This is a genomic window from Halomonas caseinilytica, assembly GCF_001662305.1.
GTDB classification, from domain to species: Bacteria; Pseudomonadota; Gammaproteobacteria; order Pseudomonadales; family Halomonadaceae; genus Halomonas; species Halomonas caseinilytica.
This window is the reverse complement of sequence record NZ_BDEP01000018.1, coordinates 1-56482: the sequence shown is the minus strand read 5'-3', so window position 1 is coordinate 56482 and position 56482 is coordinate 1. Positions and strand designations below refer to the sequence as shown.

Annotated in this window: 51 protein-coding genes and 2 tRNA genes (1 of these 53 cut by a window edge); 30 read left to right on the top strand and 23 right to left on the bottom strand. The window is 64.7% G+C overall.

What is annotated here, in order from left to right:
* From dnaK to A9O65_RS13675, 4 genes are all read left to right on the top strand, one after another.
* Positions 1-1021 carry the 3' portion of a molecular chaperone DnaK gene (gene dnaK, locus A9O65_RS13690; protein ID WP_064702395.1) on the top strand. The gene continues 920 nt to the left of window position 1, outside the view, so only the last 1021 of its 1941 coding nucleotides appear in the window; its start codon lies off the left edge, out of view; the stop codon is at positions 1019-1021.
* Positions 1022-1113: 92 nt separating this feature from the next.
* Positions 1114-2253, top strand: a complete 1140-nt coding sequence (gene dnaJ, locus A9O65_RS13685; protein WP_064700565.1) for a molecular chaperone DnaJ — start codon at positions 1114-1116, stop codon at positions 2251-2253.
* Positions 2254-2369: 116 nt separating this feature from the next.
* A complete protein-coding gene (locus A9O65_RS13680; RefSeq protein WP_064700564.1) occupies positions 2370-3002 on the top strand; it encodes a LysE family translocator in 633 nt (210 codons plus the stop codon).
* The gene (locus A9O65_RS13675; RefSeq protein WP_064702394.1) at positions 2999-3898 is read left to right on the top strand and encodes a DMT family transporter; all 900 of its coding nucleotides are present in this window, start codon (positions 2999-3001) and stop codon (positions 3896-3898) included. Before A9O65_RS13680 ends, A9O65_RS13675 begins: the two co-directional genes overlap by 4 nt.
* Here A9O65_RS13675 and A9O65_RS13670 read toward each other — a convergent pair.
* The 3 genes from A9O65_RS13670 to A9O65_RS13660 are packed head-to-tail and all read right to left on the bottom strand — an operon-like array spanning position 3876 to position 6833.
* Positions 3876-4625: an ABC transporter ATP-binding protein gene (locus A9O65_RS13670; RefSeq protein WP_064702393.1), complete on the bottom strand. Its 750-nt coding sequence runs from the start codon at positions 4623-4625 to the stop codon at positions 3876-3878. The two genes, A9O65_RS13675 and A9O65_RS13670, sit on opposite strands and share 23 nt — an antisense overlap.
* Positions 4619-5704, bottom strand: coding sequence for a FecCD family ABC transporter permease (locus A9O65_RS13665; RefSeq protein ID WP_064702392.1), 1086 nt, complete (start codon positions 5702-5704; stop codon positions 4619-4621). Before A9O65_RS13665 ends, A9O65_RS13670 begins: the two co-directional genes overlap by 7 nt.
* 1 nt (position 5705) lies before the next feature.
* Positions 5706-6833 (bottom strand): ABC transporter substrate-binding protein, encoded by a 1128-nt coding sequence (locus tag A9O65_RS13660; RefSeq protein WP_064702391.1) that lies wholly within the window; start codon positions 6831-6833, stop codon positions 5706-5708.
* Positions 6834-7078: 245 nt separating this feature from the next.
* On the opposite strand from A9O65_RS13660, the gene A9O65_RS13655 reads away from it, so the two are divergent.
* The gene (locus A9O65_RS13655) at positions 7079-7360 is read left to right on the top strand and encodes a DUF2218 domain-containing protein (RefSeq protein WP_064700559.1); all 282 of its coding nucleotides are present in this window, start codon (positions 7079-7081) and stop codon (positions 7358-7360) included.
* A gap of 3 nt (positions 7361-7363) precedes the next feature.
* Positions 7364-8296, top strand: coding sequence for a DMT family transporter (locus tag A9O65_RS13650; RefSeq protein ID WP_064702390.1), 933 nt, complete (start codon positions 7364-7366; stop codon positions 8294-8296).
* Here A9O65_RS13650 and A9O65_RS13645 read toward each other — a convergent pair.
* Positions 8273-9286 carry an esterase-like activity of phytase family protein gene (locus A9O65_RS13645; protein ID WP_064702389.1) on the bottom strand — a complete coding sequence of 338 codons (1014 nt, stop codon included), beginning with the start codon at positions 9284-9286 and terminating at the stop codon, positions 8273-8275. The genes A9O65_RS13650 and A9O65_RS13645 overlap by 24 nt on opposite strands.
* A 108-nt stretch (positions 9287-9394) precedes the next feature.
* On the opposite strand from A9O65_RS13645, the gene dapB reads away from it, so the two are divergent.
* The 4 genes from dapB (at position 9395) to greA (ending at position 15400) form a co-directional block, all read left to right on the top strand.
* The gene (dapB, locus tag A9O65_RS13640; protein ID WP_064702388.1) at positions 9395-10201 is read left to right on the top strand and encodes a 4-hydroxy-tetrahydrodipicolinate reductase; all 807 of its coding nucleotides are present in this window, start codon (positions 9395-9397) and stop codon (positions 10199-10201) included.
* A gap of 292 nt (positions 10202-10493) precedes the next feature.
* Entirely contained in the window at positions 10494-11639 is a 1146-nt protein-coding gene (carA, locus tag A9O65_RS13635) for a glutamine-hydrolyzing carbamoyl-phosphate synthase small subunit (RefSeq protein WP_064702387.1), read from the top strand.
* A gap of 57 nt (positions 11640-11696) precedes the next feature.
* Positions 11697-14927, top strand: a complete 3231-nt coding sequence (gene carB, locus A9O65_RS13630) for a carbamoyl-phosphate synthase large subunit (protein ID WP_064700554.1) — start codon at positions 11697-11699, stop codon at positions 14925-14927.
* Entirely contained in the window at positions 14924-15400 is a 477-nt protein-coding gene (greA, locus tag A9O65_RS13625) for a transcription elongation factor GreA (RefSeq protein WP_064700553.1), read from the top strand. Before carB ends, greA begins: the two co-directional genes overlap by 4 nt.
* 123 nt (positions 15401-15523) lie before the next feature.
* Here the strand turns inward: greA and yhbY are convergent, their stop codons facing one another.
* On the bottom strand, positions 15524-15850 hold the full coding sequence (gene yhbY, locus A9O65_RS13620) for a ribosome assembly RNA-binding protein YhbY (RefSeq protein ID WP_064700552.1): 327 nt from the start codon (positions 15848-15850) through the stop codon (positions 15524-15526).
* 181 nt (positions 15851-16031) lie between these two features.
* On the opposite strand from yhbY, the gene rlmE reads away from it, so the two are divergent.
* From rlmE to A9O65_RS13540, 16 genes are all read left to right on the top strand, one after another.
* The gene (gene rlmE, locus A9O65_RS13615; protein WP_064700551.1) at positions 16032-16694 is read left to right on the top strand and encodes a 23S rRNA (uridine(2552)-2'-O)-methyltransferase RlmE; all 663 of its coding nucleotides are present in this window, start codon (positions 16032-16034) and stop codon (positions 16692-16694) included.
* A gap of 215 nt (positions 16695-16909) precedes the next feature.
* Complete coding sequence (ftsH, locus tag A9O65_RS13610; RefSeq protein ID WP_064700550.1) at positions 16910-18886, top strand: ATP-dependent zinc metalloprotease FtsH; 1977 nt, start codon at positions 16910-16912, stop codon at positions 18884-18886.
* 91 nt (positions 18887-18977) lie between these two features.
* Positions 18978-19844 carry a dihydropteroate synthase gene (folP, locus tag A9O65_RS13605; protein WP_082920180.1) on the top strand — a complete coding sequence of 289 codons (867 nt, stop codon included), beginning with the start codon at positions 18978-18980 and terminating at the stop codon, positions 19842-19844.
* Positions 19837-21186 carry a phosphoglucosamine mutase gene (glmM, locus tag A9O65_RS13600; protein WP_064702385.1) on the top strand — a complete coding sequence of 450 codons (1350 nt, stop codon included), beginning with the start codon at positions 19837-19839 and terminating at the stop codon, positions 21184-21186. Before folP ends, glmM begins: the two co-directional genes overlap by 8 nt.
* A gap of 48 nt (positions 21187-21234) precedes the next feature.
* The gene (gene tpiA, locus A9O65_RS13595) at positions 21235-21984 is read left to right on the top strand and encodes a triose-phosphate isomerase (protein ID WP_064702384.1); all 750 of its coding nucleotides are present in this window, start codon (positions 21235-21237) and stop codon (positions 21982-21984) included.
* A gap of 4 nt (positions 21985-21988) precedes the next feature.
* The gene (gene secG, locus A9O65_RS13590; protein ID WP_064700546.1) at positions 21989-22351 is read left to right on the top strand and encodes a preprotein translocase subunit SecG; all 363 of its coding nucleotides are present in this window, start codon (positions 21989-21991) and stop codon (positions 22349-22351) included.
* A 30-nt stretch (positions 22352-22381) separates the two neighbouring features.
* Positions 22382-22468: transfer RNA gene (locus A9O65_RS13585), tRNA-Leu, on the top strand.
* Positions 22469-22590: 122 nt separating this feature from the next.
* Positions 22591-22667: transfer RNA gene (locus tag A9O65_RS13580), tRNA-Met, on the top strand.
* Positions 22668-22888: 221 nt separating this feature from the next.
* Positions 22889-23350 carry a ribosome maturation factor RimP gene (gene rimP, locus A9O65_RS13575; RefSeq protein WP_064700545.1) on the top strand — a complete coding sequence of 154 codons (462 nt, stop codon included), beginning with the start codon at positions 22889-22891 and terminating at the stop codon, positions 23348-23350.
* 40 nt (positions 23351-23390) lie between these two features.
* Entirely contained in the window at positions 23391-24884 is a 1494-nt protein-coding gene (gene nusA, locus A9O65_RS13570) for a transcription termination factor NusA (protein ID WP_064702383.1), read from the top strand.
* Between the two features lie 28 nt (positions 24885-24912).
* Entirely contained in the window at positions 24913-27447 is a 2535-nt protein-coding gene (gene infB / locus A9O65_RS13565) for a translation initiation factor IF-2 (protein ID WP_064700543.1), read from the top strand.
* An 18-nt stretch (positions 27448-27465) separates the two neighbouring features.
* The gene (rbfA, locus tag A9O65_RS13560; RefSeq protein ID WP_064702382.1) at positions 27466-27852 is read left to right on the top strand and encodes a 30S ribosome-binding factor RbfA; all 387 of its coding nucleotides are present in this window, start codon (positions 27466-27468) and stop codon (positions 27850-27852) included.
* Positions 27852-28778 carry a tRNA pseudouridine(55) synthase TruB gene (gene truB / locus A9O65_RS13555; RefSeq protein ID WP_064702381.1) on the top strand — a complete coding sequence of 309 codons (927 nt, stop codon included), beginning with the start codon at positions 27852-27854 and terminating at the stop codon, positions 28776-28778. Before rbfA ends, truB begins: the two co-directional genes overlap by 1 nt.
* 90 nt (positions 28779-28868) lie before the next feature.
* Positions 28869-29138, top strand: coding sequence for a 30S ribosomal protein S15 (rpsO, locus tag A9O65_RS13550; protein WP_013333888.1), 270 nt, complete (start codon positions 28869-28871; stop codon positions 29136-29138).
* A gap of 355 nt (positions 29139-29493) precedes the next feature.
* The gene (pnp, locus tag A9O65_RS13545; RefSeq protein ID WP_170825756.1) at positions 29494-31626 is read left to right on the top strand and encodes a polyribonucleotide nucleotidyltransferase; all 2133 of its coding nucleotides are present in this window, start codon (positions 29494-29496) and stop codon (positions 31624-31626) included.
* Between the two features lie 84 nt (positions 31627-31710).
* Positions 31711-32904, top strand: a complete 1194-nt coding sequence (locus A9O65_RS13540; RefSeq protein ID WP_064700539.1) for an MFS transporter — start codon at positions 31711-31713, stop codon at positions 32902-32904.
* Positions 32905-32948: 44 nt separating this feature from the next.
* Here A9O65_RS13540 and A9O65_RS13535 read toward each other — a convergent pair whose 3' ends face one another.
* The 11 genes from A9O65_RS13535 to dksA all read right to left on the bottom strand — a co-directional run bounded on the left by A9O65_RS13535 (position 32949) and on the right by dksA (position 45306).
* Positions 32949-34124, bottom strand: coding sequence for an acetyl-CoA C-acetyltransferase (locus A9O65_RS13535; protein WP_064702380.1), 1176 nt, complete (start codon positions 34122-34124; stop codon positions 32949-32951).
* A 152-nt stretch (positions 34125-34276) separates the two neighbouring features.
* Positions 34277-34657, bottom strand: coding sequence for an aspartate 1-decarboxylase (gene panD / locus A9O65_RS13530; protein ID WP_064700537.1), 381 nt, complete (start codon positions 34655-34657; stop codon positions 34277-34279).
* A 27-nt stretch (positions 34658-34684) separates the two neighbouring features.
* Positions 34685-35533, bottom strand: a complete 849-nt coding sequence (gene panC, locus A9O65_RS13525; protein WP_064702379.1) for a pantoate--beta-alanine ligase — start codon at positions 35531-35533, stop codon at positions 34685-34687.
* Positions 35533-36324, bottom strand: coding sequence for a 3-methyl-2-oxobutanoate hydroxymethyltransferase (gene panB / locus A9O65_RS13520; protein ID WP_064702378.1), 792 nt, complete (start codon positions 36322-36324; stop codon positions 35533-35535). The genes panC and panB overlap by 1 nt, the downstream gene beginning before the upstream one ends.
* A 110-nt stretch (positions 36325-36434) precedes the next feature.
* Complete coding sequence (gene folK, locus A9O65_RS13515; protein ID WP_064702377.1) at positions 36435-36941, bottom strand: 2-amino-4-hydroxy-6-hydroxymethyldihydropteridine diphosphokinase; 507 nt, start codon at positions 36939-36941, stop codon at positions 36435-36437.
* On the bottom strand, positions 36938-38341 hold the full coding sequence (pcnB, locus tag A9O65_RS13510) for a polynucleotide adenylyltransferase PcnB (protein WP_064702376.1): 1404 nt from the start codon (positions 38339-38341) through the stop codon (positions 36938-36940). Before pcnB ends, folK begins: the two co-directional genes overlap by 4 nt.
* 962 nt (positions 38342-39303) lie before the next feature.
* Entirely contained in the window at positions 39304-40695 is a 1392-nt protein-coding gene (locus tag A9O65_RS13505) for a sigma-54-dependent transcriptional regulator (protein ID WP_064702375.1), read from the bottom strand.
* Complete coding sequence (locus A9O65_RS13500) at positions 40673-43633, bottom strand: ATP-binding protein (protein WP_064702374.1); 2961 nt, start codon at positions 43631-43633, stop codon at positions 40673-40675. Before A9O65_RS13500 ends, A9O65_RS13505 begins: the two co-directional genes overlap by 23 nt.
* Positions 43634-43648: 15 nt before the next feature.
* Entirely contained in the window at positions 43649-43828 is a 180-nt protein-coding gene (locus A9O65_RS13495; RefSeq protein ID WP_064700530.1) for a hypothetical protein, read from the bottom strand.
* An 8-nt stretch (positions 43829-43836) separates the two neighbouring features.
* Entirely contained in the window at positions 43837-44733 is an 897-nt protein-coding gene (gene gluQRS / locus A9O65_RS13490) for a tRNA glutamyl-Q(34) synthetase GluQRS (protein ID WP_064702373.1), read from the bottom strand.
* A 135-nt stretch (positions 44734-44868) separates the two neighbouring features.
* Positions 44869-45306 (bottom strand): RNA polymerase-binding protein DksA, encoded by a 438-nt coding sequence (gene dksA, locus A9O65_RS13485; protein WP_064700528.1) that lies wholly within the window; start codon positions 45304-45306, stop codon positions 44869-44871.
* A 274-nt stretch (positions 45307-45580) separates the two neighbouring features.
* Here dksA and A9O65_RS13480 point away from each other — a divergent pair, with 274 nt between their 5' ends.
* Together A9O65_RS13480 and sfsA are read left to right on the top strand one after the other, a co-directional pair.
* Positions 45581-46753 carry a pyridoxal phosphate-dependent aminotransferase gene (locus tag A9O65_RS13480; protein WP_064702372.1) on the top strand — a complete coding sequence of 391 codons (1173 nt, stop codon included), beginning with the start codon at positions 45581-45583 and terminating at the stop codon, positions 46751-46753.
* On the top strand, positions 46753-47484 hold the full coding sequence (sfsA, locus tag A9O65_RS13475; protein ID WP_064702371.1) for a DNA/RNA nuclease SfsA: 732 nt from the start codon (positions 46753-46755) through the stop codon (positions 47482-47484). Before A9O65_RS13480 ends, sfsA begins: the two co-directional genes overlap by 1 nt.
* Before the next feature lie 9 nt (positions 47485-47493).
* Here the strand turns inward: sfsA and A9O65_RS17025 are convergent, their stop codons facing one another.
* The 6 genes from A9O65_RS17025 to A9O65_RS13445 all read right to left on the bottom strand — a co-directional run bounded on the left by A9O65_RS17025 (position 47494) and on the right by A9O65_RS13445 (position 52846).
* On the bottom strand, positions 47494-48831 hold the full coding sequence (locus A9O65_RS17025) for a hypothetical protein (RefSeq protein WP_082920179.1): 1338 nt from the start codon (positions 48829-48831) through the stop codon (positions 47494-47496).
* A complete protein-coding gene (gene metW / locus A9O65_RS13465) occupies positions 48821-49432 on the bottom strand; it encodes a methionine biosynthesis protein MetW (RefSeq protein WP_064700609.1) in 612 nt (203 codons plus the stop codon). The genes A9O65_RS17025 and metW overlap by 11 nt, the downstream gene beginning before the upstream one ends.
* Positions 49432-50592, bottom strand: coding sequence for a homoserine O-succinyltransferase MetX (gene metX / locus A9O65_RS13460; RefSeq protein ID WP_064700525.1), 1161 nt, complete (start codon positions 50590-50592; stop codon positions 49432-49434). The genes metW and metX overlap by 1 nt, the downstream gene beginning before the upstream one ends.
* 43 nt (positions 50593-50635) lie before the next feature.
* Positions 50636-51229, bottom strand: a complete 594-nt coding sequence (locus tag A9O65_RS13455) for a YggT family protein (RefSeq protein WP_064700524.1) — start codon at positions 51227-51229, stop codon at positions 50636-50638.
* Positions 51230-51255: 26 nt separating this feature from the next.
* Complete coding sequence (gene proC, locus A9O65_RS13450) at positions 51256-52080, bottom strand: pyrroline-5-carboxylate reductase (RefSeq protein ID WP_064700523.1); 825 nt, start codon at positions 52078-52080, stop codon at positions 51256-51258.
* 61 nt (positions 52081-52141) lie between these two features.
* Positions 52142-52846 carry a YggS family pyridoxal phosphate-dependent enzyme gene (locus tag A9O65_RS13445; RefSeq protein WP_064702370.1) on the bottom strand — a complete coding sequence of 235 codons (705 nt, stop codon included), beginning with the start codon at positions 52844-52846 and terminating at the stop codon, positions 52142-52144.
* A 54-nt stretch (positions 52847-52900) separates the two neighbouring features.
* Here A9O65_RS13445 and A9O65_RS13440 point away from each other — a divergent pair, with 54 nt between their 5' ends.
* Positions 52901-53935 carry a type IV pilus twitching motility protein PilT gene (locus A9O65_RS13440; RefSeq protein ID WP_064702369.1) on the top strand — a complete coding sequence of 345 codons (1035 nt, stop codon included), beginning with the start codon at positions 52901-52903 and terminating at the stop codon, positions 53933-53935.
* 8 nt (positions 53936-53943) lie between these two features.
* Here the strand turns inward: A9O65_RS13440 and A9O65_RS13435 are convergent, their stop codons facing one another.
* Positions 53944-55074, bottom strand: coding sequence for an anhydro-N-acetylmuramic acid kinase (locus A9O65_RS13435; RefSeq protein WP_064702368.1), 1131 nt, complete (start codon positions 55072-55074; stop codon positions 53944-53946).
* 111 nt (positions 55075-55185) lie between these two features.
* On the opposite strand from A9O65_RS13435, the gene tyrS reads away from it, so the two are divergent.
* Positions 55186-56385, top strand: coding sequence for a tyrosine--tRNA ligase (gene tyrS, locus A9O65_RS13430; protein WP_064702367.1), 1200 nt, complete (start codon positions 55186-55188; stop codon positions 56383-56385).
* Positions 56386-56482 lie beyond the last annotated feature (97 nt).

Genomic DNA, 56482 nt, shown 5'->3' with positions numbered 1-56482 from the left:
GCTGGTGGAAGAGCTGGTGGCACGCTCGCTGAAGCCGTGCAAGACCGCCTTGGCCGATGCCGACCTGTCCGCTTCCGACATCGACGATGTCATCCTGGTGGGCGGCCAGACCCGCATGCCGCTGGTCCAGTCCAAGGTCGCCGAGTTCTTCGGCAAGGACGCCCGCAAGGACGTCAACCCGGACGAGGCCGTGGCCGTGGGTGCCGCGATCCAGGGCGGCGTGCTGGGCGGCGACGTCAAGGACGTGCTGCTGCTCGACGTCACCCCGCTGACCCTGGGCATCGAGACCCTGGGTGGCGTGATGACGCCGCTGATCGAGAAGAACACCACGATCCCGACCAAGAAGACCCAGACCTTCTCGACGGCGGACGACAACCAGACGGCCGTGACCATTCACGTGCTCCAGGGCGAGCGCAAGCAGTCCAGCGGCAACAAGTCCCTGGGTCGCTTCGACCTGGCCGACATTCCGCCGGCGCCGCGCGGTGTGCCGCAGATCGAGGTCGCCTTCGATCTGGACGCTAACGGCATCCTTAACGTGTCCGCCAAGGACAAGGCCACGGGCAAGGAACAGTCGATCGTCATCAAGGCGTCCAGCGGCCTGTCCGAGGAAGAAGTCGAGCAAATGGTCCGGGATGCCGAGGCCCATGCCGACGAGGACAAGAAGTTCGAGGAGCTGGTGGCCCTGCGCAACCAGGCCGATGGCATGGTCCACGCCGCCCGCAAGACTCTCGAGGAAGCCGGCGACAAGGCGACCGATGAAGAGAAGCAGGCCATCGAGAACGCCGCCAGCGAACTCGAGGAGGCCGCCAAGGGCGACGACAAGGACGACATCCAGGCCAAGCTCGATGCCCTGACCGAGGCGTCCGGCAACCTGGCCCAGAAGATGTACGCCGACCAGGCCGAAGCCGGTCAGCAGCCGGGGGACGACGCCGGCGAGCAGGCCGAGGGCCAGAAGAAGAAGGAAGACGACGTGGTCGACGCCGAGTACGAGGAAGTCAACGACGACCAGAAGAAGCAGTAAACCACGACGTCTGAATCACGGCTGACGCCAGCGCGGGGGCACGACTCCCGCGTTGGTGTTTCCGCAGCGTCGCTACGGAGGCGGACAGACACATGTCCAAGCGTGACTATTACGAGGTGCTGGGCATAGAGCGCGGGGCCGATCAGAAAGAGATCAAGAAGGCCTACCGGCGCCTGGCACAGAAATACCATCCGGACCGTAATCCGGACGATGACACCGCCGCGGAGAAGTTCCGCGAGGTTTCCGAGGCCTATGAGGTCCTGACCGACAGCGAGAAGCGCGCGGCCTATGACCAGTTCGGCCATGCCGGCGTCGATGGCCAGGCCGGTGGCGGCGGCTTCGGCGGTGCGGGAGCCGGCGGCTTCAGCGACATCTTCGGCGATGTCTTCGGCGACATCTTCGGCGGTGGCGGAGCGCGCCGCAACCCGAATGCCCCGCAGCGCGGCAGCGATCTGCGCTACAATCTCGAGCTCGATCTCGAGAGCGCCGTGGCGGGCACCAGCGTGGATATCCGCGTGCCGCGCCACATCGAGTGCGAGCGCTGCGATGGCGATGGTGCCGAGCCTGGTTCCAGCAAGGAGACCTGCCCGACCTGTCACGGCCACGGCCAGGTGCGCATGCAGCAGGGTTTCTTCGCCGTGCAGCAGACCTGCCCGACCTGTCACGGCAGCGGCCAGCACATCAAGGTGCCCTGCCACAAGTGCAATGGCGAAGGTCGGGTGCGCGAGACGCGCACGCTTTCGGTGAAGATTCCGGCCGGTGTCGATACCGGCGACCGGATTCGCCTCAACGCCGAAGGCGAGGCGGGTATCAACGGCGGGCCGCCCGGCGACCTCTACGTACAGGTGGCAATCAAGCCGCACCATATCTTCGAGCGCGACGGGCGTCACCTGCAGTGCGAGGTGCCGATCAACTTCGTCGACGCCACCCTCGGCGGCGAGCTGGAAGTGCCGACCCTGGATGGCCGGGTGAAGCTCAAGATTCCGCCCGAGACCCAGACCGGCAAGATGTTCCGCCTCAAGGGCAAGGGCGTGAAACCGGTGCGTGGTGGCCCCGCCGGCGACCTGCTGTGCAAGGTGGTGGTCGAGACGCCGGTCAAGCTCAGCGAGGAACAGAAGGACCTGCTGCGCCGCTTCCAGGACAGCCTGGACGGCAGCAACAGCCATCACTCGCCGAAGAAGAGCAATTTCTTCGATGGCGTGAAGAAGTTCTTCGAGGACATGAAGCCTTGAGGTACGAGGTGTCGTAAGCGCTTCTGTCGCCCCCGCCGTTCTCCCGGCGGGGGCTTTTCTTTGTGTGCCCGCCGTTCTACCGTAATGGATTCCCCTGCCGAGAAGGACTCTGTGTCATGGAATGGCTCGCCTTCGTGATTGCCGCCCTGGGTTTCGCCTATCTGCCCGGTCCCGCCATGCTGTATACCGCCGCCCAGACGCTGGGGCGAGGGCGGCGAGCAGGATTCGGTGCGGTACTGGGCGTTCACCTCGGCTGCTATGTCCATGTGATCGCCGCGGCGCTGGGGCTAGCGGCGCTGTTTGCCGCCGTGCCGCCCGCCTATGTGGCCATGAAGGTCATCGGCGGCTGTTATCTGTTGTGGGTCGGCATGCGCCTGTGGCGACGCGGCATCGGCTCGCCCGACGCGTCGGAGGGTGCCGGCAAGGGTAGCCGTCGGGCGTTGATCGACAGCATGCTGGTCGAGATACTCAACCCGAAGACGGCACTGTTCTTCGTGGCCTTCCTGCCGCAGTTCGCGCAGCCGGAGGCCGGCATGGCGATGGGGTGGCAGTTGCTCTGGCTGGGCATCGCCACAAACTTCCTGTTCTCCTCGGCCGACGTGGTCGTGGTGATGCTGGCCGCGCCCTTGCGTCGCTGGCTGCAGGGGCCGCGGGGCTCGACGCGCCTCGCCCAGCGCCTGGGCGGCGGTTTGCTGGCCAGCCTGGGCGCACACGGTCTGACACAGGTCTATCGACAGGGAATTTCATGACCGACGCCATGGATCGGCCGCTGGCCGGCATTCTGCTCAGGCTGCTCTCCGGTGTGCTGTTCACGGGGATGATGGTGTGCGTCAAGGCGGTGAGCACGGCGGTGCCGCTGGGGCAGACCGTGTTCTTCCGCTCGGCCTTTGCACTGTTGCCTATCGTGATGTTCATGATCTGGCGGCACGAGTTTCCCCGTGCACTGGCGACGCGGCGTCCCGCTGGGCATCTGGTGCGCTCGGGGCTGGGGGCGGCAGCGATGTTCGCCTCCTTCGCGGCGGTGGCCAGACTCCCGGTGGCCGAGGCCACGCTGTTGGCGCAACTGGCGCCGGTGGCCATGGCGGTGGGGGGTGTGCTGTTGCTGGGAGAGCGCTTCACTCTCCATCGAGCGGCGGCCCTGGCGCTGGTGCTGGGCGGCGTGGCGGCGCTGGTGGTGCCCGATCTGGGCAACGGGGAGCAGGCCGGGCGTCTCCCGGGATATGGCCTGGGCATTCTGGCTGCCTTGCTGACGGCGGGAGCACTGGTCACGGTGCGGCGCATTTCGCGCACCGAGACGCCGGCCTCCATTGCCTTCTATTTCGTGCTGGTCACGGCGTTGGCGGGCCTGGCCACCTGGCCGCTGGGCTGGGTCGAGGTCTCGGGGACGACGCTGACGATGCTGATCCTGGCCGGCCTGTTCGGTGGAGCGGCCCATATCTGCATGACGCTGGCGCTGCGTTTTGCCGAGGTGTCGCGCCTGGCGCCCTTCGAATATGTTGCGCTGATCTGGCCGGTGCTGGCCGATCTGCTGATCTTCGGGCTGCCGCTGTCGCCGGGCTTTCTGGTCGCGCTCCCCCTGGTGTTGGGCGGCGCCGGGCTGGCCGCCATGGAAGGGCGCCGCGTCAGGTGGCCCCTTCGACGATGAGCTGGGGCGAGCCCTGTGAGCAGGCCTCGATGCGGGTCTCCACGCGGTAGATCTGGCGCAGCAGCTCGGGGGTGACGACCTGTGCGGTCGGTCCGCAGGCGATCAGGCGACCGCTTTCCAGCATGATGGCCTCATCCGTGAAACGCAGTGCCTGACCTAGGTCATGCAGGGCGGCGAGGATCAGCATGCGGCGCTCACGGGCGAGCCGCCTCAGGATCGACAGCAGCTGGATCTGACGATGCAGGTCCAGCGCGGAGGTAGGCTCGTCGAGCAGCAGGATCTCGGGGTCTTGCACGAGAGCTTGGGCCGCGCCCACCAGTTGGCGCTGGCCGCCGCTCAAGTCGCCGATGTCACGCTCTCCCAGGTCGACGATGCCCAGTTCGTGCAGGGCACGGTCGACCTCGGCGAGGTCTTCGGCCTGGACTTTCAACCTGCGCCCCTGCATGCGGGCCAGCAGCACCGATTCATAGACGCTCAGCACGGCATTCGCGCCGGTGTCCTGCGGCATGTAGGCCAGAGGGCGTTCGTGGGTGGCGCCGTCGATGCGCACGCTGCCACCGCCACCGATCAGGCCGAGGATGCGCCGGAACAGCGTGGACTTGCCTGCAGCATTGGGGCCGAGCAGGGCGACGACCCGGCCGCCCTCGAGCGGTGGCGTGCTGATCTCGGAAAGGATCTGGCGGCGGCCATAGTGGGCCGTCAGGCGGTCGAGCGTGAGCGTTACCATGCGGACTTCTTGTGGTTGAGGACGAGGAACAGGAAGAACGGAATGCCGACCAGCGAAGTGATGATGCCGATGGGAATGATGGTGCCGGGCAGGATGATCTTCGACAGTACCGAGCCGATGGAGAGGATCAGGGCACCGCACAGCGCCGCACCCGGCAGGAAGAAGCGCTGATCCTCGCCCATTAGCAGGCGGGCGATATGCGGTCCGACCAGGCCGATGAAGCCGATGGTGCCGACGAAGGCCACGGCGATGGCGGCGAGCAACGAGACCAGCACCAGGACTTCCAGCCGCAGTGCCCGGGGTTTCACGCCCAGGCTCTCGGCCTTGGCGTCTCCCAGCCGCATGGCGGTGAGCGCCCAGCCATGGCGTGCGAGCAATGGCAGCACCACGACCAGCACGGCGGTGGCGATGCCGACCTTGGGCCAGGTGGCCTTGGTCAGGCTGCCCATGGTCCAGAACACCACCGCGGCGACCGCTTGCTGGCTGGCGAAGAACTGAATCAGTGCCATCAGCGAGTTGAAGATGAACACCATGGCAATGCCCAGCAACACGATGGTCTCGATGGTGACACCGCGCTTGAGGCTCAACGCATGGATCGCGAAGGCCGTCAGCATGGCCATGATGAAGGCATTGATCGGGATCACGTATTCGATCGCGGCGGGTACGATCACCACGCCGAAGGCCAGTGCCAAGGCGGCGCCGAAGCTGGCCCCGGCGGAGATGCCCAGCGTGAAGGGGCTGGCCAGCGGGTTGCTGAGGATGGTCTGCATCTGGGCGCCGGCCACCGACAGGCTGGCGCCGACCACCAGCGCCATCAGCGCGACCGGCATGCGGATGTCCCACAGGATCACCCGAACCTGCGGGCTGACGGCCTCCGGGGAGAAGAGCGCGGCGATCACTTCGCCCAGGCTGAAGCGGGCCGGCCCCAGAGCGAGGTCGATACACAGGCTCAGGCACAGCGCCAGCGTCAGGGCGGCCAGGATCCATTGCCGCCGTACCACCAGCTGACGGTAGAAGCCGCGTCCCTGGAGCGTGGAGGACGTTGTGGCGGCGGCTTGGTCGGGAGGCGAGGCGTGCATCTCAGTGTTCCTTCAGCGAGACCCAGTACCCCGGCGCGTAATCCACCGGCAGGAAGCGCTGGTGCAATTCTTCCATCGTCGCTTCAGGGTCGAGGTCGGCGAAGAGCTCGGGGTGGAGCCACTTGGCCAGTTGTTGCACGGCGACGAAATAGTAGGGGCTGTTGTAGAACTGGTGCCAGATGGCGTGGACATTGTCGTTCTCGACGGCCTCGATGCCTGTCATGGCCGTGCGCTCGGTCAGCGCTTCGAGCTTGGCGCGCGCGGCCGTCATGTCGGCGCCGGGGCCCACGCCGACCCAATCGCCACCGGGCACGTAGGCATCCCAGTTACCGCCGGTCACCACGACATGCTGCGGGTTGGCGGCGATGATCTGCTCGGGGTTCAGTGTGCCGAAGGTGTTCGGAATGATGTCCTTGGCGATATTGGTGCCGCCGGCGATCTCGACGTACTCGCCGAAATTGCCGGGGCCGAAGCTCATGCAGCAGTCTTCCGAATAGCCGCCGGCACGGTCGATGAAGACACGTGGTCGCTCGGGGTCGGCGTCCTCGATCGTCTCGGTGACGCGCGCCATCTGCGCATCGGCGAAATCGATGAAGGCATCGGCCGCCTCCTCCTCGCCGAGCAGCTTGCCCATCAGCCGCATGGACGGAACGGTGTGCTCGAGCGGCGCTTCGCGGAAGTCGACGTAGACGATGGGAATGCCCAGCTCGGCGAGCTTGTCGTCATAGGCGGCGTCTTCGGTGGCGGTCTTGGCCTCGAGGTTCATCAGCACGACATCGGGATCGAGAGCGGCGGCCTGTTCGACATCGAAGGTGCCATCCTTGAAACCTCCGAAGGTGGGAATTTCCTTCAACTCAGGGAAGCGCTCGGCATAGGCGGCGTAGTTGTCCGGATCAGCCTGGGAGAAATCTTCTCGCCAGCCCACCACGTGCGCGAACGGATCCTCCGGTTGCAAGGCGGCGAGCAGATAGATCTGGCGGCCTTCCCCGAGGATGACGCGATCGACGGGGGCATCGACGGTGACCTCGCGGCCGGCAACGTCAGTGACGGTGATCTCGTCGGCATGGACGGCCGTGCCGACGAGTGTGAGAACGAGACCGCCGAGGGTCTTGAGCAGAGGGGCATGCATGAGTTTCGTCACTCGCTGGTGGGTCGACAGGTTCGAGGCGTCGACGAGCACGGCGATATGGAGCTCGCCGTTGCAGATCGTTCCTATTTGCAACGGGCCAGTTTGGCGTAATCGCCCGATGTTGTCGAGATGTGGAAGTCTCGTTTCGAGAAACCGAACGGAGGGTTCGTGGAGGCGGGGCTGGCGTCAGAGGGGAGCGTCGTCATAGGCTGAGCATTCATGACCGAGGAGTGAGGGAGGGCGTTATGCCGATTTCACGTGCCGAGATTGTCACCGAATCCGGCGACAAGCTGATCAACCGGCTTTGCAAGCACTGGGCGCACAAGCTGGAGGTGGAGCAAGGAGAAGGGGAGGGGCGGATCACCTTCGACAACGGAAGCTGCCTGCTGCGCGCCGAACAGGACAAGCTGAAGGTGGCGGTCGAATCTCTGGACGAGGAGGGGCTGGACCATCTGGAAGGTGTGGTGGCGAGCCACCTCGAGCGCATGTCCGGCAAGGAATCCCTGGATATCATCTGGGAGAACTGAGCCATGACGGCCCGAACCGCCCATCTGGGCATGCTGCTCTGGGCGGCATTGGTGGGCCTGTCGTTTCCTGCCGTGGGGCTGATGAGCGCGCTGCCACCGATGTTGCTCACTGCCCTGCGTTTCGCCATTGCCTGTCTGGGACTATGGCCGTTGGCATATCGGGCCGAGGGCTTTGCGCTCACGCGCCGGGCCTTGCCGGTCTACGTGCTGATGGGCCTGTGTCTGGCAGGGTTCTTCGGTGCCATGTTCTGGGCCGCGCATCATGCCACGGCGCTGTCCATGGCCACGCTTTATGTCACCGTGCCGCTGCTTGCCTATGGGCTTGGGCTCGGATTCCGCGTGGAGCGTCTGGCCTGGCGGTTGCCGGCGATCCTCGCGCTGGGGGCCGTCGGGGCCTTGGCGCTGGCCTATGCCGAGGCACTGGTGCGGGGCGGCCAGATACGCTTCGGCATGGGCGAGGCCGTGTTCTTCGTTGGCTGCCTCTGTTCGGCATTCTATCCGGTGCTCTCCAAGTGGGGGCTGAATGCGGGACGGCTGCCGGCCTCGGCGGCGGTGCGGACTTTCTGGAGCCTGGGGTTGGGCGGCATATTGATCGGCGCTCTGGGCGTGGCAATGGAGCCGGTGTCGCGCTTCTCGGCGATGGTCTGGTCCGATGCGTTGCTGCTCGTCTACCTGGGGCTGTTTTCCAGTGCCTTGACCTTCTGGTTGATGCAGCGTGCGACCCTGGTGCTGACGCCCGGGGCGATTACCGCTTACGGCTATCTGGTGCCGTTCGTCTCCATGCTCGTGCTCTTCCTGCGTGTTCCCCGGAGCCTGGATTGGGCCTGGTTGCCGGGCAGTCTCATGGTGCTGGTGGCCATCGCGCTGTTGCTGCGTCATGACGCTGGCAGCAGCCGGCCGAGTGCTGGGGGCTCAACGCAGACGCAGGCAGACTAGCAGGCTGCGCTGCAAGGGGCTGGCATTGTCATCGCTGAGCAGCAGCAGACGGCCGTCGTCGAGCCGGGTCAGGCCTTCCATGTTGTCCAGCCACCAGCCGTCGGCGCTGGAGAAGCTGGCCAGGGTGTCGACGTCGAGTTCGGGCGGCTTGCCCAGCCGAACTCGACGCAGGCTGATCACCAGCGGCGCCGGTGGTGCGAAGGCGCGCTCGAGCGCCAGCAGGTCGTCGCCGTCGCGGGTGAGTTCGGTCAGGGCGCTGCCGGTCGGGGTCGCCAGGGGATAACGCCACTGCTGGCCCTCGAGTGTGAAGAGGCGTGTTTCCTTGGAGGCGGCGCCGCGAGGGGGCGACTCCAGGCCGAGGATGAGGCCGTGCTCGGGGTGCCGCGTCATGGCTTCCATGCCCTTGTTGGCGGCCGCGCCAGCCGCTGCTTCCGGCCGGACGGGAGGTGCCAGGGGAGTCCCGTCAGGGCGGAAGCGCTGCAGGCGATGATCGCGTTCGAAGCTGACCCAGTACTCGGTATCGCCGAGCTTGCCATTGGCTGCATGGCGTAACGACAGGGACTCGGCATCGGCCGCCGAGCCTTCCAGCGGGTCGCCGTCGGCATCGCGCAGGCGGTGGCTGTCGATGGGCGAGAGGCCGTTCAGATGGCCCGCCTCGAAGCGTGGGCGGGCCCGGTGCAACCAGCCCCGATCCGATACTAGGTGCAATAGCCCGGCATCGTGCTCCCAGGCCAGATCGGAGAGGCCGTTGACCGGCGTGCCGTCCGGCCAGTGGCCGGGCAGGGAAAGCGTGCCGCAAAGGTCGACTCGCGCCGGTGGCGTGACCTCGGCGCCGGCCAGCGGCACGACGCGAGCGCGCTCGGCACAGCCCGAGAGGGTCGAGAGCAAGGCGGCGAGCAGGGCGGTGGTCGTCAGGCGGCCGATGCGGTGCGGCGCAGTCGAAATCCGGGGCATGGTGGTCTCGGCGTTGGTGGCATGGCGAGAGTTCATTCTGGCACAAGCCTGTGCCGATTCGGTGACAGGGGCGTCGCAGACGGCCCGGTGCGGCGTTGTTATACTGCGGCCCTTCCATTGCAACGATCTTCGCGAGGAGTTCGCATGACCCGTATCGCCATTGCCGGCGTCGCCGGCCGCATGGGCCGCACCCTGGTCAACGCCGTGCAGCAGGATGCCGAGGCCACGCTCGCCGGCGGCACTGTCTCGCCGGGCAGCTCGCTGGTCGGTGCCGATGTCGGCGAGCTGGCCGGCAGCGGCAAGCTGGGGGTGATGGCCACCGATTCGCTGGCGGGGATCGTCGATGATTTCGATGTGCTGATCGATTTCACCACGCCCCGGGTGACCCTGGATAACCTGGCGGTCTGCGCCGAGCATGGCAAGCGCATGGTGATCGGTACTACCGGGCTTGCCGACGAGGAGCTGGCGGCGCTGGACGGCTACCGTGATCGGGTGCCCATGGTCTTCGCGCCCAACATGAGCGTGGGTGTCAATCTGACCTTCAAGCTGCTGGAGACTGCCGCCCGCGCGCTGGGCGACGAGGGCTACGATATCGAGGTCATCGAGTCCCACCATCGTCACAAGGTGGACGCGCCCTCCGGCACGGCCCTGAAGCTGGGCGAGGTAGTGGCCGATGCCCTGGGGCGTGACCTGAAGACCGATGGCGTCTTCGAGCGTGTCGGACAGTGCGGGCCGCGCAGTGACAAGGAGATCGGTTTCGCCACGGTGCGCGCCGGCGACATCGTCGGCGAGCATACCGTGCTGTTTGCCACCGAAGGCGAGCGCATCGAGATCACGCACAAGGCTTCCAGCCGCATGACGTTTGCCAGGGGCGCCGTACGGGCAGCGCGCTGGGTGGCCGGCAAGCCGGCAGGGCGTTATGACATGCAGGATGTCATCGGGCTGGATTGAAGGGTAGCCGAGCGGCCTCGGATGCTTTAAAATCCCCCAAATTTTGGCCGGGCGCCGGCACTCGCCGCGCAAACGCTTGTTGCGTCGGCCCAGCATTCCGAGCGAATGACAACAAGCGGGATGAAACCGGTCTTCATTGTCGGGTTTCGTCCCGCTTTTTTGCGGGTCGGTGGCTGGGGCGCCCCGGGACGATCAGGCGGGAGTCTAGTCTGCCTTGCGACGGTTCCGGGCTTGCCTGAGCTGTCAGCGCCATTCGAGAAGTATTCCTTGACGAGCATGGGAGGACGTTGCGTTGAACAAACCCGCGATACTGGCCCTGGAAGATGGCAGTGTGTTTCATGGCACCGCCATTGGCGCCGATGGGCAAACTAGCGGTGAGGTGGTGTTCAATACGGCCATGACAGGCTACCAGGAGATCCTCACCGACCCTTCCTATAGCCGTCAGATCGTCACCCTGACGTATCCGCACATCGGCAATACCGGCGTCAACAGCGAAGACGTGGAGTCCTCCGGGATTGCTGCCGCCGGGCTGGTGATTCGCGACCTGCCTCTGCTGGCCAGCAACTTCCGCTCCGAGCAGTCGTTGTCCGATTATCTGGCGGAGCAGAACGTGCTGGGCATCGCCGATATCGACACGCGCCGGCTGACCCGCCTGTTGCGCGACAAGGGCTCGCAGAACGGCGCTATCCTGGCCGGTCCTGATGCCGAGGGCGAGGACGCCGAAGCGCGTGCCCTGGAAGCGGCCAAGGCTTTCCCTGGCCTCAAGAACATGGATCTGGCCAAGGTCGTCTCCTGCACGGAATCCTACGAGTGGAGCGAGGCGGAATGGTCGCTGGGCACGGGATACGCCGATGCGGCCCAGGGCGAGCGCCCCTATCATGTCGTCGCCTACGATTATGGCGCGAAGCGCAATATCCTGCGGATGCTGGCCTCCCGAGGCTGCCGGTTGACTGTGGTGCCGGCCCAGACCTCGGCTGAAGAGGTGCTGGCCATGAATCCGGATGGCATCTTCCTCTCCAACGGCCCGGGCGATCCCGAGCCCTGCGACTATGCCATCAGTGCCATCCAGTCGTTTCTGGAGACCGACATCCCGGTCTTCGGCATCTGCCTTGGCCACCAGTTGCTGGCGCTGGCCAGCGGCGCGCGGACGGTGAAGATGGGGCACGGCCACCATGGTGCCAACCACCCGGTGCAGGATCTCGACAGCGGCCGAGTGATGATCACCAGCCAGAATCACGGCTTCGCCGCCGATGAGGCCACGCTCCCGGCCACCTTGCGCGCCACTCACCGTTCTCTGTTCGATGGCACCCTGCAGGGTATCGAGCGCACCGACCGGCCGGCATTCAGTTTTCAGGGACACCCCGAGGCGAGCCCCGGCCCCCGGGACATGTCGCCGCTGTTCGACCGTTTCGTCGACATGATGCGGTGTCGACGCTGACGCCCGCACCCGATCGATCGTCGCCCCTCGTCCGTCACCACTCTTGCGGGAAGCACCATGCCCAAACGTACCGACATCCAGAGCATCCTGATCATCGGCGCAGGCCCCATCGTCATCGGCCAGGCCTGCGAATTCGACTATTCCGGCGCCCAGGCCTGCAAGGCCCTGCGCGAGGAAGGCTTCCGGGTCATTCTGGTCAACTCCAATCCAGCGACCATCATGACCGATCCGGTGATGGCCGACGCCACCTACATCGAGCCGATCACCTGGCAGGCGGTGGAGAAGATCATCGAGGCCGAGCAGCCCGATGCCATCCTGCCGACCATGGGGGGCCAGACAGCGCTCAACTGCGCCCTGGAGCTGGACAAGCACGGCGTGCTCGCCAAGTATGGCGTGGAGATGATCGGCGCCAATGCCGATGCCATCAACATGGCCGAGGATCGCGACCTCTTTGACCAGGCGATGAAGCGCATCGGCCTGGAATGCCCTAAGGCCAAGGTGGCCCATACCATGGAAGAGGCCTGGGAGATCCAGGGCGAGCTCGGCTTTCCGGTCATCATTCGGCCTTCCTACACCATGGGAGGCTCCGGTGGGGGCGTGGCTTACAACAAGGAAGAGTTCGAGGAAATCTGCACCCGGGGCTTCGAGCTTTCCAACAACCATGAGCTGTTGATCGATGAGTCGCTGCTGGGCTGGAAGGAATACGAGATGGAGGTCGTTCGCGACAAGAACGACAACTGCATCATCGTCTGCGCCATTGAGAACTTCGATCCCATGGGCGTGCACACCGGCGACTCCATCACCGTGGCACCCGCCCAGACGTTGACCGACAAGGAATACCAGATCATGCGCGACGCCTCCTTGGCGGTGTTGCGCGAGATCGGCGTCGAGACGGGAGGCTCCAACGTCCAGTTCGGCGTCGATCCGACTACCGGACGCGTGGTGGTCATCGAGATGAACCCGCGGGTGAGCCGTTCCTCGGCGCTGGCCTCCAAGGCCACCGGCTTCCCGATCGCCAAGATCGCCGCCAAGCTGGCTGTCGGCTACACCCTGGACGAGCTGCAAAACGACATCACCGGCGGACGTACTCCGGCCTCGTTCGAGCCGTCCATCGATTACGTGGTCACCAAGATTCCGCGCTTTACCTTCGAGAAATTCCCCCAGGCCAATGATCGCTTGACGACCCAGATGAAGTCGGTCGGCGAGGTGATGGCCATCGGGCGGACCTTTCAGGAGTCCCTGCAGAAGGCCCTGCGGGGGCTGGAAACCGGCAACGACGGCCTCGATCCGAAGGTCACGCGCTTCAATGATGATGCCATGGCGCACATCAAGGGTGAGCTCCAGGTGGCCGGAGCTGAACGCATCTTCTATGTGGCCGATGCCATGCGCGCCGGGCTGGATGTCGAAGAGCTGTTTCGTCTGACCAACATCGATCGCTGGTTCCTGGTCCAGATCGAGGATCTGGTGCGCAGTGAAGCCGAGCTTGCCAAGCGCTCGCTTTCCGAGCTGACGCCGCGAGAATTCTTTGCCTTGAAGCGCAAGGGATTCTCCGATGCGCGCCTGGCCAAGCTGCTCGGTGTCGCCGAGAAGGACTTCCGTCGGGCCCGCCAGGCGGCCGGCATCCGCCCCGTCTACAAGCGGGTCGACACCTGTGCGGCGGAGTTCGCCACCGACACGGCCTACATGTACTCCTCCTATGAGGAAGAGTGCGAAGCGGAGGTCTCCGACCGGCCCAAGATCATGGTGCTGGGCGGTGGGCCCAATCGTATCGGCCAGGGCATCGAGTTCGATTACTGCTGCGTGCATGCCGCGCTGGCCATGCGGGATGATGGCTACGAGACCATCATGGTCAACTGTAACCCAGAGACCGTTTCCACCGACTACGATACCTCGGATCGGCTTTACTTCGAGCCGGTGACGCTGGAAGACGTGCTCGAGATTGCCGACAAGGAGAAGCCTGCCGGCGTAATCGTGCAGTTCGGCGGTCAGACGCCGCTCAAGCTGGCGCGCGAACTCGAGGCCGCCGGCGTGCCGATCATCGGCACCACGCCGGATGCCATCGATCGTGCCGAGGACCGCGAACGTTTCCAGCAGATGATCGGCAAGCTGGGGCTCAAGCAGCCGCCCAATGCCACGGCTCGCAGCTTCGAGGACGCCTTCGCCAAGGCCGAGGCCATCGGCTATCCGCTGGTGGTGCGTCCCTCCTATGTGCTGGGTGGCCGGGCCATGGAGATCGTCTACGATGCCAGCGAGCTGGAGGACTACATGACTCATGCGGTCAAGGTCTCCAACGACTCGCCGGTACTGCTCGACCATTTCCTCAACGCGGCCGTCGAAGTCGATATCGACGCTGTCTCCGACGGAACGCAGGTGGTGATCGGCGGTATCATGCAGCATATCGAGCAGGCGGGGGTGCACTCCGGTGATTCCGCCTGTGCCCTGCCGCCGTACTCGCTGCCGGCGGAGGTGCAGGACGAGATGCGCGACCAGGTCAAGCGCATGGCCGTGGAGCTGGGCGTCAAGGGGCTGATGAATGTGCAGCTGGCCTGGCAGGATGGCGAGATCTACGTCATCGAGGTCAATCCGCGGGCCTCGCGCACCGTGCCATTCGTCTCCAAGTGCATCGGTACCTCGCTGGCGCAGGTAGCGGCACGTTGCATGGCCGGCGTTTCGCTGGCCGAGCAGGGCTTCGACCAGGAGATCGTGCCGCATTTCTACAGCGTCAAGGAAGCGGTCTTCCCGTTCGCCAAGTTCCCCGGTGTCGACCCCATCCTCTCGCCGGAGATGAAATCCACCGGCGAGGTCATGGGCAGTGGCGATACCTTCGCCGAGGCCTTCTACAAGGCGCAGCTTGGCGCCGGGGAAGCGATTCCGGCACTGGAAGGCGAGCGCAAGGCGTTTCTATCGGTGCGCGATCCCGACAAGCAAGGTGTTATCGATGTGGCCCGATCTTTGTTAGGATTAGGGTTCACACTATGCGCGACGCGTGGCACGGCATCGGCTCTGCAACAAGCCGAGCTGCCCGTGGAGGTCGTCAACAAGGTTTATGAAGGCCGTCCTCATATTGTCGATCTGCTCAAGAACGACGAGGTCGCCTATATCGTCAACACCACCGAGGGCCGCCAGGCCATCAATGATTCCTCGGTGATCCGCCGCACTGCTCTCGCCCGCAAGGTTCCCTATGCCACCACCCTGGCGGGAGCCAATGCCGTTTGCCTGGCACTCGAGTACGGGAACGCCATCACCGTGCGGCGGTTACAGGAATTGCATGCAGGAGTCAGTCAATGAACAAGGTCCCGATGACCGTCGTCGGTGAGCAGCGTCTTCGCGATGAGCTCGAACACCTCAAGAGCGAGGCGCGGCCCAACGTCATCGCCGCCATCGCCGAGGCGCGCGAACACGGCGATCTCAAGGAGAATGCCGAGTATCACGCCGCCCGCGAGCAGCAAGGCTTCATCGAGGGGCGGATCCAGGAGATCGAGGGCAAGCTCTCCAATGCGCAGGTCATCGATGTCACCAAGCTGCCCAAGACCGGCAAGGTCATCTTCGGGGTGACGGTGGAACTGATCAACCTGGAGAACGATGAGGAAGTGACCTACCGGATCGTCGGTGAGGACGAGGCTGACATCAAGGTCGGCCAGATCTCGGTGACATCACCCATCGCCCGCGCCTTGATCGGCAAGGAAGAGGGCGAGGTGGTGCTGGTGCGCACGCCTGGCGGGGATGTCGAGTACGAGATCGCGAGCGTCGAGCATCTCTGACCCAGGCTCGACCCCTTGAGCTGGAAGCTTGAAGAAAAACACCCCCGCAGCAGTGCTGCGGGGGTGTTTTGTATCCACGGCTGTTGGGACTTGGCCAGCTTCCAGTTCGCGCGAAGCGCGGGATCAGCGCCGTCCGTGGTGCTCCTCGAAGCGCTTGATGTTGGAAAGCTTCGGGTTGACCTTCGGATTGTGGCGGTAGAGCAGGGCGACCTTGCCGATCTTCTGGATCAGTTCGGCGCCGCTGGCGTCGAGCAGTTCGTCGATCATGGCGGCGCGATCGTCGCGCTCGGGCAGGGCCAGCTTGACCTTGATTAGTTCGTGGTCCTGGAGGGCTCGGTCCAGTTCGGTGATCACGCCTTCGGAGATCCCGTTCTCCGACACCGTGACCACGGGGTCGAGATGGTGGCCGATGCTGCGAAATGCTTTCTTTTGTGCCTGTGACAAGCTCATGGTATCTTGATTCTTCCCGGTTGGCGCGCTGTGCCCATGGTACGGCGTATCGTGACGCGGCGAAACCGCTACGGTGCGTTATTGTGCCGAGTCGCCGGGCCCGCAGGTCAGCACCTTAGTCCCAGGTCATCCCGGAATTCGCTCGACCGCCCGACATCCAGATCATTCTACAGGTGATGCCGTGGCATCTTCCCATGATTCCCGTACCAAGGGTGCCGGCCGACGCGGCTCCCACAAGAGTCGTGCCGGATGGCTCAAGGAACACTTCGATGATCGCTATGTCCAGCAGAGCTGGCAGGACGGCTATCGTAGCCGGGCCAGCTACAAGCTGCTGGCCCTCGACGAGAAGGATAAGTTGCTGCGAAGCGGCATGACGGTGATCGATCTCGGTGCCGCGCCCGGAGGCTGGAGCCAGGTGGCTGCCGAGAAGGTCGGCGACGAGGGCATGGTGATCGCCTCCGATATTCTCGAGATGGATGCCCTGGCGGGGGTCGATTTCGTGCAAGGCGATTTCACCGAGGAGCACGTGCTCGAGGAGATCCTGGCGCGGCTCGGGAATCGTCCGGTCGACCTTGTGATGTCGGACATGGCCCCCAATATGAGTGGCATGGCGGCGATCGACCAGCCTCAGGCCATGTACCTGGTGGAGTTGGCCCTGGACCTGGCGCGACAGACCTTGTCGCCGGGCGGCGTCTTCCTGGCCAAGGTGTTCCAGGGGGAAGGGTTCGATGCCTACCTGAAGGAGCTGCGTGCCGGCTTCAAGCGGGTGGTGACACGCAAGCCGGAGGCGTCGCGGGCGCGGTCCCGCGAGGTGTATCTACTGGCGGAAGGTTTTCGTGGCTGAGCGCGGTCTTCGGGGTGTGGCTCGGCCGGATGTGATGAAAGCCCCATAGGCTGGGGCTAACGGCGCAATGGCCGGACAAGGCGGCGCAATTATGCCACAGTGGGCAGTAACAGAGTGGACCGAGGTCCGCGTCCTGGCTGAACATGTGCGCCTGATGTAGTGTCGAAACACCAGGCGCATGCGGCCGACGGATTCTTGCAATTGAGGGTAGTCCCTTGAACGATATGGCGAAGAACCTGATTCTGTGGTTGGTCATCGCGGCGGTGTTGCTGACGGTGTTCAACAATTTCAGTGTCGACAATGCACCGCAGACGATGAACTACTCCCAGTTTGTCCAGCAGGTGCAGAACGAGCGCATCGATAGCGTGACCATCGATGGTTATACGATCACCGGTCAGCGTACCGATGGCTCTCAGTTCCAGACCATCCGTCCGGCGGCGGAAGACCCCAAGCTGATGGATGATCTGCTGGCTCACGACGTTACCGTGGTCGGCAAGGAGCCGGAGCAGCAGAGCCTTTGGACGCGTCTGCTGATTGCCAGCTTCCCGATCCTGCTGATCCTGGCGATCTTCATCTTCTTCATGCGCCAGATGCAGGGTGGTGGAAGCGGCAAGGGCGGGCCGATGAGCTTCGGCAAGTCCAAGGCCAAGCTGTTGTCCCAGGATCAGATCAAGACCACTTTCGCCGATGTGGCCGGTTGCGACGAGGCCAAGGAGGAAGTCGAGGAGCTGGTCGACTTCCTGCGCGATCCGACCAAGTTCCAGCGCCTGGGGGGCACCATTCCTCGAGGCGTGCTGATGGTTGGCCCGCCCGGGACCGGCAAGACCCTGCTCGCCAAGTCCATCGCCGGCGAGGCCAGCGTGCCCTTCTTCTCGATTTCGGGCTCCGACTTCGTGGAGATGTTCGTCGGTGTCGGCGCTTCTCGCGTTCGTGACATGTTCGAACAGGCCAAGAAGCAGGCGCCGTGCATCATCTTCATCGACGAGATCGATGCCGTGGGCCGTTCGCGCGGCGCCGGCATGGGGGGTGGCAATGACGAGCGCGAGCAGACGCTGAACCAGCTGCTGGTGGAGATGGACGGCTTCGAGGCAAACGAGGGCATCATCGTCATCGCCGCGACCAACCGACCGGATGTGCTCGACCCGGCGCTGCTGCGTCCGGGGCGTTTCGACCGCCAGGTGACCGTGCCGCTGCCCGATATCCGGGGTCGCGAGCATATCCTCAATGTCCATCTGCGCAAGGTGCCACTGGCCGACGACGTCAAGCCGTCCTATATCGCCCGTGGCACGCCCGGATTCTCCGGTGCCGACCTGGCCAACCTGGTTAACGAGGCGGCGCTGTTCGCGGCGCGCGGCAATAAGCGCCTGGTGGGCATGGATGAGCTGGAAATGGCTAAGGACAAGATCATGATGGGCGCCGAGCGTCGCTCCATGGTCATGACCGAGAAGGACAAGCTCAACACGGCCTACCACGAGTCCGGACACGCCATCATCGGTCTGGTGATGCCGGAGCACGATCCGGTCTACAAGGTCACCATCATTCCGCGCGGCCGAGCGCTGGGCGTGACCATGTTCCTGCCCGAGGAAGATCGCTACAGCCTGTCGCGTCAGCAGATCATCAGCCAGATCTGCTCGCTGTTCGGCGGCCGTATCGCCGAAGAGATGACGCTGGGGCCGAACGGCGTGACCACCGGTGCCTCCAATGACATCAAGCGTGCCACCGAGCTGGCGCACAACATGGTTGCCAAGTGGGGCCTGTCCGAGGAGATGGGACCGATCATGTACGACGAGGACGAGTCGCACCAGTTCCTGGGTGGCGGCAGTCAGGGCGGCATGCTGAAGTCCGGCGAGACCACGACGCGTCTCGACAAGGAGGTGCGCCGCATCATCGACGATTGCTATGCCCAGGCGAAGCAGATCCTGGAAGACAATCGCGACAAGTTGGATGCCATGGCCGAGGCGCTGGTCAAGTACGAGACCATCGACGCCAAGCAGCTCAAGGACATCATGGAAGGTCGTGATCCGCGGCCGCCCGAAGGCTGGGAGGATGGCGGTTCCGACGGTGGCTCGCCGGTGACCGGCTCGGGGAGCGAGGCGGAGTCTCCCGAAGCCTCCGATGATGGCGATGCAGACGACGAGGAAACGCCGAGGCGTCGTCCTTCCGATCCCTTGGGCGGTCCCGCCGGAACCTGACGCCGGCGCCCGTTCCCGTTGATTGCCAGGCGCCCTTCGGGGCGCCTTCGCCGTAGAGGGCCGAGGCCCGGTATTCGATATTCCCAGGATAATGATGCAGACCTCCGCTTCGAACTCCCTGCAGTGTGGCCGCCACCGGCTGGATCTCTCCTTTCCCCATGTGATGGGGATCCTCAATGTCACTCCCGACTCCTTTTCCGACGGCGGACGCCACGTCGCCCTGGATGATGCCTTGGCGCGCGCCGAACGGATGCTTGCCGAAGGCGCGGCGATCATCGATGTGGGCGGGGAATCGACGCGTCCCGGCGCCGCCGAGGTGTCGACCCAGCAAGAGCTTGATCGCGTCATGCCGGTCGTGGAAGCGCTGGTTCGCGAACTCGATGCCCTGGTCTCGGTGGACACCAGCACGCCGGACGTGATGCGTGAAGCCGCCAGTGCGGGAGCCGGCATGCTCAACGATGTGCGGAACCTGCGTCGCGATGGAGCGATGCGGGCGGCTGCCGCCACCGGGCTGCCGGTATGTGTGATGCACATGCTCGGCGAGCCGGGCGACATGCAGGATGCGCCATACTATGATCGACCCGTGGAAGACGCCGTGGCTGAATTCCTCGAGTCCCGGGTGGCGGCCTGCGAAGCGGCGGGACTGCGTCGCGATCGCCTGTTGATCGACCCCGGATTTGGCTTTGCCAAGACCGTCGAGCACAATCTACGGCTGCTCAAATACATGGAGCGCCTGACCTTGCTGGAGTTGCCCATTCTGGTGGGCATGTCACGCAAGAGCATGATCGGCAAGGTGCTCGAGCGGCCGGTGGAGGAGCGCCTCGCTGGCGGGCTGGCGCTGTCCGCCCTGGCCGTGGAGCGAGGTGCGCGTATCCTTCGCGTGCATGATGTGGGGCCCCACGTGGACGCGGTGAACATGGCCTGGGCCGTACTCAAGGAAGGTTGCGACAATGACTAGACGCTATTTCGGTACCGATGGCATTCGCGGCACCGTCGGTGAAACGCCTATCACCGCAGATTTCATGTTGAAGCTGGGGTGGGCCACCGGCCGGGTGCTGACGCGCGAATCCGGACGGGCGAAGGTGCTGATCGGCAAGGATACGCGGATTTCCGGCTACATGTTCGAGTCGGCGCTGGAAGCCGGGCTCTCTGCCGCCGGCGTCGATGTCATCCTGCTCGGCCCGATGCCGACGCCGGGCATCGCCTACCTGACGCGCACCTTCCGGGCCGACGCCGGGATCGTCATCTCGGCCTCCCACAATGCCTTTGCCGACAATGGCATCAAGTTCTTCTCCGCCGAGGGCGTCAAGCTGCCCGACGCCGTCGAGGAGCGCATCGAAGCGATGCTCGATGAGCCCTTGACCACGGTGGCGCCACACGAGCTGGGCAAGGCCCGGCGGGTGGACGATGCTGCCGGCCGCTATATCGAGTTCTGCAAGTCGACCATTCCCGACCGGGTCAGTCTGCATGGCTTGCGAATGGTCGTCGATTGCGCCCATGGCGCCACCTATCACATCGCGCCCAGCGTGCTTCGCGAGCTGGGCGCCGAGGTCAGCTTGATCGGTGCCAATCCCGACGGACTCAACATCAACCATGAGGTCGGCTCCACGCAGCCGGCGGCATTGCGTGCGGCAGTTATCCGCGAGGGAGCCGATCTTGGCGTGGCCTTCGATGGCGATGGCGACCGCGTGCTACTGGTGGATGCCGATGGCCGCGAGGTCGATGGCGACGACATTCTCTATATCATCGCCCGGGACCGCCACGCACGGGGTGAGCTCGGAGGCGGGGTCGTGGGAACCCTGATGAGCAATTTTGGCCTGGCCGCGGCGCTGGAAACGCTGGATGTACCCTTCGAGCGCGCCAAGGTCGGCGATCGTTACGTCATGGAGCGGCTGGCCGCCAACGGTTGGCAGTTGGGAGGCGAGTCCTCGGGGCACATCGTCTGCGGCCATGTGCAGACCACGGGTGATGGCATCGTGTCGGCCCTTCAGGTGTTGTCGGTGATGGCGCGAGAGGGTCGGGCGCTGGGCGAGCTGCTGGAGGGCCTCGAGAAAGCACCCCAGGCGTTGATTAATGTGCGCCTGACGCCGGGTACCGATGCCCGGGCCCTGATGGAAGACGCTGCCTTGCAGGAAGCGGTATCCACCATGGAAACCGAGCTGGAGGGGCAGGGGCGTGTCCTGCTTCGGCCCTCGGGGACCGAGCCGCTGATTCGCGTCATGGTCGAGGGGCGCCCCCATCTGGATGTTCAACATCTGGCGCGTCGCCTGGCTGATGATGTCGAGAGCATGTTGTCTTGACAATGGTGCTCCTATACCATTTCGGCCCACCTTGAAAGAGGATGTCGCATGCCTATGCCGCTGATCGCCGGCAATTGGAAGATGAACGGTTCCCTGAGCCTGGTCGAGACCTTCGGCCAGGCGCTTGCCGATGCCGACCTGCCGTCGCGTCTCGAGGTCGCGTTGATGGTGCCCTTCCCCTACTTGGAGTCTGCCTCCCGTGCGCTGGCGGGCACTCGCGCGGTACTGGGGGCGCAGACGCTCAGTGACCAGCCTGCCGGGGCCTTCACCGGAGAGGTAAGCGGCGAGATGCTTCGCGAGGTCGGCGCGACCCTGGTGCTGGTCGGTCACTCCGAGCGGCGTACCCTGTTCGGTGAAGATGACTCGGCGGTGCTGGCGCGCGTGCGTCGCGCGCTGGAGGTTGGCCTCACACCAGTGCTGTGCCTGGGTGAGACCCTCGAGGAGCGTGATGACGGTCGCGGTGAAACGGTTGTAATCGGCCAGTTGGAAGCGGTCCTGGACGCGCTGGAGGCCGAGCAACGCCATCGACTGGTGATCGCCTACGAGCCGGTATGGGCCATCGGCACCGGCCGTACCGCCACTCCCGAGCAGGCGCAGGCGATTCACGCTGCCCTCCGCCGCCGGCTGGCTGCCTACGACGACGGTCTCGCGGAAAAGACCCAGTTACTGTATGGCGGCAGCATGAAGGCCGACAATGCGGCCGAGCTGTTGGCTCAGCCGGATATCGACGGCGGCCTGGTCGGCGGCGCCTCTCTCAAGATCGATGATTTCCTAGCCATTTGTCAGTCAGCAGGTTGAATCCATGCAAGTTGCCATTCTCATGATCCATGTGGCGATCGCCATCGCCCTGGTCGCCTTGATCCTGCTGCAGCAGGGCAAGGGGGCCGATGCCGGCGCCTCTTTTGGCGGCGGCGCCTCTCAGACCGTGTTCGGTTCTCGCGGTAGCGGCAGCTTCCTGTCACGTGCGACCGCCGTGCTGGCGGCGGCCTTTTTCGCGACCTCGTTGACCCTGGCCTACTTCGCCTCCCAGGCGGGCGAGGCGCCGGAAGAAACGGGAATTCCCGATGCCGAAGTGATTGAGCAGCAAAGTGCCGATCCGACCCTTGACGAAGGCGGTAATAGCGAGGATAATGCAGCGCCAGTGCTGGAGGAGGGCGGCAGCTGAAGCCCTCGTTTTTGCCAGCCGTCCCCTGATGCCGAAGTGGTGGAATTGGTAGACACGCTATCTTGAGGGGGTAGTGACCTTACGGTCGTGCGGGTTCAAGTCCCGCCTTCGGCACCATCTGAAACCGACATGGTGAGACGCCTCGCCAAGTGTCGGCCTCAGTAGCAGGATTGGCAGAACGGTGCCATTGTGGCTTGACGCCAATAGGGTTCAGGCATACAATCACCGGCCTAGATTGATGCGGGGTGGAGCAGTCTGGTAGCTCGTCGGGCTCATAACCCGAAGGTCATCGGTTCAAATCCGGTCCCCGCTACCATCTTCCTGGCAGGCATGCAGCGATGTTAGGGGCATGCCAGAGAGCCGAAGTGGTATACAGGTTTCTTGTAAAAGCCCCTTCCTGCGAAGGGGCTTTTTGTTAGCGGCCAGCCCGTCGGTCGAGATCGGCCGGTTGTCCCGAGGCAACGCCAATCAGCCACCTGACTTTCCTGTTCACTCCTGGCCAGGTGCCTGATGCAACGGCTGTAGGAGCTTTCTTCCATGGCAACCAAGGATACTGCGCTGAAAGCGTTGATCGAGCCAGTGGTGACGGCCATGGGCTTCGAACTCTGGGGTATCGATTATCTGTCTCAGGGCAAGCACTCGCGGTTGGTGATCTTCATCGACCATTCGGAGGGCGTTGGCGTGGATGACTGCGCCGATGTCAGCCGTCAGGTCAGTGCGGTGCTGGATGTCGAAGACCCTATTGCCGGAGAGTATCGACTCGAGGTGTCGTCTCCCGGGATGGATCGACCGTTGTTCACCCTCGACCAGTTCGAGCGCTATGCGGGGCACACGGTGGCTGTGAAGCTGCGTGCACCGTTCGACGGACGACGCAAGTTCCAGGGATTGCTGGCCGGTATTGAAGGCGACGAGGTGCTGTTGCAGCTCGACGGCGAGGAATATTGCTTTCCCATCGAGAGCATCGATCAGGCGCGTATCGTGCCTCGGTTCGGTTCGTGATGTCGGTGCAAAAGGACGGGTTTTCTGGCGAGGCTAAGTCATGAGTAAAGAGATTCTGGCGGTCGTCGATGCGATCTCCAATGAAAAGGGGGTCCCCCGCGAGGTGATTTTCGAGGCCGTCGAGGCCGCGCTGGCCAGCGCGTCTCGCAAGCGCTTCGAGGATGAGGAAGTCAGCGTGCGCGTGCATATCGATCGGCGTACCGGCGACTACGAGACCTTCCGGCGTTGGGAGGTGGTCGAAGACGACGACTTCGATGGACCGGATGCCCAGATCAAGCTTTCCTTCGCCGAGCGTCGCGATCCGCCGCTGGGCCTGGGGGACGTGGTCGAGGAGCGTATCGAGAACGCCACCTTCGGTCGGATCGCGGCTCAGACTGCCAAGCAGGTCATCGTGCAGAAGGTGCGCGAGGCCGAGCGTGCCGAGGTCGTGAGCCTCTACGCCGAGCGCGAGGGCGAACTGGTGGCCGGCATCGTCAAGAAGACGACACGTGATGGCCTGATCATCGACCTGGGAGACAACGCCGAGGCGTTCTTGCCGCGCAGCGAGATGATTCCCGGCGAGCGCTACCGCATGAACGAGCGGGTGCGCGCCTTGTTGACCAAGGTCGATCCCGAGGCTCGCGGCGCTCAGTTGATCCTGTCCCGGACCTGTCCGGAGCTGATCATCGAGCTGTTCAAGATCGAGGTGCCCGAAATCGCCGAGCAGCTCATTGAAATCAAGGGAGCGGCGCGCGACCCCGGGTCGCGCGCCAAGATCGCGGTCAAGACCAATGATCGTCGTATCGATCCGGTAGGCGCCTGCGTCGGCATGCGCGGCTCTCGGGTCCAGGCGGTATCGACCGAGCTGCAGAACGAGCGGGTGGATATCGTGCTGTGGGACGACAACCCCGCCCAGTTGGTGATCAACGCCATGGCGCCGGCGGATGTCGCTTCCATTCTCGTCGATGAAGACGCCCACGCCATGGACGTGGCCGTCGGCGAGGACAATCTGGCCCAGGCCATCGGCCGCAGTGGCCAGAACGTACGCCTGGCCTCCGAGCTTACCGGCTGGCGTCTGAACGTCATGACCGAGGCCGAGGCCGAGGCCAAGCGCGACCAGGAGATCGATAGCCTGGTCGAGCACTTCATTCAGCACCTGGACGTCGACGATGACGTGGCACGCCTGTTGGTCGAAGAGGGCTTCACATCCCTCGAAGAGGTCGCCTACGTCCCGGTGGAGGAAATGCTGGAAATCGAGGAGTTGGACGAAGAACTCATCGAGGAGCTGCGCGCTCGCGCCAAGGACGAGTTGTTGAACCTGGCCATCGCCTCCGAGGAAGAACTCGATGGCGCCCAGCCGGCCGACGACCTGCTGGCGATGGACGGCATGGAGCGCCATCTGGCCTTCATCCTGGCCAGTCGGGGCATCGTCACCATGGAGGATCTCGCCGAACAGTCCGTCGATGATCTGACCGATATCGAAGAGCTGGACGACGAGCGCGCCGCGTCACTGATCATGACCGCCCGCGCGCCATGGTTCGAGAGCGAACAGTAACACGGGTCACGGGCTGAGGAGGGTCGTAATGTCAGAAATGACCGTTAAGGATTTTGCAGCAAAGGTGGGGCGCGATGTGCCCCGTCTGCTGGAGCAGATGAAAGAAGCCGGACTCGAGCACAAGTCCGAGGGCGACGCCGTTTCCGAAGAGGACAAACGCAAGCTGCTCGATTACCTCACCAAGAGCCACGGCGGTAGTGGCTCGGGGGCGAAGAACCGCATCACCCTGACCCGTAAGACCCGCAGCCGTATCAATACCGGCGAGCGTGGCAAGAGCATTGAGGTGCAGGTTCGCAAGAAGCGTACCTACGTGAAGCGCGAGGAAGAGCCGGCCGAGGAATCCAAGGTCGAGGACCATGGCCCGCGCCAGTTGGTGGGCGACATGGCCGAGGCCGAAGCCAAGCGCGAGGCACAGGAGGCCGAGGAAGCCAAGCGTCGCGCCGAAGAGTCCGCTCGCGAGGCCGCGGAGAAGGCCGAGGCCGAGAAGGCGCAGGCCGAGCAGGCTGCCCAGGCCGAACCGGAGCCCGAGATTCCGGTGCCGGAGCTCGAAACCACCGAGCCCGCGCCCGAGGAAGCTCCGGCACCGCCGAAGGAAGGGCGCACCGAGGGGCGTCGTGCGGCCGTCAAGAAGGCCAGCGGCAAGGCCGGCAAGAAAGGCCGTGGTGGTGACCGTGACGAGGATCGCAGCGATCGCGAGGAGCGTCGTCGTGGTGGTCGCAAGGCCAAGCGCGCCGAGCGTCGCGGGAGTCGTCGTGGCGGCAGCAGCCAGGGTGGCGGCAAGCACGGCTTCCAGAAGCCGACCCAGCCGATCGTCCGTGAGGTCTCTATTCCGGAGTCCATCAGCGTGGCGGACCTGGCCGACAAGATGTCGATCAAGGCCAATGAGGTCATCAAGGCCATGTTCACCATGGGCGCGGCGGTGACCATCAACCAGACCATCGACCAGGACACCGCGGCCATCGTGGTCGAAGAAATGGGCCACAAGCCCAAGCTGGTCAAGGACGATGCACTGGAGACGGAAGTGCTCGAGGGCATCTCCTACGAGGGTGATGAGATCACGCGCTCGCCTGTCGTCACCGTCATGGGGCACGTCGACCACGGCAAGACCTCGTTGCTCGACTACATCCGTCGCGCCAAGGTGGCGACCGGCGAGGCCGGCGGCATTACCCAGCATATCGGTGCCTACCATGTTGAGGACGACCACGGTGGCGTGACCTTCCTCGATACGCCTGGTCACGCGGCATTTACCGCCATGCGTGCGCGCGGTGCCAAGGCCACCGACGTGGTGGTGCTGGTGGTCGCGGCCGATGACGGCGTCATGCCCCAGACCATTGAGGCGGTCGAGCACTCCAAGGCGGCAGGCGTGCCGATGGTGGTGGCGGTCAACAAGATCGACAAGGCGAACGCTGACCCGGATCGCGTCAAGAACGAGCTGTCACAGCACGGCGTGATCTCCGAGGAATGGGGTGGCGATACCCAGTTCGTGCATGTTTCCGCCAAGTCCGGCGATGGCATCGAGGAGCTGCTGGAGTCGATCCAGCTGGTGTCCGAGGTGCTTGAGCTCAAGGCTGTTCCCGAAGCGCCCGGCAAGGGCGTGGTGGTCGAGTCCCGACTCGACAAGGGCCGTGGCCCGGTGGCTACCGTGCTGGTTCAGAACGGCACCCTGAAGAAGGGCGACATCGTGCTCGCCGGCCTGCATTACGGCCGCGTGCGTGCGCTGACCAACGAGCTCGGCAAGCAGGTCGATGAAGCCGGTCCGGCCATGCCGGTCGAGATTCAGGGCCTGGATGGTACGCCGGAGGCCGGCGACGACTTCATGGTGCTCGATGACGAGAAGAAGGCGCGCGAAGTCGCCAACTTCCGCCAGGGCAAGTACCGCGAGGTTCGCCTGGCCCGCCAGCAGAAGGCCAAGCTGGAGAACATGTTCAGCCAGATGGGCCAGGAAGAGGCCGCCAAGCTCAACATCGTCCTCAAGGCCGATGTGCAGGGTTCTCTGGAGGCCATCAAGGGTGCGCTCGAGGAACTGTCCACCGACGAGGTGCAGGTCTCCGTGGTGTCTTCCGGCGTCGGCGGTATCACCGGTACCGATGCCAACCTGGCGCTGGCCTCCGAGGCCATCGTGATCGGCTTCAACGTGCGTGCCGATGCCGCGGCCCGCGAGATCATCGAACGCGAAGGCCTGGAGCTGCGCTACTACAGCGTCATCTACCAGCTGATCGACGAGGTCAAGCAGGCCATGAGCGGCATGCTCGAGCCGGAGTGGAAGGAAGAGATCGTCGGTGTGGCCGAGGTCCGCGACGTCTTCCGCGCTCCCAAGATCGGTGCCGTGGCCGGTTGCATGGTGGTCGAGGGAACCGTCCATCGCCACAAGAAGATCCGCGTGCTGCGCGAGAATGTGGTGATCTACGAGGGCGAGCTCGAATCCCTGCGCCGTTACAAGGACGACGTCAACGAGGTCCGCAACGGCATGGAGTGCGGTATCGGTGTGAAGAACTACAACGACGTCCAGGTCGGCGACAAGATCGAGGTCTTCGATCAGGTCAAGGTCGAGCGGACGCTCTGATCGCTCGAGGAACCGACCATGCGTGAATTCAAGCGTACCGACCGTGTGGCCGACCAGCTCCAGAAGGAGCTGGCGGTCCTCATCCAGCGCGAGGTCAAGGACCCGCGCCTGGGCATGGTCACCGTCAGCGGCGTCGAGGTCAGTCGTGACCTGGGCTATGCCGATGTCCACGTGACCCTGCTGGGAGAAAACGATGACGAGCGGGTCGCGGAGAACCTGAAGATTCTCAAGCGGGCCGCCGGCTTCCTGCGTGGACAGATCGCTCGCCGCATCAAGCTGCGTCATGTGCCGGAGCTGCGCTTCCACTATGACGCCAGCCTGGAGCGCGGCCAGCGCCTGTCCTCCTTGATCGACGAGGCGGTTGCCGACGACCGCTCACGCCATGATGATGAGGGGGAGCGCTGATGGCACGGCGACGCCGTGGCCGTCCGGTGGATGGTGTCCTGCTGCTCGACAAGCCCGGGGGGATGTCGAGCAATCATGCCCTGCAGCGGGCAAGGCGCCTGTTCCAGGCTCAGAAGGCAGGGCACACCGGTACGCTCGATCCGATGGCCACTGGCCTGCTGCCGGTCTGTTTCGGTGAGGCCACCAAGTTTTCCGCCCATCTGCTGGAAGCCGACAAGGTGTACCGTACCCGGGTCGAGCTCGGAGTGGTAACCGATACCGGCGACGCCGAGGGCGAGGTGGTCGAGCGGCGCGAGGTGCCGTCGATCGACGAGGCCGGATTGCGCGAGACACTGCAGCGTTTCATCGGTGAGATCGACCAGGTGCCACCGATGCATTCGGCGCTCAAGCATCAGGGGCGAAAGCTCTACGAGCTGGCCCGCGAGGGCAAGACGGTGGAGCGTGCAGCGCGCCGCGTGACGGTGTATGATGCGCGCCTCCTCGACTACGGGGACGATGCCTTCGAGATGGAGGTTCGTGTCAGCAAGGGGACCTACATCAGGACATTGGCCGAGGATATCGGCCAGGCCCTGGGGTGCGGAGGCCACATCAGCGACCTGCGTCGCCTCAAGACGGGGCCCTTCGAGGGCAGCCGGATGCTGAGCGTCGAGGCACTCGAACGCTTGGCCGAGGATGCCGCGCAGGACGAGGCGCTGTTGCCGGTCGATGTGCTGGTGGCACACTTGCCGCGTCGCGACATGAGTGCCGCCGGCGCTCGTAGCCTGCGCTTTGGCCAGGCAGCAACAGGCGAGGCGGGAGCATTGCCCGCCGACAGTTTGACCAGGCTCTATCACGACGAGGCCTTTCTGGGGCTCGGCGTGGTCACGGCGGCCGGGGATATCGCCCCCCGGCGCCTGCTGAGTTCCGCCGTGGCGGGCTCGGCATGAGCCAGCCCTTCCGGGGCTGGGCGTGGGGACTGCAAATATGCGTGGTCCCCGACATTCATCATTCAGGCATATTGCTTACTGGAGAGACAGATGGCACTGACCGCTGAACAGAAAGCCGCGATCGTCAACGAATATGGTCGTGGTGAAAACGACACCGGTTCCCCCGAGGTTCAGGTGGCTCTGCTGACCGCCAACATCGACGGCCTGCAGGATCACTTCAAGACTAACAAGCAGGATCACCACTCACGTCGTGGCCTGATCCGCATGGTCAACCAGCGTCGTAAGCTGCTCGACTACCTCAAGCGCAAGGATTTCGAGCGTTATCAGTCGATTATCCAGCGCCTCGGCCTGCGCCGCTAAGAAAAGGGTAATTCGCTACTGCGCTCGAGATCCTGGCCGCCGGCGGTGCTCGGACTCCTCATGTAGTTTCATCTACACTCCGGGTCCTGCGCGCCGGCGGCGACCAGCCTCTCATCGCTCGTCACGCGAATTCCTCCTTTTCTTCACTGCAGGCCATTCGAAACGGGCAGCCCCAGGGCTGCCCGTTTTGTGTGTATGGGGGTATTGCCGGTGCTCAGCGCTCATGGAACGACATCCAGACCACCACTTTGGCCGGTGAGCCTCATAACCGGTGGCCCTCGCGACCGTCAACCCCTAAAATGGTCGCCGAGTCAAAACGACCCGAACATGAATCGAAAAGTTGAAGGAAGTCGCCGTGAATCCGGTCAAGAAAACATTTGAATACGGTCGCAGCACCGTCACCCTGGAAACCGGGCGCATCGCCCGCCAGGCTTCCGGTGCCGTGATGGTCACCATGGACGAGACCGTGGTGCTGTGCACCGTGGTGGCGAAGAAGGACGTCAACCCCGCCCAGCCCTTCTTCCCGCTCTCCGTCCATTACCAAGAGAAGACCTACGCGGTCGGCAAGATTCCCGGCGGCTTCTTCAAGCGCGAGGGGCGTCCCACCGAGAAGGAGACGCTGACCTCGCGCCTCATCGACCGGCCGATTCGCCCGCTGTTCCCCAAGGGGTTCATGAACGAGGTCCAGGTCGTCTGCACGGTGCTGTCCACCGACCGCAACCATGACCCCGACATCGCTGCCATGCTCGGCACATCTGCGGCTCTGGCGATTTCCGGCGTGCCCTTCAACGGTCCCATTGGTGCTGCACGCGTCGGCTTCACCGAGGAGCATGGCTACTTCCTCAACCCGACGGTAGAGGAACTGGACAGCTCCGAGCTCAACATGGTGGTGGCCGGCACCGAGAAAGCCGTACTGATGGTCGAGTCCGAAGCCAACGAGTTGCTCGAAGACGAGATGCTGGGTGCCGTGCTTTATGGCCACCAGGAAATGCAGGTGGCGATCAATGCCATCAAGGAACTGGCTGCCGAGGCCGGCAAACCGCGCTGGGAATGGCAGGCACCCGCCGAGAACGTCGCCCTCAAGGAGGCCATGGCAAGCGGTTTCGAGGCCAGGGTCGGCGAGGCGTATCGCATCACCGACAAGATGCAGCGTCAGGATGCCCTGGCCGCCCTGAAGGACGAGGCCGTGGAGCAACTGGCCGGCGAGGAGGACGGCAAGTTCGATGCCGATGAGGTCAAGGGGGCTTTCGCCAGTCTCGAGAAGCGTGTGGTGCGTCGCCGCGTGATCAAGGGCGAGCCGCGCATCGACGGGCGTGACCTGAAGACCGTGCGTCCGTTGGATATCGAAGTCGGCAGCCTGCCCAAGACGCATGGCTCCGCTGTCTTCACGCGCGGCGAGACTCAGGCCGTCGTGGTGGCGACGCTCGGCACCCTGCGTGATGCTCAGTTGATCGAATCGCTGGAAGGCGAGCGCAAGGATCGCTTCCTGCTGCACTACAACTTCCCTCCCTATTGCGTGGGCGAGGCCGGTTTCATGGGCGGTCCCAAGCGTCGCGAGATCGGTCACGGTCGCCTGGCGCGTCGGGGGGTGGAAGCCATGCTCCCCTCCGAGGAGGAATTCCCCTATACCATCCGGGTGGTGTCCGAGATCACCGAATCCAATGGCTCCAGCTCGATGGCCTCGGTGTGCGGCTCCTCTCTGGCGCTGATGGATGCCGGCGTGCCGATGAAGGCGCCGGTGGCAGGTATCGCCATGGGGCTGGTCAAGGACGATGATGGCTTCGCGGTGCTCACCGATATTCTCGGTGACGAGGACCACCTCGGTGACATGGACTTCAAGGTGGCCGGCAGTGCGGAGGGCGTGACCGCTCTGCAGATGGACATCAAGATCGAAGGCATCAACGAGGAGATCATGGAGCAGGCGCTGCAGCAGGCCCATGAAGCGCGCCAGCATATCCTCGAGCAGATGAACAGCGTGATCGGCCAGAGCCGCGCCGAGGTCTCCGAGAATGCGCCCTCCATGGCCACCATCAAGATCGATCCGGAGAAGATTCGCGACGTCATCGGCAAGGGCGGCGCCATGATCCGCAAGATCTGCGAAGACACCGGCGCTTCCATCGACCTGGATGACGACGGCACCGTGCGCATCTATGCCGAGGAGAAGTCGGCGGCCAAGGCGGCCATCGACACCGTGCTGAGCATCACCGCCGTTCCCGAGATCGGCAAGTTGTATCGTGGCAAGGTGGTGCGGATCGCCGACTTCGGCGCCTTCGTCAACATCATTCCCGGCACCGATGGCCTGGTGCACATCTCGCAGATCGTGCCCGAGCGGGTCAACGATGTGCGCGATTACCTGAATGAAGGCGACGAGCCGATCGTCAAGGTGCTCGACATCGATAACCGCAATCGGGTGAAGCTCACCATCAAGGAGATCACGCCCGAAGAGAAGGCGGCCTTCGAAGCCGAAGCGGCTGACGCCGAGCTGTAACGCCCGGCGTTGAAGTGGAGGCTAACCGCCCTTGCAGCGCAAGCTGTGAGGGCGGTTTCGTTTGGTCATCAAGGGAGAAAGAGCATGGAAGACGCTCGCACGACCGGCGCCCGGGAGACGGTCGGCGCTCACTGGTGGGGAGTGATCGCGGTGATGGCCGGCATCTTTCTGCTGGTCACCGCCGAGCAGCTACCGATCGGCTTGCTGTCACAGGTCGCCGCGTCACTCGGCGTGACACCGGGTCTGGCCGGCTTGATGGTCACGGTTCCCGGCGTGGTGGCGGCCTTTTCGGCACCGCTGTTGCCAGTCGCCGTGGGACGCCTGGATCGACGCGTCATGCTGACCGGCCTGATGGCATTGATGGTTGCCGGCAGCGCGCTGACGGTACTGGCCGACAGCTTCGAGGTCTTGCTGGGCGCACGAGTGCTGGTGGGCATGAGCATCGGTGGTTTCTGGGCCATCGCGGGCAGCATCGCACCGCGTCTGGTACCGACCGACAAGGTGCCGAGGGCGATGACGGTGATCTTCGGCGGCGTGGCCGCCGCTTCGGTGCTGGGTGTGCCGGCGGGGACGCTGCTGGGGGAATACAGTCACTGGCGAGTGGCCTTCGGCGCCCTGGGTGCCCTGAGCCTGGTCACCGCCCTGGCATTGTGGGGCTGGCTGCCCCGACTTCCCCCCACCGAGCCCGTCCGGCTGCGGAACCTAGGCCAGCAACTGGGACATCGAGGGGTGCGCGTGGCGGTCATGGCCACGGGATTGATCGTGATTGGCCATTTTTCCGCCTATACCTTCATCAGCCCCCTTCTCCAGCAGATCAGCGGCATCGCCCTGGCCGATGTCGGCAGCCTGCTTCTGCTCTACGGTGCGGCGGGCATTGTCGGTAACGTGACCGCCGGCGCCTTCGCCGGCTATCACCCCTATCGCGCGGTCCTGGCGATACCGAGCCTGTTGTTGCTGGTCGTTGCCAGCTTTACCTGGCTCGGCGGGCAGCCGGCGGGTGGGATCACGCTATTGATGGTCTGGGGTGCGGTGTTCGGCAGCGTCTCGGTCAGCATCCAGACCTGGATCCTGCGTACGGCGCCGAATACCGAGGCTGCCACGGCGCTGATGGCCTTCGTGTTCAACCTGTCGATCGGCCTGGGAGCCACGGTCGGCGGCAGTGTCGTCGACAGTATCAACCTGCCGAGCGTGACCTGGTTCGCTGGCGGCTTCTTCCTTGTTGCCACTTTGCTCGTGCTGTGCACGCCGGCCAGCGTGGTGGGCGAGAAGACGAGATAAAACGATGCCCCCGGCAGACGGGGGCATGCTGGAGGAGGCGGCGATCAACGCTCGATGGCCAGCGCCACGCCTTGCCCGCCGCCGATGCACAGGGTCGCCAGGCCCTTGTGGGCATCGCGGGCGATCATCTCATGCACCAGGGTGACCAGGATACGGCAGCCCGAAGCGCCGATGGGGTGTCCGAGTGCGATGGCGCCGCCGTTGACGTTGACCTTGTCGGTATCCCAGCCGAGTTCCTTGTTGACCGACAGTGCCTGGGCGGCGAAGGCTTCGTTGGCTTCGATCAGGTCCAGCTCGTCGAGGCTCCAGCCGGCACGTTCCATGCAGCGGCGCGTGGCCGGGGCGGGGCCGATGCCCATGATGGCGGGATCGACGCCGGCATTGGCGTAGGCCTTGATGCGTGCCAGGGGGGTGAGCCCGAGTGCCTCGGCCTTCTCGGCGCTGCACATCATCACCACGGCGGCACCATCGTTGAGCGAGGAGGCGTTGCCGGCGGTCACACTGCCGTCTTTCTTGAAGGCCGGACGCATGGTGCCGAGCTTTTCGGCGGATACCTCGCGCGGGTTCTCGTCGGTGTCGAAGTGCACCGGATCGCCCTTGCGCTGGGGAATGTCGATGCCGACGATCTGGCCCTTGAAACGGCCCTCGCGAATGGCGGCGGCGGCCTTCTGCTGGGAGGCGGCGGCGAATTCATCCATGGCCTCGCGGGTGATGCCGTATTTCTCGGCCAGGTTCTCGGCGGTGATGCCCATGTGGTAGTCGTTGAAGGCATCCCACAGGCCGTCGTGGACCATGGAATCAATGGCCTTCCAGTCTCCCATGCGCTGGCCGTTACGCGAGTTGGGGAGCACGTGAGGGGAGAGCGACATGTTCTCCTGGCCGCCGGCCAGGATCAGCTCGGCATCGCCGCAGCGGATCGCCTGGGTGGCCAGGTGGAGGGCCTTGAGGCCCGAGCCGCAGACCTTGTTGATGGTCATGGCGGGAACGGCTTCGGGCAGTCCGGCCTTGATGGCTGCCTGGCGAGCCGGATTCTGCCCGGCGCCGGCCGTCAGCACCTGGCCGAGCAGAACCTCGTCCACCTGGTCGGCCGCCACGCCGGTACCGGCGAGGATGTCCTTGATGACATGGGCGCCCAGATCGCTGGCGGGAATGCCGGCGAGAGAGCCGCCGAAGGCGCCGACGGCGGTACGGCGTGCGGCGACGATCACCACTTCTGACATGGTCATGACTCCTGAAGGTTGCGGACGTGCTGGCTATTCAGGATAGGCGACCATTGTGCGCTGCGGCAATCCTTGGGTGACCGAATGGTACGGGACTTCCGTAGGGGGCGGTCATGGCGGCCCTGGGGGGCCGTCATGATCCGTGGTGCTCGTCAGGCCAGTTGGACGGGAATGGCGTTGCTGGTATGGCTGACGACATTGCCTTCCTGCAGATAGACCAGCGCCGGCTGATGGGAGTCGAGCTCGGCATCGGTGTACATGGCGTAGCTGCAGATGATCACCCGATGGCCTTCGCTTGCCAGGTGAGCGGCGGCACCATTCACCGAGATCATTCGGGAGCCTTCCTCGGCACGGATGGCATAGGTGGTGAAGCGCTGGCCGTTTTCGACGTTATAGATCTGGATCTGTTCGTTCTCGCGGATGCCGGACATGTCCAGCAGTTCACCATCGATGGCACAGGAACCTTCGTAGTTGAGCACGGCGTGGGTGACGCGGGCCATGTGCAGCTTGGCCTTGAGCATATGGGTCAGCATGGGTGAGCTCCTCTTGTTCGAGATGCCTCAATGGGGCAGGGTCAGGCTCAGGTTGTCGATCAGGCGTGCCGGCCCGAGTCGTGCCGCGGCGAGCAGCACGGCGTCGCGTGTCGACGCCTCGACCGGGCCGAGGTCGGTGGCGCGCAGTTCCAGGTAGTCGGGCTCGAAGCCGGCCTCGCGCAGGCGGGCCAGTCCTGCGGCGAGGGTAGGTTCGATCGCCGCACCGCCTTCCAGCGCATCGCGCAGCTCGCGCAGGGTGCGCTGAAGAACAGCGGCCGTGCGTCGTTGTTCGGTGTTCAGATAGCCATTGCGTGATGACAGTGCCAGGCCGTCGTGGTCGCGCACGATGGGCACGCCGACGATCTCGATCGGCAGGTGGAGATCGTCCACCAGGCGCCGGATGACCGCCAGCTGTTGGTAGTCCTTTTCACCGAAGCAGGCCAGATCGGGCTGGACCAGATTGAAGAGCATGGTGACCACGGTCGCCACGCCGTCGAAGTGTCCCGGTCGCGAGCCGCCACACAAGCCTTCCGAGACGTCCGGTACGCTGACGCGGGTCTGAGCATTGCCTCCACGTGGGTAGATCGTGGTCTCGCTGGGGGCGAATAGCAGATCGCAGCCGGCTTCGGCGAGCTTATGACGATCCGCTTCCAGGGTGCGCGGATAGGCGTCCAGGTCCTCGTCGGGGCCGAACTGCGTGGGATTGACGAAGATGGTGGCCACCACGATATCGGCGCGCCGGCGGGCCTCGGCGACCAGTGCCAGATGCCCTTCGTGCAGATTGCCCATGGTCGGTACCAGGCCGATGATCCGGCCCGCTCGGCGGTGGGCGTCGAGCGTGTTGCGCAACGCGGAGATATCTTGCAGGCACTGCATCAGAAACAATGCTCCTCGGCCGGAAAACGGCGCGTCTTGACGGCGTCGTGGTAACGACGGAAGGCGTCCGGGATGTCCTCGGCCTCGGCCATGAAGTTCTTCACGAAGCGAGGACTGCGCCCTCTGGTCACGCCCAGGATGTCGTGCATCACCAGGATCTGGCCGTCGGTGTCTGGCCCGGCGCCGATGCCGATGACCGGCACGTCGAGGGCTTCGGTGACGGCACGCCCCAGGCTGGCGGGAACGCACTCAAGCAGGATCACCGAGGCGCCGGCATCGACCAGGGTGCGGGCATCCTCGAGGATGCGCGAGGCCTGGTCGGCGTCACGCCCCTGGACCTTGTAGCCGCCCAGTTGATGGACGGTCTGTGGCGTGAGGCCGAGGTGAGCGCAGACCGGCACGCCGCGCCGCGTCAGCTCGCGTATGCCTTCGGCCATCCAGGCCTCGCCTTCTACCTTGATCATCTCGGCGCCGGCCCGCATCAGTTCGCCGGCATCCTGGAGCAGTCGTTCGGTGGTGGCGTTGCTCATGAAGGGCAGGTCGACCATCAGCAGACTGTTGCCCTTGCCTCGAGCCACGCATTGCGTGTGGTAGCGGATGTCGTCGAGGGTTACCGGCAGGGTGCTGGTGTGCCCCTGCAGTACCATGCCCAGGGAATCCCCGACCAGCAGCACTTCGATCCCGGCATCGCTGGCGGCGTGGGCGAAGGTGGTATCGTAGGCAGTCAGGCAGCTGAAGGTTTCACCGGCGCGCTTTTGGGCCTGCAGCGTGCTCAGGGTGACGGTTTTCATGGCGTGCTCTCGTTGTGTTGTCGGCCAACCGGCGAAGGCCGGGGCCATGTGTAACCCGTGATTGTTACCTGAATCTGTCAAAGGTGTCGATAGGTAACACGGGTCGGGTGTTATCGAGATTGGGGTAACATTGACGGCGACACTCTTGTCGGTGGTGTCTCGTCTGGTAGGCCGGCTGCCAGGGTAGCGACATCACGACCGTCCGGCAGCACCAGGGCCGGGGCGATCTCGGCCAAGGGCACCAGCACGAAGGCTCGCTTGACCATTTCCGGATGGGGGAGCGTCAAGCGGGGTGTGACAAGACGTCGATCATCGAAAAGCAGCAGGTCCAGGTCCAGGGTTCGAGGGCCCCAGCGTCGTTCTCGGACGCGGCCATGGCGCTGTTCAAGGGCCTGCAGCTGATCGAGCAGAGCCAGTGGTGACAAGCGCGTCTCCAACTGGGCCACTGCATTGATGAAGTCCGGCTGGTCCGCCGGGCCGACGGGCCGCGTGGCATAGAGCGACGAGGCGCGCCGTTGCCGGGTCAGCGGCAACTGGTCCAGCTCACCCAACGCACGTTCGACATGGCTGTGCGGCGCATCCAGGTTGCTGCCGAGGCCGATCCAGGCGAGGCTCATGCGTCGTCGGTGGGGTTGCGCGGCTTGCGGCGGCGTCGCCGGCGACGCTTGCGCGGAGCCGGGGTTCCGGCCGGATCGGCGTCGACCTTGCCGAGCAGGCGGCGCTGTTCATGTTCATCGGCCTGCTGAAACGCTGTCCACCAGTCGCCGAGTCCGGGCTCGATCTCGCCGGCGGTCTCGCGCAGCAGCAGGAAGTCGTAGGCGGCGCGAAAGCGGGGATGGTCGCGAGTCTGGAAGACACGCTTGCCGCGACGCGAGGGCAGACGTTGCTGCAGGTCCCAGATATCGCGCATCGGCAAGCTGAAACGCTTGGGTATGGCGACGTGCTGCAACTGGCGCGATATCACGCGCTGCGATGCCGCCTGGAGCGCGGGTATCGGGGGCATGTCCTCGTCCCGCTCATGGTCGCGCTGGCGTAGCTGGACCGGCCCCCACAGCAGGGCGGCGAACAGGAAGGCCGGCGTTACCGGACGTTCTTCCTGCACACGCTTGTCGGTGCTGGCCAGGGCTTGTTCGATCAGGGTCTCGGCCCAGGGCAGCTCGTCGAAGGCTTCGTCGGCCTCGGGGAACAGCATGGCGAACAGGCCGTATTCCCGCAGTAGATGGAAGGTCTCAACGCCATGGCCGCCCATGAACAGCTTGAGCACCTCGTCGAACAGGCGGGCCGGTGGCACCTGCAGAAGCAGTGGAGCCAGCTCCCTGATCGGCGACTCGGTGGCGCCGGCCAGGTCGAAGTCGAGCTTGGCGGCGAAGCGCACGGCGCGCAGCATGCGTACCGGGTCTTCCCGGTAGCGGGTTGCCGGGTCGCCGATCAGCCTCAGGGTTCGAGCGTCGATGTCGCGAACCCCGTCCGCGAAATCATGAATCGAAAAATCGGCGATGTTGTAATACAGCGCATTGATCGTGAAGTCGCGGCGCAGGGCGTCTTCTTCAATATCGCCCCAGACATTGTCACGCAGCAGCATGCCGTCGTCGGATTGCTGGGCGACATGATCGCCGTGATCGTCACCGGGTTTGCCACGGAAGGTGGTGACCTCGATGACCTCGCGACCGAAGCGAACATGGACGATGCGGAAGCGGCGGCCGATGATGCGTGAGTTGCGGAACAGGCCGCGGACTTCTTCCGGCGTGGCGTTGGTGGCCACGTCGAAATCCTTGGGCATGCGGCCCAGCAGGGCATCGCGGATGCAGCCGCCGACCAGGAAGGCCTCGAATCCGGCATTGTGCAGGCGGTACAGCACCTTGAGGGCCGCATCACTGAACAGCTGACGCGAGACGGGATGTTCGTCGCGGGGAATGATGCGCGGCACAGGGCCTCCGACCGGCGCATCCTGAGGGCCGAACAGCGACTTGAGATGCTCGCCTGGACTCTGCAGAAAGCGGGTAAAACCTTTGATCATGCGGTGTTGTCGACTCGCGGGAGTACGAAAAGCGTTGAGTGTAGCGGACACCCGACACCTTGCAAAGCGTGACCCTATCACGCGCTAGGTACAAGCCGCATGCGACGAGCTGAACCGAGGCCGTTGCGGAGCCTCGATGGCCAGTCGGTCAACGGCATGCCCGACATGGTCGCACACGGGATATGGCGGCACATAGGATGGGTCGTACATAGAAAGGGGAGGCCGGTGGGCCTCCCCTGGATCAAGCAAGGTGCAGCATCCTGCTGCTGGTTCTTCTTCGTGATGGCACATCGCCTTGAATACGCACCACAGTCACCAAGGAGTCTCAGGCAAGCATGTTGTTGTCTTTATTGACGTTCCTGGCGGCGACCGCCTCGTATTCAAAACAATAATCCAACCACGACGGCATGCTTGGCATACCTCCCCCCGGTGGCTTGTTGTTGTTACCGGGGATGCACCCTGACGGCCCTTGTTCTTGTTGTTGGCCGGTTGGCGGTGCGTCGCGTCCTGATCTTCCGGCTTCGAATGCTTGTTGTTGTTGACCTCGAAGGACTCGCGCTCATGGCCGTTGCTGTTCTTGTTAGCGGCATGGCGCCCAAACGTCTCGACCCGAAGTGCTTGTTGTTGTCGGTTCGGGTCTTGTCACTGTGCTTGGCCATTGTTGTTGTTGGGGCCGTCAGTGACATCCGGATTTGTTTTTCTTGTCCATATGATTGCAGGGGGTATGCCACTAGATGAAAATCTATTTATTTTCAATGAGTTAACGTTTTTCATCATTTTGTAACCCAAAAGATGCATGGGCAGTGTTACCCAAGCTGCCCCGAGATGGGGCACACGCTGTGTGGGAAGGTAACAAATGGTGCGAATTGGTGGGCCGCCGCCACATGAACGGGGCCCCCGCGCGAGAAGACGTGGTCTCGTACTTTAGTCGAGCAAGGGGCGGTCGAGCGGGCTGCGCCGGGTCAGCCGACGTTGCGGCGAGGGTTCTTCTTGCGGGGGATGCCGAGTCTCTGGCGACGTTCCCACAGGCACTTGCGGCTGATACCCAGCTTCTGGGCCAGCTCGGTTTCGCTCATCTGGTCCTGGTGTTCCAGCACGAAATGCTGGAAGTAGTCTTCCAGGGAGAGATCCTCGGGATCATGATCTCCGTCGTCTTCCGGAGAATCGTCGATGCTTGCCGCCTTGATGGCAGAGGCCGGCGCCGAACGTGACGGCGGGTCGAGCCCCAGGTCGTCGGGGTGGATAAGATGGCCTTCGGCAAGGATGACGCCGCGCTCCAGGGCGTTTTCCAGTTCACGCACGTTGCCGGGCCAGGGGGCGTCGCGGATGACGCGCCGGGCGGCCCGGGAGAGGCGCAGGCCTTCGCGGTCGTGGCGGCGACAGGCCTTGGCGAGCAGTGAGTCGGCGATTTCCAGAATGTCGTCTTCGCGGTCTCGCAGCGGGGGAAGGTCGATCTGCATGACATTGAGTCGGTAATACAGGTCGAGACGGAACTCGCCGGTTTTCGACAGCGCATGCAGGTCCCGATGGGTGGCGGCGATCAGGCGCACGTCGACGTGACGTGTTTCCACCGAGCCGATCTTGCGAATCTCGCCTTCCTGAAGGACGCGCAGCAGGCGGGCCTGGGCGTCGGGCGGCAACTCGCCGATCTCGTCGAGAAACAGGGTGCCACGGTCGGCGGCTTCCACCAGGCCGGTACGAGCGGCATTGGCGCCCGTGAAGGCGCCCTTCTCGTGGCCGAACAATTCGGACTCGATCAGTGTTTCGGGAATGGCCGCGCAGTTGACGCAGATCAGAGGGGCGCGGGCGCGCTTGCTCTGCTGGTGCAGAGCAAGCGCGACCAGTTCCTTGCCGGTCCCGGACTCTCCCTGGATCAGCACGGTGACATCGGCGGGCGCCGTCTTGCGGATGCGCGAGTAGACGGTCTGCATGGCCGGGCAGTTGCCGATCATCGACGGCTGCTGGTCGCCCTGCTCGGCTACGTCGGGCGGTATGTTCTGCTGAGAGGCCTGCTGTTGCAGCACGCGGGAAACGGTGTCGAGCAGCTCGTCATGGTCGAAGGGTTTGGCGACGTAGTCCACCGCGCCGAGCTTGAGCGCTTCCACGGCTGATCGCATGCTGGCGTAGCTGGTCATGATCAGCACCGGTATCGGGGCGGCGAGGTGGATGAGGTCGGTGCCGGGCTCGCCGGGCAGGCGCAGGTCACTGATCACCAGGTCGAAACCTTGTGGGTCGAGTTCACGGGCTTCGGTCACGGAGCCGGCTTCGCTGACCTCATGGTCGTGACGTTCCAGCAGACGCCTCAGGGCGCTGCGGATGATGGCTTCGTCTTCAACGATCAGAATCCGGCTCATGGGTGCTTTCGCCATTCTCTTGATGGAGGGGCAGCCACAGATGGATGCGCGTACCGCTGACCTGTCCGGCGGGCGGAGACTCGATCTCGATCTGGCCATCGTGCTCGGCGACGATGCTGTAGACCAGTGGCAGGCCGAGGCCGGTGCCTTCACCCGCCGGCTTGGTGGTGGTGAAGGGTTCGAACAGGTGGTCGCGCACCTGAGGGGCGATGCCGTGGCCTTCATCGGTGATGGTCAGGTGCAGGTACCGGTCTTCCGGATTGGCATCGACGATGACGCGATCCCCCGGCTTGCTGGCATCCCGGGCATTGCCCAACAGATTGATCATCACTTGCTGCAGGCGCTGGGCGTCCCCGAAGACCGCCGGAGCGGTCGGGCAGCGGTTCTCATACTGGATATCCTCCCCCGAGCGGGCGAGCTGGATCAAGTGCAGGGCTTCGTCGGTGACGCTGGCCATGGAGGTCGATACGAAATTCGCGCCTGCGACATGTCGGCCACCATGGGCGAAGCCGACCAGCGAGCCGACGATCTTCGAGACGCGATCGGTGAGGTTCTGGATCTGGTCGGCCGTCTCGAGCAGAACGGGATCGTCGGTGTCGTAGCGAAGGTTCTGGGCCAGCGAGGAAATGCCGGTGATGGGGTTGCCGATCTCATGGGCGACACCGGTGGCCAGCTGGCCGATGGAGGCGAGACGAGCCGCGTGAACGAGTTCGTCTTCCAGCCATTTCATCTCGCTGTGATCCTCTACCAGGATGACATTGCCGCCGTCCTCTCCTTGCTCGCCCTGCAGGCCGGCACGATGCAGGGTCAGGTAACGTTGCCCGCGCGCCAGGCTGACCGGCTGCTTGTAGAGACGGCCCTGAGGGGTGGCGAGGATCTGTCCGAGCAGGTCGTTCCAGGGCGTGGGCAGGGTGTCGCGATGGGCGCCGATCACCGAGTCCCCCTCGATGCCGGAAAGCTCGGCGAGGGCATCGTTCCACATCAGTAGCTCCCCGTCCTCGCCAAAGGCGCACAGGCCGATGGGCAATCGGGTCAGGGTGCGGCGGTGGTAGCGTCGCAGGCCGTCGAGCTCTCGCGCCAGGCCGGTGAGCCGCGAACGATAGGCTTCCAGCCGGCTCTCGACGAAGTGGATGTCCTCGGTGGCGCTGGGGCCGTTGTGCCGGTAGGGCAAGCAGCGATCGACGATATCCTGGGCCACCGAGGGGCCCATCAGGCCGGAGAGGTTGGCCTGGATGCGATCGCGCAAACGCCGCAAGGCGTAGGGGCGGCCGTCCAGCGGGGAAAGCCCCAGTGCATTCAAGGCGCGTTCCACCTCCCGATTGGCGACATCCTCGCCCAGCACGCGAGCCAGGTGGCGCTTGAATTCGGCCCCGTTGGTGGCGACCAGGGGCAGTCGCATGGGGCGTACCACGGCGTCCACCGAGCACGCTTCGGCAGCTGCACGCTCTCCTGCCGAGGTCCGGGTGGCCAGGGAGACGAGGATGAAGGTCAGGATGTTCGCCGCCAGCGACACCAGCGTGACGCTGTACCAGGCGGGGGCGCCGTCGAGGATCTCCAGTCCCGGTGGCAGGAACACCATTGCCGGATAGTCGGTGAGCAAGGGGACCCACAGACCGGCCAGCCAGATCGCCATGCCGACCGCGAGTCCGGAGACCATGCCCTTCCGGTTGGCGCCCGGCCAGTACAGCAGGGCGAGCATGCCCGGCAGGCACTGGGCCATGCCGACAAAGGAGGCCAGCCCCAAGGTGGAGAGATCGTGGCGCACGCCGACCAGGCGATAGAACAGCCAGCCGCCGACGATCACCGCAGCAATCAAGCCGCGACGCAGCCAGCGCAACCAGCGATAGAGATCGGGTTGCGCAATGGGCGGATGCGCCACCAGAACCAGATGGTTGAGGACCATCCCCGACAGGGCCAGCGAGATGATGATCATGGTGCCGCTCGCCGCGGCCAGGCCGGCGATGAAGGCCAGGCTGTCGACCCACCACGACGAGGAAAGCCCGAAGGCCAGATAGGCGGCGCCGGCGCCGACTTCGTGGACCCCCAGGCGTTGCGTGGCCCACAGGATCAAGGGCACCGGCAGGGCCATCAGCAGCAGGAACAGCGGCAACGCCCAGCTGGACTGGAGCAGGGTACGGCGGTCAAGCGTCTCGGCGAAGGTAATGTGGAACATGTGCGGCATCAGGAAGGCCGCCGAAAAGAACAGCAGCAGCAGCGTCCGCCACTGGGCCGGGTCGAGCTGGGCGATGCGGGTCTGGTCGAGGTGACCGGCGCCGTCGAGCCAGGCCTGGAGGTCGGCGGGCCCTTCGAAGATGCCGAAGAGCGCGAAGGCCCCCAGGGCCAGCATGGCGACCAGCTTGACCAGAGACTCCAGGGCGATCGCCGCCAGCAGGCTGTCGTGCCGAGCGCTGAGGTGCGAGTGGCGCGCGCCGAACAGCATGGCGAACAAGGCGATCAGCAGGCTGAAGCCCAGGGCCAGCAGGGAGGGCGAGCCAACACCGCTGAGGCGATGGATGGCATGACCCATGGTCTGTATCTGCAAGGCCAGCAGGGGCAGCACGGCCAGCAGGCTGACCAGAGTCAGCAAGGTGCCGACCCAGCGTGAGCGGAAGCGAAAGGCGAACAGGTCGGCCAGCGAGGACAGCTGGTGCGTGCGTGTCATGCGCTGGATCGGCACCAGCAGCACCGGGGCCAGCAGGAAGGCGCCGGCCACGCCCAGGTAGTAGGCCAGATAGCCAAAGCCATAATGGCTGGCGAATTCCAGGCTGCCATAGACCGCCCAGGCGCTGGCATAGACGCCGAGGGCCAGGGTGTAGACGGCAGGATGGCGTACCAGTCGTATCGGTAGCCAGCCACGCTCGACGGCCAGTGCGCAGAGAAACAGCAAGGACAGATAGCCGACACCGAGCGCGAGCAGGCCAGGGAGATTCAGGCTCATTGCGATACGGCCTCCCTAGCGTCGTTCATCGAGCTTGCGCTTTTGTTCCAGCCACAGGGTCAGCGCGATCAACCCGCCCCAGATGAGAAAGGGACGATACCAGGCGGCATCGGGGTTGGCCCAGCCGCTCATCAGCAACGGCGAGAACAGATAACCGCCGAAGACCAGGAACAGCATGATGCGATAGACGTACATGACTCTCCTCAGCGTTGGGCGGTGTCCGGCGCGTGCCGCTCGGCGGTCGGCTGCAGGCGTTGTGGCGACCAGTGGGTGACGGCCCACTCGAGCTGCGTCCTGGCCGACTCGGTGGCCAGCGCCGAAGGTGGCGACTGGTCCAGGGCGATCAAGGCACGGTGCAGCAAGGGACGCACGGCGTCTTCCTGTTCCGGCAGGGCCGGTGCCAGGTTCTGCTTCGACAGCTTCTGCCCGTTCTCCCCCAGGATCAATGGCAGATGCAGGTAGCGTGGCGTCGGCAACGCCAGGGCATGCTGAAGCTGGCGCTGCCAGGGGGTGTTGTCGAGCAGGTCGAAACCACGTACCACGTCGGTGATGCCCTGCTCGCCATCGTCCACCACCACGGCCAGCTGGTAGGCCCAGAGGCCGTCCTTGCGCTTGAGGACGACATCGCCGAGCGAGGCCGGCTCGAAACGCTGGGGCCCGAAAAGCCGGTCCTCCCAGGTGATCGGCGTCGGGCCGAGGTCGCTGCGCAGGCGCCAGGCCAGGGGCTTGTCCGGCTCACGCGGGCCAGCCCTGCACCAGCCGGGATAGACGGGGTGATCCCGCCACTGCTTGCGCGAACAGCTGCAGGGATAGGCCAGGCCCAGCGCCTCGAGTCGGGCGAGCGCGGCCTGGTAGGCGTCGTCCCGGTCATGCTGCCAGTGGACCGGGCCGTCCCAGAACAGGCCAAAGGCTTCGAGCTGGCGCAGGATAGTATCTGCAGCGCCGGGTGGGCAGCGCGGCGGATCGATGTCCTCGATGCGCAACAGCCAGTGGCCTTGCCGGTGGCGGGCATCGAGATAGCTGGCAAGGGCCGCGATCAGCGAGCCGAAGTGCAGAGGGCCCGAAGGCGTGGGAGCGAAACGGCCACGGTAGTCGCGCATGGACGGCTCCGGGGCGAGTCAGGGGAGCACTGCTCAAGGGCCGGCGCGACGGCCCGACATGATGTCGTCAGCGTGTCCCGGGTGAAGGGGCGCCGGGCCACCCGGGTCCGGCGCAGAAACCGATGGAAACGCCGCTCAACCGCCGAGCTGTTTTTCCTTGAGTTCGGCGAGGGTCTTGCAGTCGACGCACAGCGTGGCGGTGGGGCGCGCCTCGAGACGGCGAATGCCGATCTCGACGCCGCAGGCCTCGCAGAAGCCGTAGTCGTCCTCGTCGATCTTCTCGATGGTCTCGTTGATTTTCTTCAGCAGCTTGCGCTCCCGATCACGGGTGCGCAGCTCAAGGCTGAACCCCTCTTCCTGGGTGGCGCGGTCGGCAGGGTCGGCGTAGTTGTTCGCCTCTTCCTGCAGGTGGCGAACCGTGCGGTCCACCTCCTCCATCAGTTCCTGTTTCCAGCCCAGCAGAATCTGCCGGAAGTGCTCGAGCTGCTTCTCGTTCATGTACTCTTCACCCGCCGCCGGCTCGTACGGGGTGAATTTCTTGGGCGCTTCCATCTTCTGTTCGGCTACTGGCATGGGACTGCCTCGCTACTTTAGTGACTGCTGATCAATACCCGCCGCGGTGCTAAGGTATCTCACGCCAAAGGGATGCTTGTTTAGCGAAAAAATGGCGACTTTGCAAGACCGGTGTGTCATGGGGTGACGCCATGAGCCCGGTCCAGGCGACTGCGTCAGCATGTCAAACGTCGTAACATGCTGACTTTGACCATGGCGAGCGTAAAAGATGCCCGCCGGCGGCGTTCACGATCAAGGGGAGGCCGTTCATCGTTCACGTGCAGAGGAGACCGCCATGTCCTGGAGCTCGCGACTGGAGGGCGTTGCCCCCTTCCGCGTGATGAACCTGCTGGAGGCCGCCCAGGCACGCGAGGCGGCCGGTCACGATGTCATCCATCTGGAGATCGGCGAGCCGGATTTCCCGACGCCGGCACCAATCGTCGAGGCGGGGCAGCAGGCCCTGAACGCGGGCCATACACGCTACACGCCGGCGGCGGGTCTGCCGGCCTTGCGCGAGGCCATCGCGGCACATTATGCCGAGTGTTTCGGTGTCTCGGTGGCGCCCGAGCGGATCCTGGTTACGCCCGGCGCCTCCGGTGCGTTGCTGCTGGCCAGCCAGTTGCTGGTGGAGTCCGGTGATCGGGTCCTGATGGCCGACCCCACCTATCCCTGCAATCGCCACTTCATGGCGCTGGCCGGGGCCGCGATCGATGCCGTGCCAGTGGGCGAGGAGAGCGGCTGGCAACTGGATGCCGGCCTGGTGGCGACGCATTGGCGTGAGGATACCCGCCTGGCGATGCTGGCCACGCCCTCGAACCCTACCGGCCATATGCTCAATGCCGATCAGCTCGGCGACGTGGCCGGGGCGGTGGCCGAGCGCGGCGGGCATCTGCTGGTCGACGAGATCTATCAGGGGCTGAGCTATGATCTCGCGCCCCTGTCGGCCGCGTCGGTGGCGCCGGGGGCGTTCGTCGTCAACAGCTTCTCCAAGTATTTCGGCATGACCGGCTGGCGCCTGGGTTGGCTGGTTGCCCCCGAGGCCGCGGTCGAGCCGCTCTCTCGGCTGGCGCAGAACGTGTTCCTGGCGGCGTCTACGCCGGCACAGCACGCTGCCCTGGCGGCCTTCTGCCCCGAGTGTCGGGATATCCTCGAGCAGCGTCGCATCGAGCTGCAGCGCCGTCGTGATGCCTTGCTCGATGGTCTGGCCTCCCTGGGGCTGGCGCCGTCGCTGCCGCCTCAGGGGGCGTTTTATCTGTGGCTGGATATCTCCCGCTACAGCAGCGATAGCGAGGCCTTCTGCCGGCAATTGCTCGAGGAGGAAAACATCGCCATCACCCCGGGGACCGACTTCGCCCTGCAGGGGGGCGAGCGCCATGTGCGCATCGCCTTCACTACCGATGTCGGCCGGCTGGAGGAGGCGGTCGGCCGGCTCGAGCGCTTCCTGGCGCGCCGGAAGGGGACGCGCTGATGCGTTATCCCGAGCTGGTGCCCGGCATCCTGCTGCGTCGCTACAAGCGCTTCCTGGCCGATGTTCGCCTCGACGATGGACGTGAGGTGGTGGCCCATTGCCCCAATACGGGGTCGATGCGAGCGGTTAACGTGCCCGGCTGTCGGGTCTGGTTGGCGCCGAGCGATAACCCCAGGCGCAAGCTGGCCTGGACATGGGAGTTGATCGAGTTGCCGCAGCCCGAGGGTGGCATGGCACTGGCCTCGGTGCAGACGGGGCGCGCCAATCGTATCGTCGAGGAGGCATTGCACACGGAGCGAGTCGACGAGCTGGCCGGTGCCGGTGAGTGGCGCCGGGAGGCGCGGGTCGAAGGGGCTCGGCTGGATTTCCGTCGCCTGGGGGAGGAGGGACGCGACACCTTTGTCGAGGTCAAGCAGGTGACCCTGCGCGAAGACGATGGCCATGGCTATTTCCCCGATGCGGTCAGTGAGCGCGGTCGCAAGCACCTGGAAACGCTGGCGGCCCTGGCCGCCCGAGGGCATCGTGCCGTCCTGCTGTTTCTGGTGGCCCACGAGGCGATTGCCGATGTGGCCCCGGCGGGCCACCTGGATCCGGCCTATGCCGAGACGCTGGTGCGGGTGGCGGGACAAGGCGTGGAGGTCATGGCTCGTGGCATTCGGGTCGTTCGGGACGGTAACGGATACCCGCTGACCATCAGTCTGGGCAAGGCGCTGCCGGTAAGACTGGCCTGATGGCGTCGCTCAATCGGTCCGGGGGCGGCAGCTTGGCAGGGTTGCCAGCACTCGGTCCAAGGCTTGCTGGCCACGCGCCTCGCCAGCGGTATGGCACCACCACTGGCGATGGATGGCGCGTACCCTGACCCGGATGCTCGGCACGCCGATCACCTGGCTCATGGCGAGACGGTGCAGGCCCTTGTTGAGCTTGATCAACTGCCCGTGACGGTCCACTGCGACGCCCATCGGGTCCTTGCTCAGTTGGTCGTCGAAGCCGAAACAGGCGATGGACTCCATGTAGCGATGGTAACGTCGTAGATAGGCCAGGATGCGCTCCGGGCGGTCGAGCATGACGCCATCGGAGTGGGATACGATGGGCTTGCCTCGAGCCAGCCGCTCGGCCAGTCGATGGTAGCTGTGGCTCTGCTCCAGTCGACGGCGGTGGTACCAGATGTCGGCGATGAAGTGCATGCGACGGCTGGCCAGAAAGGCGGTCAGGGAGACGTCCCAGTTTCCGTCCCAGAGCAGACGATTGCCGATCCGATGACGCTGCTTGCGGTCGGGAAAGGCACCCTGATAGTCGAGCTCGTGCTGTAGCTCTCGTGGTGCCACATCAATTTCCAGTTGGCTGGCGTGGCATGCCTCGATCACATGGCGCGGCAGCCCCTGTCGTTCGATCCAGGTGCTCCCCGGTATCTGATGCCGCCACAGGGCGAAGACGCTTCGCTCCAGAGGGCGCGCGACATAATGGTTCAGCTTCTCCATCGTGCGCCGGCTCAGACGCGACAGGCGCATGCGGCGGGCGATGGCCGGTGAAAACAACCGGGGGTCCGCAGGTTCGCCGCTGGGAGTGAGCGGCATGTTCCGGGCGTTTTCGAGCAGCATCAGGGCATCGGTCAGGCGTGCCTTCAGCCTGGAGCTGACGCTGGCCGGTGGCAAGCGTTCGGCCATGGCCCAGAGTCGGTAGGGTGACAGGGGCTCAGGGCGGGTGAGCGGGGGTGGCAAGGCGATGGGGTCGGTTCCGATGTCGAGCCGCGACATGTCGTGGCCGGCGAGGTTGGTCTTCGGGGCTTTCAGTTGACTGTTCAGGCGGCTGCCGAAGAGACGCATCATCCAGTGCTCGGGAGGCTCGTCGGCGGGCTGGAAGCGCCACGCATCGTGCCAGGCGAGCCCGAGGGTGTCATGCACCACGGTCTCGATGTCCTCTGGCGTCGCGAGGAACTGCTGGGCCACGGCCAATAGGCGAGGAACGCTATGCCGGGCCAGCAGCTCGAGTCCGGTGGGAGAGCCTCGCGCGCAGGCGTCCAGGGCATCGCCCAGTCGAGAACAGGCGATGTCCGAGACGCGGGCGGCCTCAGGGGGCACGACGGGAACTCCGCCGGGTGACGCGAAAGATGGCGATCTCGCCGAGCAGGTTGGGCCATAGCCGCGAGGCCCAGTGGTCGCGGTAATCTCCGGCCCCTACGGCCCGATCGACGATCACCAGGTCCTTCTGACGACACAGATGCTCGAAGTCATTGAAGGTCGACAGGTGAATGTTGGGTGTGTCGTACCAGGCATGGGGCAGGGATTTCGAGACCGGCATGTAGCCGCGCAGCCCCAGATGGACCCGATGACGCCAGTAGGCGAAGTTGGGGAAGGTGATGATGCATTCCTCGGCGACGCGCAGCATCTCGTCGAGCATGCGGTCGGGGCGGCGCAGGGCCTGCAGGGCCTGGGTCATCACCACCAGGTCGCAGGCGTCGTCCTCGAAGTTGGCCAGCCCGTCGTCGAGGTTCTGCTCGATGACATTGACCCCGCGAGCAAGACAGCGGGTGATACCGTCGGGGTCGATCTCCAGGCCATAGCCGGTGACGTTCTTGTCGCGTGCCAGGGCAGCGAGCAATGTACCGTCGCCGCACCCCAGATCGAGCAGGCGGGCGCCCGGAGGCACCCAGTCGTAGATCAGCTTCAGATCGGTGCGCATCATGCAGACTCCTCCAGCAGGCCCTGATCGTGTGCCACGCGATCCATGAAGGCGGCGAATACCGCCTGATAGCGGGGTTCGGGCAGCAGGAAGGCATCGTGGCCGTGAGGCGAGTCGATGTTGGCATAACTGACCGACTTGCCGGCCCGGATCAGAGCATTGACCAGCTCCTTGGAGCGCGAGGGAGGGAAGCGCCAGTCGCTGGAGAAGCTGACCACCAGGAAAGGGCAACTCACCGGTGCCAGGGCCGCGGCCAGGTCACCTTCATGGTTGGCGGCCGGATCGAAGTAGTCCAGAGCCTTGGTCATCAACAGGTAGGTATGGGCGTCGAAGGATGACGAAAAGGTATCGCCCTGGTGGCGCAGGTAGGATTCCACCTGGAACTCCACGTCGTAGCCGAAGTTGAGGTCCGCGCTGCGCAGATCGCGGCCGAACTTGCTGCCCATGGCGTCTTCCGACAGGTAGGTGATATGACCCACCATGCGGGCCAGCTTGAGGCCGCGCCGGGGCAGGGTGCCATGGTCGGCATAACGGCCATCGAAGAAGTCGGGGTCCGAGCGGATGGCCTGGCGGGCGACCTCGTTGAAGGCAATGTTCTGTGCCGACAGCTTGGGGGTCGCCGCGATCACGCCGGCATGGGCGATGCGGTCGGGGTAGGACAGTGCCCACTGCAAGACCTGCATGCCGCCCAGGCTGCCGCCGACGATGGCGGCGAAGCGCTGGATGCCGAGTCGGTCGGCCAGTCGAGCCTGGCTGTGTACCCAATCGAGCACCGTCATCATCGGAAAGTCAGGGCCCCAGGACTCCCCGGTTTCCGGGTTGATGCTGGTAGGCCCGGTACTGCCATGGCAGCCGCCGAGGTTGTTCAATGACACCACGAAGAAACGGTCGGTATCGATGGACTTGCCCGGCCCGATGTGGGCATCCCACCAGCCGGGCTTGCGATCTTCCGGTGAATGGAAGCCGGCGGCGTGATGGTGCCCGGAGAGGGCGTGACAGATCAGCACGGCATTGCTGCGCTCGGCGTTGAGCGTGCCGTAGGTCTCGTAGACCAGGTCATAGGCCGGCAGCGTCTTGCCGCAGGCCAGCTCCAGGGGGTCGTCGAAGTGCGCCGTCAGGGGCGTCACCAGGCCGACCGACTCGCGAGGCATCTCGGTCATCAGGCGTGTCGTGTCCCGTCGTTATGATGTTGTGTATGGATTCCTAGAGGCCGACCAGCACACCGACGACGCCGGCGGCACGGATCAGCGAGCCGACCACGATACCATCGATCAGGTTGATGGCGATGAACACCACGATGGGCGACAGGTCGAGCATGCCCAGCGGCGGGATGACACGGCGCACCGGTGCCATGATCGGCTCCACCAGTTGCATGATCAAAAGTGCCCCGGGGTGGCTGGCGCGTGGCGCGACCCAGCTGAGGATGATCATCGCGATCAGCGCGAAGAAATAGATCTTGAGGATGGCATTGGCCAGCGCGGCTACCGCGCCGATGGCCAGGCTGTCCAGCGGTGCCATGCCATAGCCTGCGATCTGCAGGATGGCGATGATGGCAATAAGCTTGAGCACCAGGCCACTGGCCAGGGTGGCCAGGTCGAAACGTCCCATCACTGGCCCCAGGAAGCTCTGGAAGGGGCGCACGGCCGGCTGGGTGATCTTGACCACCGACTGGCTGATGGGGTTGTAATAGTCGGCCCGCGATGCCTGCAGCAGAAAACGCAGCATCAGCAGGAACAGGTAGATGTTGACGAGGGTGTTGACCAGCAGCAGGCCAGCGTTTCCCAGTTGACTGCCCATCAGGGCTCCTCCATGTCCGTGGTGTGTCAGCGCTTGCCGAGTTCGTCGGCCATTTCGCCCGCGCGCTCGGCGCAGGCGCGCATCGCGCTTTGCATGATGTTGCGCAGGCCCGCGTTCTCCATGTGCTCGATGGCGCGCTCGGTGGTGCCGCCGGGCGACATCACGTTGCGCTTGAGCTCGCCTGGTGTCTTGTCGCTGTCCATGGCCATGCGGGCGGCGCCGTAGGCGGTCTGCATGGCGAGTCGACGTGCCGTGTCGGCGGGCAGGCCAAGATCGGCGCCGGCTTGTTCCATGGCCTCGAACATCAGGAAGAAATAGGCCGGAGCGCTACCGGAGACGGCGGTCACGGCGTCGAGCAGTGCCTCGTCGTCGACCCACTCGACCAGCCCCACGGCCTCGAGCAGCTCACTGGCGATGCGCTGCTGGGCGTCCGTGACGCGGGCATTGGCATAGAGGCCGGCGGCACCGGCACCGACCAGCGACGGCGTGTTGGGCATGCAGCGTACGACTGGTAAATCGCCGCCAAGCCAGTGCTCCAGTGTGTCGGCGGGCAGGCCGGCCGCCACCGAGAGGATCAGTGGCTTGCGGGCTTGAATGGCATCGCGCATGCCGGTGCAGACGTCCTGCATGATCTGTGGCTTGACCGCCAGGACCACCACGTCGGCCTGAGCCACGGCGCTGGCGTTGTCGGTCTCGGTGTGGATGCCCAGTCGTTCGCGCAGTGGCGCGAGCGCGCTGTCATCGGGCGAGGTGGCGGTAATGGCGTCGGCGGAATAGCCGCTATCGATCATTCCGCCGATGATCGCGCCGGCCATGTTGCCGGCGCCGATGAAGGTGACTTGGCTTGCCATGCGGTCTGTCCTGTGTAGGTGACGATGATGGCCCGACGGTGACCCGGCGGGCATGTAACGTTCAGGGGCGCTGGCGCGCGCCGAAGATGGCGGTGCCCAGGCGCACCAGGGTGGCGCCTTCCATTACCGCCGCCTCCAGGTCGCTGCTCATGCCCATCGACAGTGTATCCAGAGGTGCCTCGGGGAGTCTTGCGCGCAGCGACTCCAGGGCATCGCGTAGTCGGGTGAAGGGGCGGCGTTGCTTGTCCGGGTCGGTGCTGGGCGCCGGAATGGCCATCAGGCCACGCAGCCGCAGATTCGGCAAGCCGTGCACGACCTCGGCCAGGGCCGGCAGGTCGGCGAGAGCGATGCCGGACTTGCTGGCCTCGTCGCTGATGTTGACCTGCAGGCAGACGTTCAAGGGGCCCAGCGAGGTCGGGCGCTGGGCATCAAGACGTCGCGCGAGTCGTTCCCGGTCTACGCTATGAATCCAGGCGAAGTGTTCGGCCACGATGCGGCTCTTGTTGGACTGCAGCGGGCCGATGAAATGCCAGACGATGTCGTTCAGGTCTGCCAGCTCGGCCTGCTTGTCCAGGGCCTCCTGGACATAGTTTTCGCCGAACTCGCGCTGGCCGAGTTGCCAGGCCTCGCGGATCATGGCGGCGGGCTTGGTCTTGCTGACGGCCAGCAGGCGCGCGCCGTCGTCGGGGCGACCCGCGGCCAGCAGTGCCGCCGAGAGGCGTTCACGTGCGGCGGTCAAGGACTCGGAAAGCGCCGGATCCGTCATGTCGTGTGGTCCGTCATGCAACAGGAACCCCTGTATAGGGAGCGAGGGAATCGCATGGATATTACCGAACTGCTGGCCTTCTCGGCAAAGCGGGGTGCCTCCGACCTGCATCTTTCGGCAGGCATGGCGCCGATGATGCGTGTCGATGGGCAACTGGAGGCACTCGATGTGCCGGTCGTCGATGACCCGACCTTGCGTCGGGCGCTCCGGACACTGCTCGGCGAGTCGCATTGGGCAAGGTTCGAGGCCGAGCTGGACGCCGACGTTGCACTGGAGTTGCCGGAGGTGGCCCGCTTGCGGGGCAATGTCTTTCAGCATGGGCGTGGCATCGGGGCGGTGTTTCGCATCATCCCCGGCCAGGTGAAGGGGCTGGCCGAGCTGGGCATGATAGAGACCCTGGGCCATCTGGCCGAGTTACGCCGAGGGCTGGTTCTGGTAACGGGCCCTACCGGCTCGGGCAAGAGCACGACCCTGGCGGCGATCGTCGATGCAATCAATGCGTCACGAGACGAACACATCCTGACCATCGAAGACCCGCTGGAGTTCGTGCACCACGGCAAGCGCTGCCTGATCAGCCAGCGTGAGGTCTCGCGGGACACTCGCAGTTTCGCCGCCGCCTTGCGTAGCGCTCTGCGCGAGGATCCCGATGTCATCCTGGTCGGCGAGATGCGCGACCTGGAGACCATGCGACTGGCGCTGACCGCCGCCGAGACCGGTCATCTGGTGCTGGGCACGTTGCATACGCTCTCGGCGGCCAAGACCATCGATCGCATCATCGATGCCTTCCCCGGTGCCGAGCGGGACATGGTGAGATCGATGCTGGCGGAATCCCTGCAGGCGGTCGTCTCGCAGGTGCTGTTGAAGCGTCGCGGCGGCGGACGTGTGGCGGCGCACGAACTCATGGTCGCCACGCCGGCGGTGCGCAACTTGATTCGCGAGGGCAAGGTGGCGCAGCTTTACTCGGTGCTGCAGACCGGCGCCGCCCAGGGCATGCAGACACTGGAGACGGCGCTGGCGCGACTGGTTGCCGAGGGAGTGATAGCGCCGGATGAGGCACAGTCGCGGGCGCGGTCTTCCCTGGGGCCGTGAGGCCGGGGTCAGGGCGCGTAGATGCCGCCCAGGATGCGCGGGCCGGCGGCGCCGGTGACGGAGGGAAGGTTGCCGGGTAGCCGTTCGAGCCTTCGCCAGGCCAGCCAGGCGAAGGCGCCCGCCTCTAACCAGTCGGCTGGCCAGCCGAGATTGGCACTGTCTTCCAGAGGCGTGTCGGGCAATCGCCTGGCCAGCCGGCTCAACAGGTCCGGATTGTGCGCGCCGCCCCCGCACGGGATCAGGCGGCCGACCGCTGGTGCCTCGAGGCGTTCACGAGCCATCTCGATGCCCATGGCGATGCTGATGGCCGTGAGTTCGGCCAGTGTTGCCTGTACGTCCTGTGGTCGTTCGTTCCCTGACAGCCGTGCTTCCAGCCAGTCGAGGTTGAACAGCTCGCGACCGGTACTGCGCGGCGGTGGCTGATGAAAGAACGCTTCTTCGAGAAATCGCTCGAGGAGAGCCTCGTCCACGCACCCCGAGGCCGCCCAGGCACCGTTCGCGTCGAAAGGCCCGCCACGATGTCGGGCGTGCCAGGCATCCAGCAGCGCGTTGGCGGGACCGGTATCGAAACCCAGTGGCGCGTGGGGGCTGGTCTCGGGCGGCAGCAGGGTAAGGTTGGCGAAGCCGCCGAGATTGAGGATGACCCGCCATTCATCGGGTACCCGAAAGAGTGCCTGATGGAAGGCGGGTGCCAGCGGGGCAGCCTGACCGCCCGCGGCCAGGTCTCGACGTCGGAAGTCGGCGACCACGCAGCAGCCGGTCAACTCGGCCAGCAGGCTGGGGTTGTCCAGCTGAAGGGTATAGGCCGGGCCGCCATCGTGTCCCGCCGGTGCGTGCTCCACGGTCTGGCCGTGGCTGCCGATGGCGCTGATCTCCGTGGCCGGGATGTCTCGCGCCTCGAGCAGAGCCTCGACCGCCCTGGCCTGGAGTCGGGAGAAGTCAGCCTCGGCGCGGGCCAGTTCGGCGAAGTCGATGCGCTCGGCGTGGCAGAGGCGCCACAAGAGATCACGCAGTTGCGGTGGAATCGGTTCGCCATGGGTGGCCAGGAGTCGCGGTGGCGCCTCGGAGGTGATGTCGACCAGGGCAGCATCGATGCCATCGAGACTGGTGCCGGACATCAGGCCGATGAATAAGCTCATGAGGACTCCCGGGATAGGCTCAACCGTTATTGCGGGGCATGATAGCATTGGCAGGATACAGACGCTGATCAAGGTCCGGAAAGGACCGTCTTGCCGAGTGGAGAGGAGAGAATGACCGATGTCGCCGACGCGCTAGCGTTGCTCAAGCGCGGTACCCACGAGATTCTTCTGGAAGACGAACTGGAAAAGAAGCTGGCCTCCGGCCGTACTCTGCGCATCAAGGCGGGGTTCGATCCCACCGCGCCGGACCTGCATCTGGGGCACAGTGTGCTACTGACCAAGATGCGTCAGTTCCAGGATCTCGGCCATGAGGTCATTTTCCTGATCGGCGATTTCACCGGCCGCATCGGCGATCCCACCGGCAAGAACGTGACGCGCAAGCCGCTCACTGAGGAGGAGGTGCGGGCCAACGCCGAGACCTACAAGGAACAGGTCTTCAAGGTGCTCGACCCCGCCAAGACCGAAGTGCGCTTCAATGCCGAATGGTTCTCCGCCATGAGTGCCGCCGACATGATCGAGCTGGCGGCGCAGAGCACCGTGGCACGCATGCTCGAGCGCGACGATTTCGAGAAGCGGTATCGTGCTGGCCAGTCGATCTCCATCCATGAGTTTCTCTATCCGCTCGTGCAGGGCTATGACTCCGTGGCGCTGGAGGCCGATATCGAGCTCGGCGGCACCGACCAGAAGTTCAACCTGCTGATGGGCAGGGAGGTACAGAAGCACTTCGGCCAGGAGTCGCAGGTCGTCATCACCATGCCGCTGCTGGAGGGGCTGGACGGCGTCCAGAAGATGTCCAAGTCGCTGGGCAACTATGTCGGGGTCGACGAAGCGCCGGGTGCGATGTTCAACAAGCTGGTATCCATGCCTGACAGCTTGATGTGGCGTTATTTCGACCTGCTGTCTCTGAAGAGCAACGAGGAGATCGATGCGCTCAAGCGTTCTGTTGATCAGGGCGCGAATCCTCGGGATATCAAGATGGAGCTGGCGCGCGAGTTGATCGGTCGTTACCACGGCGAGGAAGCGGCGGCCAATGCACACCGCAGTGCCGGAAATCAGCTCGCCGAGGGAGAGCTGCCCGAGGACCTGCCGGAAGTGGAGGTCGATTTCGAGGGAAGCGACCAGGCTCCCATCGCCGCCGTGCTCAATCGTGCCGGGCTGGTGCAGAACAGCGCTCAGGCCAAGGACATGCTGGGGAATGGGCGGGTGAAGGTTGACGGTGAAGTAGTCGCCCGCGATCACATGCTCGATACCGGCGCGCATTACGTGATCCAGGCCGGCAAGAAGCGCTATGCACGAGTGACGCTTACCTGATACGCCTCGGCTTGCCCCGTTGGCCCTTGTCGAGATGAACGCCCGCCGCGAGCGGGCGTTTTCGTCGCCGGCCCGGCGTTTGGGTTATCCACACCCG

Bases quoted from the DNA above. Each gene is read 5' to 3' on its own strand.
- dnaJ (WP_064700565.1), top strand. From the start codon at position 1,114: ATGTCCAAGCGTGACTATTACGAGGTGCTGGGCATAGAGCGCGGGGCC.
- A9O65_RS13680 (WP_064700564.1), top strand. From the start codon at position 2,370: ATGGAATGGCTCGCCTTCGTGATTGCCGCCCTGGGTTTCGCCTATCTG.
- A9O65_RS13675 (WP_064702394.1), top strand. From the start codon at position 2,999: ATGACCGACGCCATGGATCGGCCGCTGGCCGGCATTCTGCTCAGGCTG.
- A9O65_RS13670 (WP_064702393.1), bottom strand. From the start codon at position 4,625: ATGGTAACGCTCACGCTCGACCGCCTGACGGCCCACTATGGCCGCCGC.
- A9O65_RS13665 (WP_064702392.1), bottom strand. From the start codon at position 5,704: ATGCACGCCTCGCCTCCCGACCAAGCCGCCGCCACAACGTCCTCCACG.
- A9O65_RS13660 (WP_064702391.1), bottom strand. From the start codon at position 6,833: ATGCATGCCCCTCTGCTCAAGACCCTCGGCGGTCTCGTTCTCACACTC.
- A9O65_RS13655 (WP_064700559.1), top strand. From the start codon at position 7,079: ATGCCGATTTCACGTGCCGAGATTGTCACCGAATCCGGCGACAAGCTG.
- A9O65_RS13650 (WP_064702390.1), top strand. From the start codon at position 7,364: ATGACGGCCCGAACCGCCCATCTGGGCATGCTGCTCTGGGCGGCATTG.
- A9O65_RS13645 (WP_064702389.1), bottom strand. From the start codon at position 9,286: ATGAACTCTCGCCATGCCACCAACGCCGAGACCACCATGCCCCGGATT.
- dapB (WP_064702388.1), top strand. From the start codon at position 9,395: ATGACCCGTATCGCCATTGCCGGCGTCGCCGGCCGCATGGGCCGCACC.
- carB (WP_064700554.1), top strand. From the start codon at position 11,697: ATGCCCAAACGTACCGACATCCAGAGCATCCTGATCATCGGCGCAGGC.
- greA (WP_064700553.1), top strand. From the start codon at position 14,924: ATGAACAAGGTCCCGATGACCGTCGTCGGTGAGCAGCGTCTTCGCGAT.
- yhbY (WP_064700552.1), bottom strand. From the start codon at position 15,850: ATGAGCTTGTCACAGGCACAAAAGAAAGCATTTCGCAGCATCGGCCAC.
- folP (WP_082920180.1), top strand. From the start codon at position 18,978: ATGATGCAGACCTCCGCTTCGAACTCCCTGCAGTGTGGCCGCCACCGG.
- glmM (WP_064702385.1), top strand. From the start codon at position 19,837: ATGACTAGACGCTATTTCGGTACCGATGGCATTCGCGGCACCGTCGGT.
- tpiA (WP_064702384.1), top strand. From the start codon at position 21,235: ATGCCTATGCCGCTGATCGCCGGCAATTGGAAGATGAACGGTTCCCTG.
- secG (WP_064700546.1), top strand. From the start codon at position 21,989: ATGCAAGTTGCCATTCTCATGATCCATGTGGCGATCGCCATCGCCCTG.
- rimP (WP_064700545.1), top strand. From the start codon at position 22,889: ATGGCAACCAAGGATACTGCGCTGAAAGCGTTGATCGAGCCAGTGGTG.
- nusA (WP_064702383.1), top strand. From the start codon at position 23,391: ATGAGTAAAGAGATTCTGGCGGTCGTCGATGCGATCTCCAATGAAAAG.
- infB (WP_064700543.1), top strand. From the start codon at position 24,913: ATGTCAGAAATGACCGTTAAGGATTTTGCAGCAAAGGTGGGGCGCGAT.
- rbfA (WP_064702382.1), top strand. From the start codon at position 27,466: ATGCGTGAATTCAAGCGTACCGACCGTGTGGCCGACCAGCTCCAGAAG.
- truB (WP_064702381.1), top strand. From the start codon at position 27,852: ATGGCACGGCGACGCCGTGGCCGTCCGGTGGATGGTGTCCTGCTGCTC.
- rpsO (WP_013333888.1), top strand. From the start codon at position 28,869: ATGGCACTGACCGCTGAACAGAAAGCCGCGATCGTCAACGAATATGGT.
- A9O65_RS13540 (WP_064700539.1), top strand. From the start codon at position 31,711: ATGGAAGACGCTCGCACGACCGGCGCCCGGGAGACGGTCGGCGCTCAC.
- A9O65_RS13535 (WP_064702380.1), bottom strand. From the start codon at position 34,124: ATGTCAGAAGTGGTGATCGTCGCCGCACGCCGTACCGCCGTCGGCGCC.
- panD (WP_064700537.1), bottom strand. From the start codon at position 34,657: ATGCTGACCCATATGCTCAAGGCCAAGCTGCACATGGCCCGCGTCACC.
- panC (WP_064702379.1), bottom strand. From the start codon at position 35,533: ATGCAGTGCCTGCAAGATATCTCCGCGTTGCGCAACACGCTCGACGCC.
- panB (WP_064702378.1), bottom strand. From the start codon at position 36,324: ATGAAAACCGTCACCCTGAGCACGCTGCAGGCCCAAAAGCGCGCCGGT.
- folK (WP_064702377.1), bottom strand. From the start codon at position 36,941: ATGAGCCTCGCCTGGATCGGCCTCGGCAGCAACCTGGATGCGCCGCAC.
- pcnB (WP_064702376.1), bottom strand. From the start codon at position 38,341: ATGATCAAAGGTTTTACCCGCTTTCTGCAGAGTCCAGGCGAGCATCTC.
- A9O65_RS13505 (WP_064702375.1), bottom strand. From the start codon at position 40,695: ATGAGCCGGATTCTGATCGTTGAAGACGAAGCCATCATCCGCAGCGCC.
- A9O65_RS13500 (WP_064702374.1), bottom strand. From the start codon at position 43,633: ATGAGCCTGAATCTCCCTGGCCTGCTCGCGCTCGGTGTCGGCTATCTG.
- A9O65_RS13495 (WP_064700530.1), bottom strand. From the start codon at position 43,828: ATGTACGTCTATCGCATCATGCTGTTCCTGGTCTTCGGCGGTTATCTG.
- gluQRS (WP_064702373.1), bottom strand. From the start codon at position 44,733: ATGCGCGACTACCGTGGCCGTTTCGCTCCCACGCCTTCGGGCCCTCTG.
- dksA (WP_064700528.1), bottom strand. From the start codon at position 45,306: ATGCCAGTAGCCGAACAGAAGATGGAAGCGCCCAAGAAATTCACCCCG.
- A9O65_RS13480 (WP_064702372.1), top strand. From the start codon at position 45,581: ATGTCCTGGAGCTCGCGACTGGAGGGCGTTGCCCCCTTCCGCGTGATG.
- sfsA (WP_064702371.1), top strand. From the start codon at position 46,753: ATGCGTTATCCCGAGCTGGTGCCCGGCATCCTGCTGCGTCGCTACAAG.
- metW (WP_064700609.1), bottom strand. From the start codon at position 49,432: ATGCGCACCGATCTGAAGCTGATCTACGACTGGGTGCCTCCGGGCGCC.
- metX (WP_064700525.1), bottom strand. From the start codon at position 50,592: ATGACCGAGATGCCTCGCGAGTCGGTCGGCCTGGTGACGCCCCTGACG.
- A9O65_RS13455 (WP_064700524.1), bottom strand. From the start codon at position 51,229: ATGGGCAGTCAACTGGGAAACGCTGGCCTGCTGCTGGTCAACACCCTC.
- proC (WP_064700523.1), bottom strand. From the start codon at position 52,080: ATGGCAAGCCAAGTCACCTTCATCGGCGCCGGCAACATGGCCGGCGCG.
- A9O65_RS13445 (WP_064702370.1), bottom strand. From the start codon at position 52,846: ATGACGGATCCGGCGCTTTCCGAGTCCTTGACCGCCGCACGTGAACGC.
- A9O65_RS13440 (WP_064702369.1), top strand. From the start codon at position 52,901: ATGGATATTACCGAACTGCTGGCCTTCTCGGCAAAGCGGGGTGCCTCC.
- A9O65_RS13435 (WP_064702368.1), bottom strand. From the start codon at position 55,074: ATGAGCTTATTCATCGGCCTGATGTCCGGCACCAGTCTCGATGGCATC.
- tyrS (WP_064702367.1), top strand. From the start codon at position 55,186: ATGACCGATGTCGCCGACGCGCTAGCGTTGCTCAAGCGCGGTACCCAC.